Origin of the sequence: Halorubrum trapanicum, assembly GCF_017873555.1 — an archaeon.
Taxonomy (GTDB): domain Archaea; phylum Halobacteriota; class Halobacteria; order Halobacteriales; family Haloferacaceae; genus Halorubrum; species Halorubrum trapanicum.
Genome location: NZ_JAGGKE010000004.1, coordinates 113793 through 169103, shown reverse-complemented (window position 1 = coordinate 169103; position 55311 = coordinate 113793). Strand labels below are relative to the sequence as shown.

The window sequence follows — 55311 nt, the reverse complement described above, 5'->3', positions numbered from 1 at the left end:
GCACCGTCACGTCCTCGACGTCGACGCCCTCGGGGACGTAGACGAACGTTCCCGTGGTGAACAGCGCGACGGACAGCGCCGTGAGGTAGTTGTGCTCGGGATCGAGGACGGAGCCGAAGTTCGCCTCGATGACGTCCCCGTACTCGTCGAGCGCCTCGGTAAAGGGGAGGACGACGACCTCGTCGTCGCCCGCGGTCCGCTCGGTCTCGTCAGCCTGGTTCAGCGGGTCGACGAGCGCCTCGAAGTCCAGCGACTCCAGGTCGGTCCAGCGGCGCCCCGGCGTCTGGATGACGTCGGGAAGCTCCGCCGTCTCCAGCGCCGAAAGCGCGTTCAGGCGGGTCTCCAAGAGCCACTCGGGCTCGTCGCGTTCGTCTGCGATGCGTCGTACCGTGTCCTCCGAGAGGCTCTCGATTGCTTGCGTGCTCATGTTATCCGAGCGAACCCTCCATCTCCAGCTCGACGAGCCGGTTCAGCTCGACGGCGTACTCGATCGGCAGCTCCTCCGTGATCGGCTCGATGAACCCCGAGACGATCATCTGCTTGGCGTCGTCGTCGTCGAGACCGCGCGACTGGAGGTAGAAGATGTCCTCGTCGCCGATCTTGCCGACGGTCGCCTCGTGGGCGACGTCGACCTTCGACTCGTTGATCTCCATGTACGGCATCGTGTCGGAGGTCGACTCGTTGTCGAACATCAGCGCGTCGCACTCCACGGCGGTCGAGGAGTTCTCCGCGCCGTCCGCGATGTGGACGAGACCGCGGTAGTTGGTGCGGCCGCCGTCCTTCGCGATCGACTTCGACTCGACGGTGGACTTCGTGTCCGGCGCGTTGTGGTACACCTTCGCGCCCGTGTCGATGTCCTGGCCCTCGCCCGCGAAGGCGATGGTGATGTGGTTGTCAGAGGCGCCGCGACCCTTCAGGATCGTCGACGGGTACAGCATCGTCGCCTTCGACCCCATCGAGCCGGAGATCCACTCCATGCGCCCGCCCTTCTCGGCGATTGCGCGCTTGGTGTTGAGGTTGTACGTGTTCTTCGACCAGTTCTGGACGGTCGAGTACTGAACGTGGGCGTCCTCGCCGACGAACACTTCGACGCCGCCCGAGTGGAGGTTGAACGCCGAGTACTTCGGGGCCGAACAGCCCTCGATGTAGTGGACCTCCGAGCCCTCCTCGGCGATGATGAGCGTGTGCTCGAACTGGCCCATCCCCTCGGAGTTCATCCGGAAGTACGCCTGAATCGGCATCTCCACGGTGGTGTTCTCCGGGACGTAGACGAACGAGCCGCCCGACCAGATGGCGCCGTGAAGCGCCGCGAACTTGTTGTCGCTCGGGGGGACGCACTTCGTCATGAAGTGCTCGCGGACGATCTCCTCGTGTTCCCGGACGGCCTTGTCCATGTCACAGAAGATGACGCCCTTCTCCTCCCACTGCTCCTGCATGTTCTGATAGACGATCTCGGACTCGTACTGCGCGCCGACGCCCGAGAGCGCGTTCTTCTCGGCCTCCGGGATGCCCAGCTTGTCGAACGTGTCCTGGATCTCCTCCGGGAGGTCTTCCCAGCTGTCTGCGCCGCCGCGCTTGTCGATGTCCGGCCGGATGTACGGTACGATCTCCTCGATGTCGATCTCCGAGAGGTCCGGCTGTCCGGGCCAGTCGGTCGGCATCGGCATCTCCTGGAACTGCTCGAGCGCGCGAAGGCGGCGCTCCAGCATCCACTCCGGTTCGTCCTTGTCCTCCGAGATGACGCGGACTGTCTCCTCGGTGAGACCCTTCTCGGTCTGGAAGGCGGACTTCTCCTCCTTCTTGAACTCGAAGCGGGCCTCGGTGTCTGTCTCCTTGAGGTCGTCCTGTTGTGAACTCATAGTGTATTGTTACGGATTCCCGTGTTTACGTGTGTCGCGTGCCCGCATTCGGTTACGCCGCCTCGAAGGCGTCCTCGCGGACCCAGTCGTACCCCTCGTCCTCGAGCTTCTCGGCCAGCTCCGCGCCGCCGCTTTTCACGACCTCGCCGTCGAGCATCACGTGAACGTGGTCCGGCTCGACGTAGTCGAGGATGCGCTGGTAGTGGGTGATCTGGAGGATGCCCGTGCCCTGCTCGTCGCGGAGCGCGTTGATCCCCTTCGAGACGTCCTTCAGGCGGTCGATGTCCAGCCCGGAGTCGATCTCGTCGAGCACGGCGACGCTCGGCTCCAGCATCGCGGCTTGGAGGACCTCGTTCTGCTTCTTCTCGCCGCCGGAGAAGCCGGCGTTGAGGTAGCGCTGCATGAACTTCTCGTCCATGTCGAGCAGCTCCATCTTCTCGGAGAGGATCTCCTGGAACTCGGCGACGCCGATCTCGCCGTCGTCCGCGGGACCCTCCATCGGGGAGGTCTCGTAGCCCTCGTCGTCTTCTTCGGCTTCCGCCGACTCCTCGTCTTCGTCCTCGAACAGCTCCTCGCGCTCGTCCGCCTTCGCGTTGAGGGCCTGTCGGAGGAAGTTCGTCATGGTGACGCCCTCGATCTCGGCGGGGTACTGGAAGCCGAGGAAGATGCCGAGCGCGGCGCGCTCGTTCGGCTCCAGCTCGAGGAGTTCCCAGTGGTAGTCCTCGTCGTCCAGGTCGGCGTCGATGTCGGCGACGTCCTCCTCGCTGAGGTGAAGCAGGATCTCGCCGTCGGTGACCTCGTAGGCGGGATGGCCGGCGATGACCTTCGCGAGCGTCGACTTCCCCGAGCCGTTCGGTCCCATCAGCGCGTGAATGTCGCCGGACTCGACGGTCAGGTCGACCCCGAGAAGGATGCGTTCGCCGCCCTCTTCCGCCACTCGTGCGTGAAGATCGTTGATTTCGAGAGTAGCCATGTGTATTCTCGTGCCTCGTACCTTGACGGTGGGGGTTGAGGGGGTTAATGGTTACGCATCTACCCGTCAAAACTCTCGAATCCGTTAAGAATTTTTCCGACGACCGAAAACTGCTTTCCGAGACACGACTCTACTACATGAACGAGCCGAGCCCTGTCTGCTCCTGTCCGGTCTTGACCTCCTCCCACGACATCCCGAGCGCCTCGATCACGCGCTCTATCGGCCCCTTCAGCGTCTTGTCCAGCATCTTCTCCCAGTCGACCTCGAACTCCTCCGGGACCTGGTCGGCGTACTCGAAGCAGATCACGTCCGGATCGCGTTTGAACTCCCCGTACAGGCGATCGCGCTGCGGGTCGAGTCCCTCCTCCGCTTCCATCCGCTGCCAGAAGTCGGGGTGGACCTTCTCGATGTAGAGCCGCTTCGGCTTCGACCCGCTCCCGAAGTTCGTCCCCAGCATGAGGTTCGCGTACTTCGCCCCCCGGACCTGCGCGGTCGGCGTGTCGTAGGCGTCGAGCTTCTTGCCGATCCCGCCCGGGATCCCGATCTCCTCCACGTCGACCTCGCCGTCGAGTACGCGCGCGATGACGTCTACGAGGTACTCTTTCACCTCCCCCATGTCCTCGTCGATGTCGTCGCCCGTGACGATCGTCTCGATGACGTTCTGCTGGACCTCCTTCGTGATCCCGGCGATGTCCGAGCGTTTGTACTCGAAGCCGGTGATGTCGATGTCGTCGACGTCTTTCCCCTCCTTCCAGACGATGTGGCCCGCGTACCGTTTCTTCTTGCCCGCCTGGAAGAACCGTCGGTAGAGTTTCTCGAACTCGATCTGGAAGCGGTGGAACTCAGCGTTTAGCTCGTCGCGCGCGAAGTCGTCGTAGCGCTCGTTGATGTGGTCCTCTATTTCGAAGGAGGTCTCGATCGCCTCCTCTTTGTCCACCTCTTGGCCGAGAGACAACATGACCGAATCGGTGTTATGGAGCACGATACCCCCGACGCCGTCGACGAAGTTCTCGTTCTCGGCGACGCTGAGATCGTACACGTACCCATCGTGATCCACTTCCTCGACGACCGGATCTCGTCCACTGCGGTAGTAATCACACGTTCGAATCGTGTAGCTCCCCTTGTTCTCCCTGTACTTCAGCGAGTGTTTCTCCCCGCGCTGGGTGAGAAGCGTCGAGAGGCCCGCCGCGAGTTCCCGGCTCGTCGTCTCGAAGTCGAAGTTTCGCTCGCAGTACTCGGCCGAGTACCGCGGGAATTCGCGCGAGCCGTCGCCCTCTACGAGTACGTCCACGAAGAGCTGTTGGAGATCTTCGGGGAGATTGAACACGAACCCCGGAATACGCTTCCCACGTGACGTTTGCCCGGCGAACTCACGGAAGAACACCGCCGAGAGCTCGTTCATCATCTGGAGCTTGTGGGTGCCGTCGTCGTACGTCACCGACTGATCCCCGTCGTCGGTTCCGTACTCGACGGTCCGCTCGTCGGACGTGTCCGATGCGATGACACTCGCCCTCGCCCCGTCGAACAGGCGCTGGTAGTCATCTCGAAGCCCTTCGAGCCACTCCGTTCTGGATTCCGCGATGCTCGCGCCGAACTTGGATTCGGCCGTTTCGATCGTCGAGGCACTGCCCTCGGTGACGTACGCGGCGAGCAACCGCACGAGCGCCCGTCCGTCTTCGGAGTCCAAATCGATGTATCGCTGTACCTTGATACTCCTCTCTATCGCATCGTGATGCTTGTGTCCGAACCAGACCCACTCGTCGTTCGCGTGGACTCGTTTGACCTTCGTCGCCGCGTTCTCGCTGCCGACACTTCGGCCGTCCTCGTACTCGCGCGTGTACCCCTCCAACACGGCGTATACGTCGATCCTCTCCACCGTTTCGACCTCGGGGAGACCGGGCACTCGGAGCGGTTCTTCGACGCTTTCTGGCTTCGTCTCGACGAGGTCACCGTCTTCTTCGACGACGTACGAGTGGTCTCTGGTCGTCGTCGACTCGCCGAACTTGTGCTGTAGATTGACGACCGATTTGTCGGTCTCGTGTCGGATCACCTGCTCGATCGGCTGCCACTCCGGTTCGCCGTCCCCGGTCACCGAAAGCGCCTCCCACCCGTCCACGCGACCCCGTTCCTTCTCAACCGACACCGAAGCGACGGGCCCGCCGTCGGCGGTAACGATCAGATCCTCGCTCGCAGTCGCGTCCGAGCGCTCGAAGAGATCGTCAATCGGCAAGATTCGAACGATGCCCTCGGGATCGCGCACGACGACGGGTCTGTCGCCCGTGACGCTGTCCCCGTACGCAACGTCGTGGCCGAGCTCGTTGGCTGCCTCCTCGGTGAAATCGATGACCTCCCGACCGGTCGCCGTGACGGCCGCCGCGCCCTCCTTGTCGTAGAGCCGGAACCGGTCCCATCCCGTGACTCCATATAACGACTGGCCGACAAATTGGAACTTCCCGTTCCGCCCTGCGAGGAGCGTGTGATTGTCCTCGACGGTCACGCAGTAGACACCGTCTTCGGCCTCGGTTCGACTTCCGCTCCGGTGCATTCGAAGCGTGTTCTTCGCGTCTTCCGTGACGTAAATCCGCCAGCTCCCGCTGTCCCGATTGTAGCTCGCGGTGAGTCCGAGGTGGGCACACAGGCGGAGCACGTCGTCTCGAAGCCGCTCGCTTGACGTCGTGTACCGCCACGACCCGGTCTGTCGGCTACCGTCACCGTCGATCAGGGTCTCCAAGAACGCGCGCTTCTGCGTTCTCGTCGCCTCGAATACGCGGTCCGGAATCTGCTTCTCGAAACTCCCGTCGCCGCAGCGGTCCCGGAGGAGGTCGCCGAGCAGCTCCGAGGTGAACTGATAACTGCGGTCGTCGACGTAGTAGTCCAGCCCCATCCGATCGAGGAGTTGGCCGATCGTCTCGTGGTCGGAGTCGCCGCCGTCGGCCACGGCGTCCTGTGCGATCTGTATCGTAGTCGCGGAGCCGCGAAGGTTGTCGCCGAACCGCTTCTCTTCGGAGGTGTACACGTTCCCTTCCGTGACGTACCACGCGAGCAGTTCGAGAAAGTCGTCTCCGTCGTAGGTCCGCGGAATCCACTTCCGTCCGGACTCGCGGTGAACGTAGCTCGTCTCGCACACCGACTCGACGTACTCGCGGTGTTCCTCGAACTCGGCCGCCGTGAACACGTAGCCGGTCTCGCCGACGTCCGCCTTCGGCACGCGTCGCGGCGTCCAGCCGAGTTCGGCGGTGAACGTGTGGCCGTGGACGCTCGGCCGGACCCACACCTCGTACTCGCCGTCGACGAGCTCGGTCAGGTCGACCTCCTCGATCCGTTCGCCGTCGGGCCCGTCCCAGTCGTGAGGCAGTTCGTAGTTGGTCGCCCGGTCGAGGTCGCCCGCCTCCACGAAACTGTACCCGTCTTCGGTGATCCCGTTCGTCTCGTTCTTCCGGACGAGCATCCGGTGATTCGGCGTCACACGGAAGTCGATCTTCGACGTTTCGATGTCGACGAGTTCGTCCCGGTAATCCGGATACGCGTGGGTCTCTTCGACGGTCTTCACCTCCATCTCCTCCGTATCGGGTTCGAGCGAGTACACGGCGTCACCGACCTCCAAGTCCGTAATCGACCGAACGCCGTCGGGAGTCACGACTTCGGTGTCCGGAGTGAAGCAGTTCATAATGACCTTGACGGACGCCTGCTGTCGGTCGTACTGCTCGTACGGCTCGGTACCCGGTTCGTGGTCGTTCCGGAGCGCCTTCTTCTCCTCCCGCTCCGAGAGCAGCTCGTCGACCATCTCGCGCATGATCCCGTCCGGCTGCTTCCGGAAGTGCGTCCCGTTGGGCGCGACGTACGTCTCGCCGTCGTACTCTGCGGGGTCGACCTTCGTCTCCGGGCCGGCGTTGATCGTCACCATGCACATCGGGTAGAGGCTCTTTAAGTCCTGGACCGTCACCATCTCCTTGACGCCGGTGATCGGGTCGAAGACGGCGCCGCCCTCGAACTCCTCCGACTCCTGTTGGCCCTTCGTCGGGAGCGCGAACTTCCCGAACGCCTTGTGGAGGACGTACATGTCGACGGTGTCGCCCGGCGTCGGCGCGTCCTCTATCTTGCAGCCGACGAAGGTGCGCACCTCGTCCCAGAAGGCGATCACGTCCTGCTTCCGGTCGATCTCGACGCACAGCTCCACGTCGCGGATGCTGTACTCCAGTAAGCGCTCGGGGTCCTGCTCCCAGAGGTCGCCGATGTCCCCCGTGTACCGCTCCTTGCCGACGCCGAGCTCGCGCTCGCCGACCGCGTCGAGCCGATACGACTCCAGCTCCGTGAACATCGTCCGCTTGTAGGCGTACAGCAGGTCGAAGACGACCCGGCCTTTCACGTCGGGACCGCCCCAGCCGGAGCGCCACACCTCGCCGATCCGGGAGAGGCGGTCGACGGAGAGGTCGTACTGACTCCCGTCGTCGAGGACCTCCAGCCGATCGAGGACGTACGGCGCGTCGAAGTCCTCGAAGTTCCACCCGGTCAGCAGGTCCGGGTCGGTGTCGTCGATGTACTCGACGAACGCGTCGAGCATCGCGGCCTCCTCCTCGAAGGTGCGGACCTCGAAGTCGAGCTCCCCGTCCCCATCGCCGACGATCCCCTCGTAGTCGGGGAGGTCCTCCGGGGGCGGGATCTCGGTCTCCGGCGCGTCGTACAGCCAGACGACGTACTGGTCGTCGTAGGAGTCGTGGCTGGTGAGACAGATGATCGGCTCCTCGCCGTCCTCGGGAAAGCCGCGTCGGTCGTCGACCTCGATGTCGAAGGTGTTCACCCGCATCTCGGCGTCGACCGCCGCGGGTTCGAGCATCCCCTCGTGGACCTGTATCGTCCCCTCCCGGTCGTCGAGGCGGCGCTCCTCGACGCGGATCCCGCCGTTGATCCCGTTGTCGATCAGGAAGCGGTTCGGGAAGAGGATGTCCGCCTCGAAGCTCGTCGCGAAGTCGTCGCGGATGTTCCCCACGTCGCGGGGCGTCCGAGTGACGATCCGGGTGAGCGGCTCGCCGCGGATGCTCTCGTACGGCTCTCCCTCCGCGTTCTCCTCGCGCGTGCCGATCACCACGTCGTACTCCTCGACCGGGTCGCGGTCGAGGTCGGCCGTGGGGACGTAGAAGTACGGCTCGACGCCGAGCACGCGGAGGTGTTCGACGGTGTCGCGGTCGGCGTCGTCGACGTTCTCGGCCGGTCGTCGACCGAACACGTGGACGACCGGATACTCGTCGCTGCCGTACCCCTCGACGGCGTAGTCGATCTGGGTGATCATCAGCTCGACGGTCCCCGTCGACTCCGGGAACTTCGCCTCGTCGACGTCGACGACGTCGCTGACGCGGCCCCGCCCGCCGCCGGCGACGACGGCCGCCTCCTGGGCGGCCAGATCCTCTCGTTCGGTTTCCGTGCCGCCGTCCGTCCCGTCGTCCGCCGCGCCGGTCGACGAGAAGTCCGACAGCCCCGACTGAGTCATACCCGTCCTTCGGCGGCACCCGGCTAAAAAACTCGGCTTTCGGGTCCGGCGAGGTCTCCCGCCACGGAAAGGCATTTAATGTGTGATGACTTACCACGGTCTATGTCTTCGGACCCACGTTCCGAACCCCAGGTGGCTCGCCCGGCCGATTCCGACGCGGTCGACGCCGAGGTGGAGGCGTACGAAGACGACGGGAACGTGGTGCTTTTCGACGCGACGAACCCCCTCGCGTGGGTCGAAGCGAGCCGAACGGTGCGGCTCGCCGACGCGGTCTAATCGCGGTCGCACCCCCTCCAGACGGAACCCCTTTGCCCCGGCGCGGCGTACTCCCGAGCGTGTTCAGCCTCGACGAGGACGACGAGGGCGAGGTCTCCTTCGGAGAGAGTTCCGAGGCCGAGCGAGAGATGACTCCGGATCCCCCCGAGGCGCCCTCGGTGAAGACGTTCGACGACGGCGGTGACGCCGATTTCGAGGGCGCGAGCGACGTGGATCAGGCGACTCTCCGCGCGTTCGTCGTCGCCGTCATCTACGCCAACGCCGCCGTCCTCCTCGTCGCGCTCGGGCCGATGGTGTGGTTCTTCGAGGGTCGATTACGGGTCGGACTGGCCCTGTTCGGCGGCGGACTCTTGGCGGGCATTCGGACCTACCAGACGTACCGCGCGTGGAAGCGTTCGCGGGACGAGGCGGAGGATTCGGAGGGACAGACGGACGAGCCGGACGCCGATCCCGACTCGACGCCCCCGGAAGCGTAATGTCCGACGCCCGCGCTCTTTCACCTATGCAAACGGTTCGCGACGGCGACGGCGAGACGTACCTCCTCGTGAAACGCTCCGCCGAGTCGAGCCGGGTGCGGGACCCGGCCACCGGCGCGGAGCGGTACGTCGACAACGACGACCTTCGGGTCGTGGACGGCGAGTCGGTGCTGGCGACCGCGGCTTCGGGCGTTCCGGAACCCGTCCGTCGGACGCTCGGGGCGGTCCGCGACGACCGGTCGCTCGGCCTGCTCGCGGTGGTCGTCGACGAGGGACCGATCGCCGCGATCGACCTCCTCGACGCCGCGGACATGTGCGAGTCCGACCTCCACGGCGCGATCACGGAGTTCCGCGCGGCCGGGCTGGTCGACGAGGTCGACGTCGCGGGGCGACGCGGCTACGAGGCGACCGCGGTCGCGGTCGAGGCGATGGGACTGCTGCGGAGTGGGTCGGACGGCGAGGGCGGCGAGTAGTCCTCTGCGACACCGGCCCGTGACCGTTCGCTGACGCTCGCGTCTTCTCTCTCCCTCCCTCTCTTCGTTCGACCGAGCATGTGCCTCGCGCCTCCCCAGCCTCGGCGGGCGGGTCGGCGCGGGCGGTGCCGCGCCGACCCGCCGCCTCCCTCGCGGTCCGCTCGCGCCCTCCGGGCGCTCGCGGGCGCGCCGACGTTGAAGGTTCGGGCCTCGTCTCCGTTCCAGCCCGTGCCGGCGACGGGAGCGCCCGCTCAGCTGTCGGCGAGCTCGGCGACGTCGAGTTCCGCCGCGTCCTCCCGGCGGACGGTCGAGCGGTTCGAGCGCGGGTCCTTCTCGACGGTGACCAGCTCGTCGGCCGCGCCCACCAGCTCGTCGTCGTGGCTCACGATGACGATCTGCGCCACGCCGAACCCGCGCATCTCCTCGACGAGCCGGACGAGCCGCGAGACGTGGCCGGCATCGAGGAAGACGGTCGGCTCGTCGAGGATGAGCGGCGGGGTCGGCGCCGCGCCCTCGATCCCCTCCGAGAGCAGCCGGTAGATCGCACAGCGCAGCGAAAGGTTGAACAGCGCGCGCTCGCCGCCGGAGAGCTGCTCCGGGTCGAGCGGCTCCCCGTCCTTCTGGTAGACCGTGAGGACGTACTCGCCGTCCAGCTCGATGTGCGAGTAGGCGTCGTTGCCGTAGACGAGATCGAACGTCTCGTTCAGCGTGCGCTCCAACTCGGCCACGTTGCGCTGGCGGAGCTCCGCGCGCAGGTCGCCGTACATCGACTCCAGCTCGCTCGTCTCCTCGTGGAGCGTCTCGAGCGCCGCCACGCGCTCGCCGAGCGCCTCGCGCTCCTCGCGGAGCGCCTCCATCTCGCTGAGCTCGCCTTTCACCGCGCCGATCGCGTTCCGGAGCTCCTCCCGCCGCTCGTCGAGGCGGTCGAGTTCCTCGGCGACCTGTTCGAGGTACTGCTCAGCGTCCTCCTTCCGCTCTCTCGCGTTCTCGACCGCGTCTTCGTCGACGGCGTCCGCGAGCTCGTCGCGTCGCTCGCGCTTGTCCGCGAGTCGGTCGCGCCGCTCGTCGTTCACCTCCGTCAGGCTCTCGCGCTTCTCTCGACGACGTTCGATCTCGTCTTCCGCGTCCGCGACGGCGGACAGGCGCTCTTCGACCGCCGTCACCGCCTCGCGGGCGTCGTCGATCGCCGACAGCGACGCCTCGAGTTTCTCGACGCGCGCCGCGGCTTCCTCGGCCTCCTCGCGCTTCCGCGCCGCGACCTCGCGGGTCTCCTCGGCCTCCCCACGGAGCTCCGCCGCGCGCTCGCGCTTCTCCTCGGCCGCCTCCCGCTTCCGGTCCGCCTCGTCGCGCTTCTCCTCGACCCGCTCCTCGAGGGTCTCGACCCGCTCGTCGATCTCGTCGAGCCGGTCCGCGGCGCTCGCGAGCCCGTCCAGCTCCGCGATCCGATCGTCGAGGTCGTCCTCGCGCTCGCGGGCGTCCGCCAGCTCCGCTTCGAGCTCTTCGACGCGCTCGCGGTCCGCCTCGATCCCGCTCGCGTGCGGCGAGTCCTCGACCGGCTGGCCGCACTCGGGACACTTCCCCGCCGCGAGCAGCTCCTCGGCCTCCGCGACGCGTTCTCGAGCGTTCTTCAGCTCCGCCGACAGCTCGGCGATCCGCTCGCGCACCTCGGCGCGCTCGTCCCGCAGCACGTCCAACTCGTCGGCGACGCCGTCGCAGTCGACGTCGGCCTCCGCGGCCGCGAACCGCTCGCGAAGCTCCTCGGCCTCCTCGCGGAGGTCCGCGACCGACGCCTCGGCCTCGTCCGCCTCCTCGGCCGTCGCCTCGGCCTCGTCGGCGAGCTCGTCGGCCTCGGACTCGATCTCCGCGGCGCGGTCGGTCCGGTCGTCCGCCTTTCCGGCGAGGTTCGTCGCCTGGTTGCGAAGCGCCTCGGCGTTCACCCGCTCGTCGTCGAGTTCCTCGCGGACCGTTTCCTCCCGATCGTCGAGCGCCGCGCGGCGGTCGGCGATCGCCGCCTCGCTCGCCGCGTCGAGGCCGGCGTCGCCGAGCCGGTCGTCGATCTCGCTTTCGATCTCTCCGATCCGCTCGCGCGTCTCGCGGATCGCGTCGCGGTGGTCGTCGCGCTCGCGCTCGGCGGTCCGGATCGCCGCTTCGATCTCGTCGATCTCGGTCTCGACTGCCTCCAGCTTCTCTCGCTTCTCCGCGTGGGTCGACAAGGTCTCGGCGGCCGCCTCTCGGGTCTCCTTCGCCTGCTCTCGCTGGGTCTCGTACCGATCGATCTCGTCGGCGACCTCGGCGAGTTCGCTCTCCAGCTCGTTGAGCCGCCCGTGGAGGTCGCGGTCCTCCTTCGCGGCGATCTGCTCGTCGAGCTGGTCGAGCCGGCCGCGCCGGTTCTCCAGCACGTCCTCGACGCCGAGCCGGGCGTCGCCCGCGCGCTCGCGGTATTCCTCTAACTTCCCCAGCTGGAGCAGGTCGTCGATCGTGTCCTGTCGCTCGCGGGGCGTGGCGTTGATCAGCTTGTTCACCTCGCCCTGCCGCACGTACGCGCAGTTGACGAACGCCTCGGCGTCCATCCGCAGCAGTTCCGTGACGAACTCGCGAACCGCTCGCGCGCCGTCGCGGGTCACGTCGTTCCCGTCGGTTGCTTCGAGCGTACACTGGTGGTCGATCCGGTCGTCGTAGGACTTGAGCCGTCGCTCGACGCGGTAGGAGACGCCGTCGTGGGTGAACCAGAGTTCGACCTCCGTCTCCTCCTCGCCGTTCGTGATGACGTCTTCGAGGGTGCCGTCGAGCGCTTTCGACCCGTATAAGGCGAAGAAACAGGCCTCGAGCAGCGACGACTTCCCGCTACCGTTGAGACCGTGGATGACCGTCACTCCCTCGGTCAGCCGTAGGTCGGTGTCGCCGTACGGCTTGAAGTTCGCGAGGCGGACGCGGTCGAACTTCACAGGTAGTCCTCCATGGAGACCTGTCCGTCGGTCGCCGCCGGGTCGGGGTCCGCGGTTTCCGCGGGATCGGACTCGGCGTCCACTTCACCGGGTCCCGCTCTATCGGCGTCCGATTCGTCACCGTCCGCTCCGTCAGCATCCGATTCGTCACCGTCCGGCTGCTCATCGGAGTCGCTGTCGTCGTCGGAGTCGCTGTCGTCGTCGGAGTCGCTGTCGTCGTCGGAGTCGCTGTCGTCGTCGGAGTCGCTGTCGTCGTCGGAGTCGCTGTCGGCGGAATCGACCGGCTCGAACGCATCGAGATCTCCCTCCTCGTCGAGCCGCTCCTCGACTCTGCGTTTCACCGTCTCGCGGACGTTGGCGTCGGGGACGGTGTCCGCGCGGACCGCGCTCTCGACGTCGCGCGCGGCGGTCGAGAGCGACATCTCGTCCAGTCGGTCGCGGACGGCGTCCTCCGGGTCGGCGAAGCTCACGTCGACCTCGCCGTCGGTCTCCACCTCGCGCCGGTCCGTGACGCGCGCGATGAGCGCGCCCTCGTCGGTCGCGAACTCCTCGACGGCGGCCGGCGTCACCGGATCCCCCTCGCCGGTGATCTCGACGTGGACGACCGCCTCCGTGAGGTCGTACTCGCGCACGCGCTCGCGAACTCGGGACTCGCCTTCCCCCTCGCGCAGTTCGACGGTGACGAAGACGAACGGGCGCGTGTCGAGCGCCCGGCGCCGGATCTCCACGCGGTCGTCGCCGCCCGCCGCGTCGGCGTCGAAGACGACCAGGTTGTAGCCGCGCCCCTCGCGTTCGCTCGCGCTCGCGCGCTCTGTCGATCCCGGATACGTCACCCACGTGTCGGCGACCTGCGCGGTATCGGGGGTGTGGTTGTCGCCGAGCAGCATCGCGTCGAACGCGACGTCGCTCTCGGTCAGCACGGTCTCGGTGTCCCAGTCGGCGTAGCCGAACGGCTCGAAGAGACCGTGCGCGACGAGGGCGGCGTACTCGGCGTCGTGGTCGGCGAACGCGTAGTCGAGGTCGTCGCGTCGCGAGACGGGGACGTGGTCGAGTCCGTAGAAGGCGGTGTCGCCCACCACGACCGGCTCGTCGCCCAGCCGGGTCGCGAGTCCGAGCCGCTCGAAGAGGTCCAGCCACTGGCCGCCCCGCGTCGACTCGTGGTTGCCGACGACCGCGAGAAAGGGAATTCCGGCGTCGTCGAGCCGACGGAGGACGGAGATAGTCCCCATCAGGTCGCGGAGTTCGGGGCGGCGGTCGTGGAAGAGGTCGCCGGCGTGGACGACGGCGTCGACCGCGTCGTCGACCGCGTCGTCGACCACGGTCTCGAACGCGTCGAGGAAGTCCTGGCGTCTGACCGGCGAGTGGTACTGCGAGTACCCGATGTGGGTGTCGCCGGTGTGGATCACCCGTGTCATCTGTCCGTGCCTTGGCCGGTGTCCGGCTTAGGGATTCCGGGGCCGGTGCGGAAGTGGTCACACCTCTGCTCCGTCTCGGCGTCGCGGTCGGTACGGTCACGGTGGTCTGCCGATCCGTCCGCCGCCGCCCGTCGAAACCCTCGGTACGCCGCGAGCGCGTCGCGTCCGCGCTCGGCGGCGGCCTCGTCGCCCGCGTGATTCGCGGCGTCGACCGCCTCTGCGAGACGGTCGAGACCGACGGCGTCGACGAACCCGGCGGCGCGGCGCAGATCGGAACGCGCGGCGTCGGCCTCGTCGATCACGGCGACGTACGGGCGTCTCGCGGTGTCGGTGCGCGTCGCGAGCGCGGACAGCGCGCGCTTGACAGCGGTAGTCGAGACCACGGGCGGACTGGCGCGGTATCGGGTATAAACCGTCGCGGACGCCCCCTTCGACGCGGCGGCCGGCGATTCCCGTGTCGTTCGCTCAGATCCCCAGCGAGTACAGTCGCTTACGCGCGTCTGTGAAGGAGAACCGAGAGTCGACGACACCCTCCTCTTCGAGCCGCGACAGCGCGTACCGAACGGTCCGCGGCGGGAGCAGCGTCTCCTCCGCCAGCTCGCTCTGGGTGAGCGTGTCGTTGTAGTCCAGTACCTTCGCGACCAGCTTCGCGCTCGGGGGGAGATCTCGAACGGCCGCCCAGCGGTCTGCGGTCCCGTCGTCGGCGGTGACGGCATCGGTCGTGCTCATGCGTGTCTCGATCCTTGGCATGCCGAGTGATAATATTTACTATCCATTTTAATTACTATAGGGAATTATCTACCCCTCGGGCTTCCTCGGATTGTCGGCGATGCGCTCCGACGCCGTCCGCCGTCGACGCCGGTGAAACGGGCGGTGTCGTTCCCCCACCCGAAGCCTCTTATCCGCGAGACGCTTTAATAAACACAATGAGCGACACGGTCGACGACGTCGACATGCCTTACGACGAAGGCTCGGCGTCGAAACAGGAGAAGATCGACTCCTTACAGGAGCGGCTCGACGTTCTCGAGTCCCAAAACGAGGAGATGCGCGACAAACTCCTCGACGCCAACGCGGAGAACAACAAGTACCAACAGAAGCTCGAACGGCTCACCCACGAGAACAAGAAGCTGAAGCAGTCCCCGCTGTTCGTGGCGACGGTCCAGGAGATAACGCCCGACGGCGCCGTGATCAAACAGCACGGCAACAACCAGGAGGCGCTCACCGAGATCACCGACGAGCTGCGCGAGAAGCTCGACCCCGACGACCGCGTCGCGGTCAACAACTCGCTGTCGGTGGTCAAGAAGTTGGAGAAGGAGACAGACGTGCGCGCCCGCGTGATGCAAGTCGAGCATTCGCCGGACGTCACCTACGCCGACATCGGCGGGCTCGAAGACCAGATGCAGGAGGTCCGCGAGACCGTCGAGATGCCCCTCGAACACCCCGACATGTTCGAGGACGTGGGCATCACGCCCCCGAGCGGCGTCCTGCTGTACGGCCCGCCCGGCACCGGCAAGACGATGCTCGCGAAGGCCGTCGCCAACGAGACGGACGCGACGTTCATCAAGATGGCCGGCTCCGAGCTGGTCCACAAGTTCATCGGCGAGGGCGCGAAGCTCGTCCGCGATCTCTTCGAGGTCGCCCGCGAGAACCAGCCCGCTGTCCTCTTTATCGACGAGATCGACGCGATCGCCTCGAAGCGGACCGACTCGAAGACGTCGGGCGACGCCGAGGTCCAACGGACGATGATGCAGCTGCTCTCCGAGATGGACGGGTTCGACGAGCGCGGCGATGTCCGTATCATCGCCGCGACGAACCGCTTCGACATGCTCGACCCTGCCATCCTCCGTCCCGGCCGCTTCGACCGGCTCATCGAGGTTCCCAAACCGGAGACCGACGGCCGCGAGATCATCTTCCAGATCCACACCCGAAACATGAACCTCGCCGACGGGGTCGACTTCGCGGAACTGGCCGAGCTGACCCCCGAGGCCTCCGGGGCCGACATCAAGGCGATCTGTACGGAGGCCGGGATGTTCGCCATCCGCGACGACCGCACGGAGGTCACGCTCGACGACTTCCTCGAAGCCCACGAGAAGCTCCGGCAGGACGAGGAGACGAGCGCCGACGACTCGCTGGCGTTCGCCTGATTCGGTCCCGGCCGTTCTCCGCCCCCGAGTCGCCTTTTGTCTATCCGCCCGCGATCGGAACGCTTCCGCTACAGCGCCGCGACCGCCAGATACGGCGCGACGAAGAACAGCAGGAACACCAGACCGACCGCGATCCCGTAGCCGGCACCCACTCCGACGAGCGCCAGCCAGCCGTCGTCGACCCCATCAGCGATGCTCATACCGGACTCTCCGCGGCCCGGAACTTAACTCTGCGTTCACACGTCGCCGGCCATCGCCCGGAACAGTCCGTCCGCGAGCGCGTCGCGGTCGACGGTCGATGATTCCTCCTCTCCCGTGGGATCGATCTCCGGTTCGATCGTTCCGCCGCCCATCCGGGAGTGTCCGCCGCCGTTCCCGTTGTCGATGTCGTCCAGCACCGCTGCTATCGCGTTCCCCATGTGAACTCGGTCGTCTCGCGACCGTCCAGAGAGGTGAACCGTTCCCTCCCGTTCGCCGATCACCACGACCGCGCTGACCCCCTCCAGCTGGATCAGTTCGTCCGCGGCCTGCGGGATCGCGTCGACGTTGTTCACCCCGCCGACGTCGGCGACCCCGAACGACCCCTCGACGCGCCGTCCAGCGATCGCTCGGGCTTTCACCTCCAGTACCTCCGCGTCGACAGCGGGGTTCGCGATCCGATCGAGTCGGTCCTGATCGACGCCGGGGTAGAGATACGCGGCCGCCGCGAAGTCGGGTTCGCTGGCGCCGACGGTGAGATGTTTCGTGTCGGCCAGGATCCCGTACAGCAGTCCCGTCGCGGTGTCGGTCGACAGCGTTAGGTCGCTCGCCGTCTCGCTCGCGTGTTTATCGGGCGGAACGGGGACCGCGTCGTTGTCTTGGAAGTACTCGGCGACGACCGACGCGGTCGCGCCGTAGTCGGTCCGCACGTCGGTGAACGACTCCCCTGCGCCGTCGCCGGGGTGATGGTCGACGACGGCCATCGGCAACACGCCGTCGGCGCCGGCGAACCCCCGTGGCTCGTTGTGATCGACCAGGACGACCGACTCGGCCGCCAGGTCGCTCACGTGTTCTATCGGCTCCAGTTCGAGGTCGAGGACGGTCCGGAACGCGCGGTTCTCTTGGTGGCGGATCTGCCCGGGGTACTGGACGGTCGCGTCGACGTCGACCTGGTCCGCGAGGGAGGCCACCCCGACGGCCGCCGACATCGCGTCCGGATCCGGATTCGGATGCATCAGCACCGTGACCTCCTCTTCGTCGGCCAGAAGCCGTCGGAACCTGACGCCCGGCGTGCGTCGGGCGCGGAGCACGACGAGGACGACCGCGACGGTGATCAGGGCGACGAGCGCCACGCCGACGGCGATCTCCGGGTTCTCCCGAAGCACGGCTTCCGCCTGCGAGAATCCGTCATCGGCCGCGCTCATCGCTCGCATGCGTTGTGGCAAATCGCTCCCGACACATGAAGCTTCGTTGCCGTTCCGACCGACTGAAACCGACGGAACCGAACGTGATCGGGCGACTCCGTGCCGATGCGGGTGCCGTTCAGCCGAGGCGCGCTACTCGGTCCGCGCCCGATACGCGCGCACGGCGTCGCGGTATCCCGATCGAAACGTCGGATGGGCGAACTCGTAGCCGAGGTCGCGGAGCAGCGCGTTCGAACACCGCTTGCTCGTCCGGATCCGGCGCTCCGCGGCCGGGGACAGGTCGCCCGCCGCGATTCGCTCGTCTTTCGACAGCTTCTCCGGACGGGGGACGCCGCAGGCGTCGGCGAGCCAGTCGGCGAACGCGTGTTTGTCGACCGGCTCGTCGTCCACGACGAGGACGACCCGGTCTCGCGCGCGATCCGCCTCCAGCAGGTGTCGGATCGCCCCCGCCGCGTCGTCGCGGTGGACCATGTTCAGATACCCGGCCGTCACCGGTCCCTCCACGTACCGCTCCAGCCGATACCGGTCCGGGCCGTACAGCCCGGCGAATCGAACGACCGTCCCGTCGATCCCGGCGTCGGCCGCTCGCGCCGTCGCGATCCGTTCGGCCTCGGCGAGGACGCGGGTCTTCTCCGTGGTGGGTTCGACCGGCGTCTCCTCGTCGACCCAGTCGCCGTCGTGGTCGCCGTACACGCCCGTCGAGGAGGTGTACACCAACCGGTCCGGCGGGGAGGCGCGCGAGCCGTACTCGTCGACGACGTTCGCCAGTCCGTCGACGTACACCTCCCGCGCCGCGTCGGCGCCGCGCCCGCCCGAACTGGCCGCGAAGACGACCGCGTCCGCGTCCGGCAGCGCCGAGAGTGACTCCGGGTCGGTCGCGTCCGCACTGACGGCCTCGACGTCGGGACCGAGTGCGTCGACCGCGTCGAGTCCGGCGTCGGACCGCCGGACGCCGGTCACCGCGTGGCCGCGGGCGTCGAGCTGTTCCGCCAGCGCCAGTCCGACGTAGCCGCAGCCGACGACGACGACCCTCATGGCTTCCGGCGCTCGATGACTGCGAGGATCTCGGCGAGCTGTCCGAGCGTCATCGCGGTCCGGCCCTCCAACGCCTGCTGGACCTCCTGCCCGGTGAGGTCGGCGTCGATCTTCGCGGCGATCGCGTCGACGTCGAGGACGGCGGTCGCCATCCCCATCAGCAGGTGGTCGCGGACCTCCGCGACCATCGCGTCGGCGTCGCGGTCCGGATTCGCCGCCGCGAGGACGGCCGCGGCGTCCGCGACCGCGATTCCCTCGATCTCGCCGTTGCGGACGGCGGTCACGTCCGCCTCGGCAAGTCCGATCTCGCCGACGAGTCGGTCGGTCTCGAAGCCCGACGCCGCCTCTGACACCAATGCCTCGAAGGCGGCGAGCAGGTCCGCCGCCGCCGGCTCGTCGGCGTCGACGGCGGGTCCGGGCTCGCCGCCGTCGACGACCTCGTGGAACATACTCCCACTCGGTCGCCGCGTCTCAAAACGCCTGCGGTCGGACGCGTTCCGGCCGTTCGGCACTTCCGCTTGTCCCGCTCCTCACGTCCCGGTACACTCGTCTCCCGCCGCCGGCGACGCGGTCAGCGGTCCCGGACACGGCCACCCGCCGGACGTCTCGTCGCGCGTCCCGTCGACGTCGCCGACGCCCGGCGGCCCGGCGGGGACGGCCACGACGACGACCGTCCGCGTCTCGAACGCGACCGGTTCCGTGGCGCCGAGCGCGACCGTCTCGCCGTTCACGTCGACGCTGACCTCGCCCTCCGTCCTGACGTACTCGAACGGGCGATCGGGCGTCCCGACGTTCGCCCGAAGTGCGAACCGGGGGTACTCGCCGCGCACCTGGACGTTCCACGCGTTGACCGTCGCCACCCAGTACCCGGGAACGGGTGCGACCGGGAGTCCCGCTCCGACGCTCCGAACGGGCTTCGGAACCCGGTCGTCCGGCACCGACGCGACCGCCTCCTTCGCGCGGCCTTCGATCGCCGACTCGACCTCGTCTCGGCGGATCGTCCGCGACGCGGACGTGGTCGCGTCGACGAAGCGGGCGGGGATCCGGACCGCGTCGCGTCCCGCCGCCGTCCGCGTCTCCACCCGGAGATGCGCCGCGAGACCGATCCGTTCGGCTCCCGACAGCGATCCGACTCGGGCCGCCTCGCTCGCGACGCGGTCCGGATACTCGCCCTCGCCGACCGCGACCGCTCTGTCGCCGAGCGAGTCGTATTCGGCCGCGGCGTTGTCCAGCACCACCCGTCGCTGTTCGCGAGAGAGGTCGGTTCGGTCCGCGAGTCGCTCCGCCAGCGCGTCGTCGACGCGCCGCAGCGAGGCGTCGATCCGACCGGCGAGCGCGCGCCGATCGTCGCGCAGATCGTCGTCGTCGGCCGCCGCGAGCGCCTCGTCGGCGGCGAGGAGCGACCGTCCGGCGACGCCGAGACGGACCGTGTCGTCGGTGCCGAGGATCCGATCGGCGATACCGCCGGAGACGTCGCTGTACGGGAGCGTGACGTAGTTCACGTTCCGGGTCGCGAGCGGCCGCGTCGTCGTGCCGTCGACGCCCTCGACGCGCTCGCCGTCGACAGCCGTCCGCGGGAGGTAGCCGGGAGACCCATCCGGCGCGAACGTGACCTCGCCGCCCGGTCCCCCGTCGCCGACGGCGTAGGTCCCCGGATCGCGGGCGGCCTCGCGGCTGGCGATCACCTCGCCCACCGGCGGTCCGCCGAACGCGTCGTTCACTCGGTCCAGTACGCCGTCCGTCGCCGCCTCCTTGTCATCCGCCGCTGATTCCAGTTCCTCGATCACGGCGTCGAGGTACGCGACGCGAGCGGCGACACGTCCGCGGTCGACCGCGCCGTCGTACCTCGAAGGAGCGTCCCGGAGCGCGTCGCGACGGTCGCGCACGGTCGCCGCGAGGTCCCGGTACGGGGTCGACTCGCCGACCGCGGCGTCGGCCATCGACGCCTCGGTGTTCAGGTCGCGGACGCGCTCCGACAGCGACGACACGTCGGCCGCGATCCGATCGAGGTCCGCGCCCGAGCGGTCGCCGTACACGACGGTCGACCGCGTTTCGTCCCCGTCTTCGACGGCGTCGCGCGCCAGCCGGTCGATGTCGCTGTCCGTCTCGACGTTCAGGTCCGCTCCGGCGGCCGCCGGTGTGTCGGCGAGATCCGGCCCGTCGACGTCGTGGCCGTCCGCGGCGCCGAACGTCGCCGTCTGTCTGTCTGGCGCGTCATCCCGCGGCGCGTACGTTCCGGTCACCGAGACGCGGACGCGGTACCGGTCCGTCGCCTCGTCGCGCGTCACGGTCCGGTCGACACTCACGTCCTGTACCGTTCCGTTCGGTCCCCGTTCGACGATTCGTCGCTCCCACGTCGCCGTCGCCGCGCGCTCGACGACGACCTCCCGGGTCGCGCCGCCGAACGACACCGATTCGCCGGCCGACACCGTCTCGCTGTCGGTCCCCAACCTGGGATCGCTCCCGTCCACGACGCGGATCCGCTCCGTCCGCGACGAGTCGATCCGCCGCCAGGGTTCCGCGAGCAGCGACCGGGGACGATCCGGGCTTACGCGCCCCCCATCGCGGATCCTCGTCGTCTCGGTCTCTGCGGTCGCCTCGACGCGATGGCTCCGTCGCACGATCTCGGCGAGGTCGTCGTGGACGGCGGTCGCGGCGCGGTCGGCCGCCTGCCCGACCTCGACCGACGCGGTCTCGTCCGTCGGATCCGTCGAGGGGTCGAACGCCGCGTCTTCGCTCGCGGTCCGGTCTCCCCCGGACGCCGTATCTCCTCCGTCGCTTCCCCTCGTCGGTGTCGGCGCTCCGAGGACGGCGTCCGTCCAGGAGGCCTCGTGGACGCCCGTCGGCGACAGCAGATCGGTCACGCCCGTCCGGGCGGTCGCGCGGGCGACGCCGCCGCGCGCGTCGGGGTCGCTGGTCCCGAACACGTCTCGTTGGACGCGCACGATTCCGGCGTTCGTCGACAGCTCCACGTGGCGGTTCGCGACGACGTTCTCGACGGGCGCGCCGGCGTACTGCCCGTAACCGCGGGCCCACGCCATCGCGTAGAGACTCGCGGTGATCTGTCGACCGAGTCCCGGTCCCTCGACGGGCCCGCGGTCGAGGCGCGCCTCGAACCGCTCGGTGCGCTCGTGGGCGGCCAGCGTCGGTACGGCGACGGTGACGGTCCGCTGTCGCGTCCGGTTCACGACGGTCCGGCCGTTCCGCGTCGCGGTCGTCGCGACGCCTTCGAAGGTCACCCGCGTCGCGGTCCCGTTGGCGGCCGGTTCGACCCGGACTCGCTCGCGCGCGGCAGCGAGTTCGTCCGCCGACTTGACGGCCGGGAGCGTGGCGTTCGCCTCGACGCCGCCGACGTCGCTCTCGACCGCGCTCAGCGCCTCGGATCCGGCGATCGCGAGCCGGACCCGGAAGGCGTCCTCGAACGCGGACTCCTCGCGGACCGCGCGCGCCCCCGGTCCAGATCCCTTCGGCGCGCGCGTCACCGGCTCCGCCGCCGCGTCGTGGGCGGTCTCCCGCGCCGCGCTCCTGAGCGCGGCCGTGGCGTCGGCTTCGACTCGTTCGACGGCGCGTTCGACGCGACGGTCCTCACCGACGAGTCCCTGATCGGCGAGGCCCGCGGCGTACGCCGAACTCGTCACGAGCAACAGTATGCCGACGAGCGCGAAGGGGACTCGGGCCCGCTCGTCGACGACGAACGTCCGCGGGTGCCGCCCCGCCCGCGACCGATCGCGGCGTTTGCTCCCCACGCTCACCACCTCCGGACGACGATCCGGACGACGGTTTCCGACGCTCCGTGCCCGCTATCCTTGCGGTCGACTCGCTCCGGGACCGGCTGTCGGACGACCGCGACGCCGACGTTTGCGTTCCGCGGCGGTTCGGGTCCGACGGCGACCGAGTTTCGGTGGGCGTTCGTGTCGTCTCCTCGCTCTCGTCCGTCGACGCCCCACGTCGGGATCGCCTCGCCGACGATCGGGTGCGGATACGACGCCCGCCTGCCCCACGCCGTCGGAGCATCCGAGGAGTTCCACGCACTCCCATCTCCCGTCGAATCGTCCGCGTCACCTGCGCCGGACTCGCCGTCGGTCTCTACGGTTACGTCGACCCGCGTCCACGGTCCGAGACCGCTTCGGACGGACTCGGTGGCCCGGCGGTCGAACGCGCCCTCCACGTCCCGATCGACGAGCAGCGCGAGTAGCTCCGCACGGGTCGCGTGAACCCGTCGCGTTCCGTTCGGCGCGTCGGCGTCGGCGTACGTCACAGTCGCGGTCTCGGTGACGAGTCGGTCCGCCGCGTCGCTCGCGGTCGGGCCGTCGGGACCCCCGGCGTCGCTCGCACCGAGCGCGACGACGCTGGCGGAGACGCAGAGCAGCAGCACGGTCACGTCGAGAACGGTGCTTGTCATCGCCACACCACCGCCCGGAGCGTTCCGCGCACGTTCCTTCCGGGCGCCACCCGGACCGTCACCCGTCGCTCTGAGACCGCGACCGCCTCCGGCGACCGGATCCCCGGCGGTCCCGGTGCGTCCGGACCCGACGCGACCAGCCATCGCTCGCCGTCCGCCTCCAGTTCGACCGCGGTCGCGGTCCCCGGGACCTCCACCTTTCGCAGCCGACCGGGGTCGACGATGCCCCCGACGGCGGTCGCTCGCTCGGCGCGGTCGAGCGTCGTTTCCGCGGTCTGCCGGGATCGGTCGGGCGCGGCGTCGTCGAGCGCGCCGGCGTACAGCCCCAGCGCGAGACCGACGACCATCACCGCGACGAGCGCGGCGATCGGTTCGACGGCCGCGCGGTCGGCAGCGGTGAACGATGCGGTCGGATCCTCGGCAGCCCCAGGTGCGTTCGACATCGAACGGTCGCGTGACACGCGCGATCACCCGACGAGCGTGACCCGGACTTCCCCGTAGTGGACCCGCCGAACCGTGATCCGGTCCGGGGCCGAGATCCACTCCGGGTCGGTCGCTCTCGCGCGTTCGGCCGCCGCCGCGAACGACGCCGGATCGTCGAACGCGGCGTCGGGGGGAACGCCGTCGAGCACGCGTCGAAGCCGCGCGTCAGTCGTCACGTTCGCTGTCGCTCCCGAACGAATCACCGGCGTGATCCGCGGGGCGTCGAGCGCTGCCCGCGCCGTCCCCCGCTCGTCGCCGAGCGAGACGGAACCGTCCGTGAGCCGGATCCGATCCGCGGAGATTCCGTGTTCGGCTGTCGCGGGGTACTCTCCGTCGGCCACCGAGTCGACGGTGTACGCGACGCCGTCGGCGTCGGGCGGCGGCGAGGCCGGAAACGACGCGGCCACGCCGGCGGTCGCGACGCTCACGACGGCCAGGCCGAGCCACGCGTACGTGGCGTCGAGGTTCGTCTCGAACATGGGGCGGCTGGCCGCGGCTTCGCATATAAATGATCGCCGGGAGCGGTGGCGCCCGCTCGCGTCCCGTTCCCGGCGTCGAACCCTCAAAACAGGAGTCCGGCGCCGGCGAACGCGACGAGGAACGTCGCGGTGGCGGTCGGCAGCGCGATGCCGATACGGTAGGCCACCAGCGTCCGGTCGAATCCGCGTTCCAAGCCGGTCGCTAATCCGGTGAGGAGCGCGGCGAGCAGCAGCACGTACGTTCCCACGATCCGTCCGAGCACCGGCACCGACAGCGCTCCCGCGCCGCCGGCCGCACCGCTTTCCCCGCCGGTCGCACTGCCTCCGCCGGCTGTCATCCCGCCTTCCGCGCCAAGGCCGCCCCCGCCGAGCGCGTCCGCACCCGCGGCCGCCCCGGCGCCGAGGCTTCCGACGTCAGTGGCGTCGATCCCCGTCGCGAGCGCGACTGTCGCCCCGCCGACGAGCGGCGCGAACACTGCTGCCGTGTTCGATAGCGTCCCAGTCACGGTCGCCAGCTGGCGACGAGCGTCGCGTTCGAGATCACGGAGCGCCTCCAGCTGGTCCGCGAGTTCCAACAGGACGTCGCCGGCGGGACGGCCCTCTCGCGCGGCGACGGCGAGCAGCGCGATCGCACCGCGGAGTCTGGGAGACGGAATCGTTGCCGCCGGTCCGCCCCGCCCGAGAAACGCCTCGCGAACGCCGACCCGCAGCGTGTCGCTGCGGCGTCCGGCGCGCTCGAACACGTCGCCGGTCGCGCCGTCGAGTCGCTCGCCGGCGTTCGCGACCGCGGTTTCGACGGCGACGCCCTCCGCCACGTCCCCGCCGATCACCGTCATCGCGTCCGGAAGCCCCCGCTCGACCTCGCGGACGTCCGACAGCACCGCCCGGCGGGACCGCGAGAGGACGAACAGCACGCTCCCGACGCCGACGCCGACCCCGGCGACCGGCCACGCCCACGCCGCGACGACCCGCGCGGCGACGACGGCCGCCGCAGCACCGAGGACGCAGCCGACGAGGAGTGCTCTCCCGCGCCGATCCGGTACGTCGGGGTGGTCCCCGCCGATCTCCGGCGGCGGAAACGCGACCGGCCGACGCGAGAGCAGCCACGCCGAGGCGGCCACCAGCCCGCCGGGGAGCGCGACGAGGTACAGGCCGGCGACGACTCCGGGACCGATCGCGACGCCGGCGGCGGCGCCCGCGGGCAGCAGCGCGATGAGCGCCAGCGGCAGCAGCACGCCGAACGCGTACAGCGCGGAGACCGGTCCGCGTACCGCGCCGACGAACGACGCGAGCCGGTCTGTCGTCCCCGAGAGCGTCGCGTCAAGCGCGCGGTCCAGACACCGCCCGCGGCGTTCCGGCGGCGCGGTCGCCGCCGTTCGGACGAGCGCAGCAGCGCGATCGATCGCCGGGAACCAGGGACGCCACTCGCGGGCGAACGCCTGAAGTCCGCTCGTCGGGCCGTCCGCGCTCCCGCGCTCGCGGCGGGAGAGCGCCGCGGCCAGCGGTCCGTCGCCCGTCCGGGCGGCGAACTCCACCGCGCGTTCCGTCGAGGGGTCGAGTCGCATCCGCAACACGAGTCTCCCGACGAGTCCCGGCGCCGCGCCGAGGGCCCGCGTCCGCCGGAGCGAGGCGAGCCACACCGGCGCCCGGTGGACCGCGTGTACCCCGCCGACGGCGGCGGCCAACCCCGCCGGAGCGGCGGCGACCGCGCCGGCGACGACCCCCGCGACGACCGTGACGACCGCGCCGACCGCGACGCCGACACGGTACCCGAAGCCGACGACGTACTCCGCGGAGGCATCCCATCCGAGGAACGCGACCGCACGGCGTAGCTCCTCGGACGCGGTCGACTCGCCCGCGGTCCCCGACGGATCCTCCGTCATCGTTCCCCCCTGGCGGGTCCGCCGCTCCCATCGCCGGACTCGTTGCCTCCGGCGTACCGCCTCGGCGCGATCCGTCCCGCTCGAACCGCCTCGCGGATTCGGTCGCTCCGACGGTGGACGGCCTCCCGAACCGCCGCGTACGACTCGTCCGGCTCCGCGAGCCCGTCGATCAGCCGGCTCTCGCCGCGGTCGATCCGCCCCGTTCCGACGAGTCCCCGTTCTGTCCGCTCGAACAGCGGATCGAAGCTCACGCCGCCGTCGTGGTCGCCGACCTCCACGATCGATTCGACGCGGTGGGAATCGAGGACCGCGATCAGGTCGGTCGCGGCGAACGACGAGCGGGCGACCCCGAGATCTGTGACGACGCGCTCTTCGACCGCCGCGGGGTCCTCGCCGTGGATCGTCCCGAGAACCGTCTCTCCGGCGGCACCGACGCGCATCGCCTCGTACAGCGCCTCTGCCTCCTCGCCGCGCACCTCCCCGACGCTGATCGCGCCGCCGCCCATGCGGAGCGCCGTTCGGACCGCGTCAGCCGGCGCGAGTTCCGCCCCGTCTCCGACGCGGAGCCGCTGGACGTCCCGTCCGGCGTCGGCGAGCGCATCCACGGGGAGTTCCGGCGTGTCCTCGATGGCGATCGCTCGCGTCTGGGCGGGTAGTTCCCACAGCAGCGATCCGAGGGCAGTCGTCTTCCCGGCCGCTCGGCCGCCGGCGATCAGCCCGGTCACGCCGCGCTCGACGGCGACCGACAACAGCCCGGCCGCCGCGGGCGTGAGCGTGTCGACGGACACCAGCCGAGCGAGCGTCCACGCCTCCGGGTCGCCGCGCCGAAAGGTGAACGAGAGACCGTCGCTGGCCGGCGCCGTGGCCGCGGCGACTCTGACGCGACCGGTCTCGGACTCGATCGTCGCGTCGAGCGTCGGGGTCGCCCGCGAGAAGGCGCGCCCGCTCGACCGGCGGAGCCGCGACGCGAGCGTGGCGGCTCCCTCCGGCGGGAGCCGCACGTTCGTCCGGCACCGCTCACCGTCGAGGACCACGCGCAGCGGGTTCTCTCCGACCGGCGCCGTCACCGTCGCGTCGCTCACCCTGTCGTCCGCGAAGACGTGCTCGAATGCGCCGTAGCCGTGGGTGTGTCGCCGTAGGACCTCCGTGAGGTCCGCGACCGGATCGCCGGGGTCCGCCGCCGCTCGCACCGCCCGCCCCGGTGCCCTGTCGCCGCCGGCCGGATCGTCGAGCAGCCGTTCCCGGGCGGCGGCCAGCGTCGCCACGCTATCGGCGTCCATGTCGGCGGTCGGCGGCGTGAGGTGGTACGTCCGGAGCGAGTCGTCGCCCTCGTACAGCCGGACTGTCGCCCCGGTCGGCACCGTCCAGCGGTCGACCAGCGCCGCGCTCGGCGGCGGTGCGGCCGCGACGCGAGCGGTCGCGGCCGTCGGACCGACGTGCGCCCGCAGGGTCTCCTCCACGTCGGGGTCCTTGTCGGATTCGACCGTTCTCCCTGTGATCTCCTCGCTCGCAGACAGCAGGCCCGTTTCGGTCGCGATCCGCTTTGCGGCCCCGGCGCGTCCGCTCGCCTCCCTCGCCGCACCGAGCGGATCGCGGGTCACTCGGTCGGCGAGCCGCTCCTCGTGGAACTCGATCCGCTCACGGAACCGCCCCGCCGCGACCAGGAGGTCGGCCGCGGTGTCGGCGTAGGACCGCTCCCGCCCGCGGTGTCGAGTTCTGATCACGTCGACATCGCGGTCGCTCAGCGCCTCGACGACGGTCGCGAGGCAGTCCGCGCTCGCGGCGAGGTCGCCGCGACCGGGACAGTCGTCCGCGTCGACGCCGAGAACGGCTCGGTCCTCGACGCCCGTCCCCACGGGCTCGCGGAACGTCAGGTCGCACCGACACTCGCCGGGGGCCTCGTCGACCCACGGGAGCGCCCGCAGCGGCGTCTCGCCGACGCCGTCGGCGATTCGCGCGGTGAGATCGAGGTTCATGGCGGGCGTGACCGCGGCATGGTATATAAAAGATCGCTCGCTCAGGCGCCGATTTCGCCGTGCTCTCCGACGGCTCACCCGACCCGGCTAATCCGGACCGTCGGCTCGCCGTCGTCGACGTATCGGACGCGAACCCGGCTCGCCCCGTCCGGTCGGAGTTCGATCGGCGCGTCGACGAGGTCGACGGCCGTCCGCGTCGGTCCCGTCCCGATCCGGAACTCACGCTCCGGCCCGCCGTCGATCCGATACGCGAGCGCGACCTCGCCCGGCCGATCCGCCGATTCGACGAGCGCGACGCGGTCGAGGTCCGCCGCGGCGAACCCCGTCGGAGCGCGGACGAGCGCGGTCGTCTGCGCCGCCATCGCTGGATCGCTCACGGGCGTCGATCCGGCGACGACGCCGCCTATCGCGCGTTCCAGCCGATCGGTCTCGGCGCCGATCCGCTCCGCCGTCGTCGCGGTTCGGGCCGTCTCGATCGCCGGCATCGACGCCGTCAGCAGCGCGACCGCCACGAGGACGGTGAGGACCACCCGGATCACGGCCCGGTCACAGCGACTCCCGGAGGCGGTCCAGCGCGTCCGTCGCCCACGCCCCGTCGTCGCCGTCGTTTCTGCCGCCGCCGTCGCTGCCGGTCCCCGGTCCGGACGCCGGTCGGTCGTCGGGGAGCGCGGCGTCGAGGGCGCTCTCCGAGGGCACGGCGCTTTCCCCGTCGCTCACGCTTCGACTGACGCCGTCGCTTTCGACGGCTCGGTCGCTCTCTCGCTCGGCCTCGGTCGCCCGCGCCAGCGCGAGGTCGGCCCGGCGCTCGACCTCGCGGTTGACGGCCCTGACCGACCCGGCGTAGCCGCGGATCGCCTGCGTCGCGGCTTCCAGTTCCGCGACGCGCTCTTCGAGGTCCGCGATCCGCGATTCGAGCCGCTCGCGCTCGGCCGTCGCCTCCGCGTCGGCGGCGAGGTCGGCCGGTCGCGCGTCGTTCCCCGCGACCGCGCGTTCGACGGCGCGGAGCCGGGACTCGATCCGACCGTCCGATCCGTTCGCTTCCGCCGAAGCCGACTCCGTTCCCGTCTCCGACGGGTCGGAGTCCCGTACGTGATCAGTCACGCGACCGGTTGGTCGCGCTTTCACTCTTAAACGTCGGGGAAAGGGTATTGTCGAGGGGACTGGTACGTCCTCGCATGAAAGCAGTCCTCCTCGGCGTCGGACAGGCGGGCGGCAAGCTCACGACCGCCCTCGCGCAGTTCGACGCCGACGCCGGCTACGGTGCGGTCCTCGACGCCCTCGCGGTCAACACGGCCGCCGCCGACCTCGATCCCCTCCCGCTCGAAACGGTCCTCGTCGGGCAGTCGCGCGTCAACGGCCACGGCGTCGGGGGCGACAACGAACTCGGCGCGGAAGTGATGGACGAGGACGTCGTCGAGGTGCTGGACGCGCTCGCGCCGAAGGTCACCGCGGCGGCCGAGGCGGTGTTCGTCGTCGCCGGGCTGGGCGGCGGCACCGGCTCCGGCGGCGCGCCGGTCCTCGTCCGCGAACTGAACCGCGTGTACGACGTGCCCGTCTACGCGGTCGGCATCCTTCCCGGCCGCGACGAGGGGACGATGTACCAGGTGAACGCCGGCCGGTCGCTCAAGACGCTGGTCCGCGAGGCGGACGCGACGATCCTGCTCGACAACGACGCGTGGCGCTCCGCGGGCGAGTCCGTCGAGGGGGGCTACGAGGCGATCAACGCCTCGATGGCGAAGCGGATCGGTCTCCTCCTGGCCGCCGGCGAGGCGGTCGAGGGGGTCGGCGAGTCCGTCGTCGACACGAGCGAGGTGATCAACACGCTCCGCGCGGGCGGGATGGCCGCGGTCGGGTTCGCGTCGGCGCCCGCGGCCGAGGACCCGCAGGAGAACGTCACGACCGTGACGAGCGCAGTCCGCAGCGCGGTGATGACCGGTCTCTCGCTGCCGAGCGCCACCGACGCCGACGCCGCCCTCGTCGCGGTCGCCGGCGACCCGGACCGGATCTCGCGGAAGGGCGCGGAGAAGGCCCGCAAGTGGCTCCAAGAGGAGACGGGGTCGATGCAGGTCCGCGGCGGCGACTTCCCGCTCGACTCCGACCGGATCGCCGCCTTGGTCCTCCTCGCGGGCGTCGAGCGGTCACAGCGCGTCGAGGCGTTCTTGGAGCGCGCTCGACAGGCGGTCCGGGACGAGCGCGAGGAGACGCCCGACCCGGCGGCCGCGTTCGAGAACGACGAGCTCGACGACCTGCTGTAGCCTCACGACCTGCCGTCGTCTCGGCGCTCGCGTCGTTCCCTCGCGGGACAGGTTCCGCACCTTTTTGGTTCCCGCCGGTGGAGTCGATTCCGATGACCAACCCGTGGGACGACTGGGACCACGTCCTGAAGGTCGACCCCGACAAGGACCTCCGGTCGGGCGAGACCTTCGAGGACGTCTGCCGGACCGGGACGGACGCGATCGAGATCGGCGGGACCCTCGACGTCACCGCGGAGAAGATGACGCGCGTCGTCGACGCCGCCGCGGAGTACGACGTGCCGCTGTACCAGGAGCCGTCGAACCCGGGCGTCGTGATCGACTCGCCGGCGCTCGACGGCTACCTGATCCCGACCGTGTTCAACGCGGGCGGTCCCTTCTGGATCACCGGCGCGCACAAGGAGTGGGTCCGCATCGACGATCTCGACTGGAGCCGGACCCACACCGAGGCGTACATCGTCATGAACCCCGAGGCGTCGGTCGCCCAACTGACGGAGGCCGACTGCGACCTCAGCGCCGACGACGTGGCGGCGTACGCGAAGGTGGCCGAGCGCATGTTCGGCCAGGAGATCGTCTACGTCGAGTACTCGGGCACCTTCGGCGACACGGAGAAGGTCGCGGCCGCCCACGACGCCTTGGACGACGCCACCCTCTTCTACGGCGGCGGCATCGGCGACTACGAGTCGGCCAACGAGATGGCCGCCCACAGCGACGTGATCGTCGTCGGCGACCTGCTCCACGACGAGGGCGTCGACGCCGTCCGCGAGACGGTGAAGGGCGCGAAGGACGCGCACGACGCCTAAACGTCTTTCAGTCGCAGGATTCTGTCGCCCGCTTCGTTCGCTTCGTCCGCGGATGACTCCGTTCGGGAGCCAATCGATCTACTAGAGACGATCGGTGATGCGGTTGGCGCGTGCCTCCGAGCGCCCGTCGGGCGCGAGGAGCACGCGCGAGGGAGTCGGGCGCAACGAGGGCGACCGAAGGGAGCCCGAAGGTGCGCCCGACGAGGCTGGGGAGGCGTGAGGTGCTGTGCGTTTCGGGGCGGGACTCAAAGGGGCAGTCGCGAGGACGAAGCACGGCGCAGTAAGCACCGCAGCGAAGGAGCGAGCAGCGCGAGCGACTGAGCAAGGCGCGTGGTTCGAGAGAGCGAAGCTCTCTCGTCATCCCGAAAATCGAAGATTTTCGGGCGACAGCAAGCCGCGCGAGTTCTCGCGGCTGGGGCTTTGGGGATGTTCTCCGTTGAGCCGCTCTATCCCTTTATAAACAACCGGCCGGGCTTCCGGAATCGTTCTCAGTTACTCTTGCGACAACCGTTTATAAATGACGGCTTCGAATCGTTGCCCCGCCGTCCCGCCTCTCAGGCGTACCCCTCCAGCATGTTCTCGACGTACTTCGCGATCACGTCGACCTCGAGGTGGACCGGGTCGCCCACCGACTTCTCCGAGAGCGTCGTCAGGTCGTACGTCGTCGGGATGACCGCGACGTCGAACTCCCCGTTGCGCTTCTCGGCGACCGTCAGCGAGATCCCGTCGAGCGTCACGGAGCCCTTGTCGACGAGGTAGTCGCCGTGCCCCTCGGGGATCGAGAAGGCGAACCGCCAGTCCTCGCCGACGCGCTCGATACCGGTCACCTCGGCGACGGTGTCGACGTGGCCCTGGACGACGTGGCCGTCGAACCGCCCGTCGGCGGGCATCGCGCGCTCGACGTTGACCGCGTCGCCCTCCCGGACCGCCCTGAGGTACGTCTTCGCGACCGTCTCGCTCGCGAGGAACACCTCGAACCAGTCGCCGCCGGCGTCGGTGGCGTCGGCTGCGTCGCTCCCGTACTCCTCGACGGTCAGGCAGACGCCGCTCACGCTTATCGACTGGCCGTGGTGGAGGTCGTCGAACCCGCCGACGCCGATCCGCAGCCGGAGTCCGTCGTCGGTCTCGGTCCGCGCGCGGACCGTGCCGGTGTCCTCGACGATGCCGGTGAACATACCGGAACTGGGGGCGGGCGACGGATATCGGTTCTGGGTCCGGGCGTGCTCGGCGGACCGGTCACGCGGCGCGCCGTCGCCGCGTCGCTCCGCCGCGTTCCTTTTGCCCCCCGGGGATCAACGGAGGGTCGATGCGACTCGGACTGACGGACATGATCGGGCTGGCGGCCTCGCTCGTCTTCGCGCTCCCGCTCGCGAACTACGCCGTGATCCGGCTGGTCGCCGGCGAGGTCGCGCTCGGCGCCGGTCTGCTCGTGGTCGCCGTCGCGATGGTCGTCCTCCCGCAGTACTTCCTCGACCCCGCCCGGATCGCGCGCGAACTCCTCTCCGGGCTGTTACCCCGGCAACTGCGCTCCGACTCGGACGGCGCGGACGCCGGTTCGACGGGAGGGACCGACGAGTCCGAGTCGACGGACGGCGCCGCGGTCGACGGCGGCGACGCGCCGAAGTAACGCGCCGAAGTACCGCGCCGCCGAGTCAGGCTGAGTCCGACCCGGGAACGATCCCGAACGGGTACTCGGCCAGAATCTCGTACCCGTCTTCGGTGACGAGAATTAGGTCCTCCAGCCTGACGCCGCCGATCTCGGGGTCGTAGACCCCCGGCTCGACGGTCACGACGTGTCCCGGCCGCAGCTCGCCGGCGCCCGACAGCGACGGCGACTCGTGGAGGCTCACGCCGACGCCGTGGCCGGTGCCGTGCGTGAATCCGGTCTCACCCTCGTCCGCGTTCGGGTCGAAGCCGTACGCGGTTAGCTCCGCGGCCGCCTCGCCGTGGACGGTCTTGGCCGGGACGCCCGGTTCGACCTCGGCGAGCGCGGCCTCTCGAGCGGCCTCGACCGCGACGGACGCGCGGCGCTCCCAGCCGCCGTCGCCGTCGACGACGAACGTCCGGGTGGCGTCGCCGTAGTACCCGTCCGGGCCGCGCGGCGACACGTCGAGCAGCACCGTCTCGCCGGGCCGGATCGGGTCGTCGCCGACGTAGTGGAGGTCGGCCGCGGACGGGCCGGCGCCGATCACCGTGTTGCCGGCGTCGCGGACCCCGCGACCGGCGAGGACGGCGTTCACCTCTCGGCGGAGCCGCTCGGTCGTCAGCGGTTCGCCCGCCCGGCGGAGCGGCGGTCGCCGGCCGTCGGTGGTCCCGTCGGCTTCCGCCTCCCCGTCGATGTCATCGGTGACCTCGCTCTCGGCGAGGACCGCCTCGGCGCGGGCGAGACCGGCGACCGCCGCGCGCTGGACGCGCCGGATCCGGTCGACTTCCGCCGGCGTCTTGCGCGCCCTGGCGGCCGCGACCGCGTCCGTCGACGCCAGATCGTTGCCCGCGCGCTCCAGGTACACCGCGGCGTCGTGCGGGACCGACGCGGGGGTGAGAACGGTTCTGTCGGCGGTTCCGGTCTCGTCTTCCCCCCCGCCGTCGGTGAGGTCGGCCACGGCCGCGGCCGCGCGCTCGCCGGCGTGGTCTCCGACGTTCTCGGTCCGGACCTCGCGGACGACCCCGTCGTGAAACCGGTCGTCGTCGCTCGCAGGGTCCGCGGCCGCGCCGCGCGCGCTCGAGACGAACTCCCGGTCCGCCTGCTCGCCGAACAGCGCGGGGGCACAGAGGTCGGCCCGTCCGGCGGGCGCGTCGGTCTCCGCCGTCGCCTCGTCGCTCCCGTCGGTCGCTCCGTTGCCCGGGACGACGACCAGCGCGTACGGTCGGTCCGGTCCGGAAAAGCGCGTGAGGTAGCGCAGGTCGTCGTCGAAGCGGTCGCCGACGGCGACGAACGCGGCCGCGTCGGCCGCGCGGACCGCCTCGACGACGGGGCGGAGGTCGGTCCGCAGGGCGGCAGACGCCTCATCGGCGGCGTCCGGCGCCGGGGTATCGCTCGGTTCCGCGCCGTCCCCGCTCACGGCTCCGGCTCTGGCACCGCCAGCTCCGCTTGGACCTCCTCGACGAGGTCCTGTGCCGGCTCCTCGCGGAGCTCGTTGAACAGCAGGACGCTGATCGGCAGCGTCGGCGCGCCGCTGATCAGGCTCTCCATGATCACGAGCCGCTCGCGGGCGCGGGACATCCCGACGTAGAACACGCGGCGCTCGTTGTCGGTGAGCAGGGGGACGGGGCTGGTCGACTTCGTGAACTCCTCGACGCCGTCGACGTCCGTCGGGTCGTCGATGGAGGCGGCCATCTGCTCGACCACCTTCTCGGTGAGGTCGGTCGCGACGAACACGTGGTCGGCCTCGCGGCCCTTCGCCGAGTGGATGGTGCCGACGCGGACGCGGGTCGGGTCGGTTTCCTGATAGTCGCCCTCGAAGTACGCGCCCATCGACTTGCGCTGGAAGCTCGTCACCTTCCGGACCATGTCGTCGGCGCTGTCGGTGTCCGGCATGAAGGGGATGTACTCGTCGAGGGTGTCGGCTTGGACCTCGATCAGCGAGACGTCGTCGGCGTCGGCCGCCTCCTCGCGGTCGTCGAGGAAGTCGTAGAACTCCTCGCGGTCGTGGGTCCCGAACGCCGAGTCCTGGAGCATGTCGGCCAGCCGCCGGGCCTCCAGCCCGTTCACGGGGTCGCCGGCCTCCGCCTTCTCGATGGCGCTGACGTAGTCTTGGACCCGGTCGGTCCACATCCGCCCGTCGGTGAGCATCGAGAAGGGGATCCCGTGGTCGATGAACTCGTCGATGAAGTCGAACATCTGGTAGCGCGCCCGGAACAGGCACATGATGTCGCCCTCGTCGTCCTCGACGGTGTACCGGACGTTCCGGACGAGTTCGATCATCGAGGGCGACTCGATCGCCTCGACGGTCCCGCCCTCCTTGCGCGGGTGGAGGTCCTTCTCCTGGCGCTTGTCGATGTGGCGGATCTCGGCGTTGACGACGTTGAGGATCTCCGAGGGAAGCCGGTAGGAGTTCGGGAGGACGACGTCCTCGTCGACGTCGGTGTCGAGGAGGAGGTCGGGGTCGGCGCCCTGCCACGCGTAGACGACCTGGTCGTCGTCGCCGGCGATCAGCACCTTCTCCATGTGCGGGCGCCACTCCTCGAAGACGTTGTACTGGAGCGTCGTGATGTCCTGGAACTCGTCGATGATCAGGTAGTCGACGCTCGGGACGAGCGAGCGCTGCGCGACCCGTTCGAGCATGTCGGCGAAGCCGACGAGGTCGTTGTCGCCCTTGTAGCCGCGCCACGCCCGGATCGTCTCCGGGATGTCGATCCGCTCGTCGTCGGAGGGCCACGTCGGGGTGTACTTGTTGCCCTCCTGAGCGTTCGGGTCCTCCTCGGGCGGGAGCCGGACCTCCTCGACGTTCCACTGGAAGGGCACGTCGTACCAGTCGGCCACGTCGCGCTCGGTGCGCTGGAGCCACTGCGAGGTGGCGATGATCTTGTTGCCGATGGTCGTCGACCGCGCGGTCCGGCGGCCGGCGCCGCCGTGCTGGTCCTCGAACTCGATGCCGTACTCCTCGCAGAACGCCTCCTTGTCGTCCTCGCCGACCACGTCGCCCCGCGAGAGGTCGAGCAGCTCGTACGCCTTCGCGTGCATCGTGCTCACGTTCCCTTGGAGGCTGCGCGGCGAGACGTCGAGCCGCTCGGCGAGCCGCTCCCGGATCTCGGCGGCGGCCGCGCGCGTGTACGAGACGACGAGCACGTCGCGGACGTCGGCGTCCTCGGTCTCCAGTATCTCTTCGACGCGGTCCAAGAGAGCGGTCGTCTTCCCGCTCCCCGGCCCCCCGAACAGCCGCGTCACCGTGGTATCGGTCATTATTACTCCCAGATTCCGGTTCTCCTTAAACGCCGTGGCTCGACCGCCCTCGACGCGAGCCTCGGTTCGACCGCGACGGTCCGGCGCGTCATCGCGCGGCCGGTTCGTCAGGTGCTCCGCGTCGCGCGCGCTTCGCGGACGTCTGCGCCGTCGCGGACCAGATCCTCACAGGCCGGGCAGACGCGGGGCCGATCGACCTCGTTCGGCGTGAACACCCGAACGTAATCGGTCGTGACGAACGAGCCGCAGTTCTGACAGGTCGGCATGGTTCCCACTACCGAGTAATTCCACATAATACTACCGGGGAGTATGACGGAAAGAAAACGCCGTGCGCGCGTCGGATCCGTCAGCTCGGCCGCCAGTCGCAGACCGAACACCGCGCTGTTCCCTCCTCGTGAAGCGCACCACAGTCGGGACACTGGAGCTTGTTATAGGATCGCTCCCAGCCTACGATCTCCGTCTCGTGGCCGTGGTCGGAGAGGAACTCGTCGAACACGTCGTCGTCCGAGCTGGGTGCACTACTGGACATGCGTGCCATGGTATGGCACACCAGCATATATATCTTTCTGCCGTTCTCGTCGCTGGGAATTCTACGGAGAAACGATCAGTTCTCGATCGGATAGGAAAGAATCCCGAACTTTCGGACGGATATAACGTCGTTAACGGAACTTCGATCCCGGTCACCACGGCTCGTTCTTGACGCCGAGCGCGTAGGCCGCGACGTTCGTGACGACGTGGAGGACGGGTGTCATCACGAGGACGACGGCGAGGACGCGCGGCGTGAACACCGCGAGCGCCCAGTCGGTGTCGACGACGAAGGCGAGACCCAGCGCGCCGACCACGAAGTCGAGCTGGTCGAGTCCCGGGAACGCGGCGCCGCGCTCGCGGCCGGACCGCCGCTTGAGGAAGGAGGCGCCGATGTCGCCGCACATCGCGCCGAACGCGAGCGCGAACGCGGCCGGGAGCGCGAACGTCGGGAGGTCGACCCCGACCGCGGCGCTCGCGGGGTCGGCGAGCGCGTTGAGTCCGAGCGCGAGGCAGACGCCCACCAGGGTTCCCACCGCGGTGCCGCGCCACGTCTTCCCGTCGCCGAGCAGCCGCGCACCGCGCCACTCGCGGCCGCCGTCGATCGGGCGTCCCCCGCCGGCCAGCACCGCGGCGTTGTTCGGGACGTACGCCGGGAGCATCGCCCAGAACGCGGTCGCGACGAGCGCACCGATCATGTCCTCACGGGCGGCGCCCGGAGTGTTATAAACCCCGGATCCGTGCCGACGGTTCCGGATCCGTGCCGACGGTTCGCCGTCGCTCCGGTGACGGTTTCGCGGCCACCGCCGCCGAGTCGCCAAACGTAAAGTTCGCCCCGTCCGCAACTCTCAGTATGATCCCCCCGATCGCCCGGCGGTTCGTCGCCGGCGAGAGCGTCCCGGCCGCCCTCGATCACGCCCGCGCCGCGAACGAGGACGGCGTCGCGGTCATCCTGAACCTGCTCGGCGAACACTACGACGATCCCGCGGACGCCCGCGCGGACGCCGACGCGTACCTCGACCTGCTCGACGACGTCGCCGACAGCGGTCTCGACGCCTGCGTCTCGGTGAAGCCCTCCCAGATCGGGATGGACGTCTCGCCGGACCTCTTCGAGGAGCATTACCGCGAGATCGTCGCCCGCGCCGACGAGCTCGACGCATTCGTCTGGTGTGACATGGAGGACGCCGACACCACCGACGCCACCCTCGACGCATTCGAGTCCATCGCCGCCGACTACCCGTGGAGCGTCGGCCAGTGCGTCCAGTCGAACCTCCGGCGCACCGCCGACGACCTCGACCGCCTCGTCGATGTCCCCGGGAAGATCCGGCTCGTGAAGGGGGCGTACGACGAGCCGTCGTCGATCGCGTACACCGACAAGGCGGACGTCGACGAGGCGTACCGCGACGACCTGACCTTCCTCTTCGAGCGGCGCGACCGCGGGATCGCGGTCGGCAGCCACGACCCCGAGATGATCTCGCTGGCGGACCGCCTCGCGCGCGAGCACGGCGCCGACTACGAGGTCCAGATGCTGATGGGGGTCCGCGAGGACGCGCAGCGGGACCTCGCCGCGCAGGGGGTCGACGTGTACCAGTACGCGCCGTACGGCGACAAGTGGCTCTCGTACTTCTACCGGCGCGTTCGCGAGCGCAAGGAGAACGTGACGTTCGCGCTCCGGGCGGTGTTGGGACGGTAGCCCCGGAAGCGGACCCCGGTCCGTCGTCGCGGCGGGATCCACTCCCGGCATCGTCGCCGCGTGGAAGCCCTCTTAAGGGTCGCCCACGCATACCAACGCGATAGATGTCCACGTGGAAACGCGACTTCGCCAGCGGCCTCATCGTGCTGGCGCCGCTCCTCGTTCTCCTGCTCGTCCTCCGCTGGATCTACCAGTACATCGCGTCGATCCCGCTCATCGAGGACCTCCAACCCACGATCATTCCGGGGCCCTTAGAACCCGTCTCCCGGGTCGTCATCGCGTTCGCGGTGTTCGCGACGGTCGTGCTCGCGGTCGGGTACTTCATGCGGACCACGCTCGGCCGGCTGGCGGAGGCGGCGGTCGACGACACGATAAACCGAATTCCGGCCCTTCGGGTGGTGTACAACGCCTCGAAGCTCGCGATCGAGACGGCCATCTCCGGCACCGACGAGCTTCAGAGTCCGGTGTACATCGAGACGTGGCCCGGGATCCGGATGACCGCCTTCCGGACCGGGAAGAAGACCCGCGACGGCAAGATCGTCTTATTCATGCCGACCGCACCGAACATCACTACCGGCTTCGTCATCGAGGTCGAGCCGGAGCGCATCGAGGAGACCGGCGAGACCGTCGAGGAGGGGATGACGCGGGTCCTCTCTGCCGGCTTCGCGGAGTCGGCTCACCAGGTCCCCGTTCACGAGGAGGACCCGACGGAGGGCGACGGCACCGGGACCCCCGACGGCTACGGACACGTCCGCACCGACGGGACCCCGGGCGACGCGGAGGGGTCGGCGGCCGAGGGAAGCGGTTCCGGCGAGTAGCGGTTCGAGAGAGTCGGCGGCGCGGTTCGATCGTAAATCGGCGGCGCGGATCGAGGAACGCTGGTGACGCGGGCTACAGGTAGGTGAACCACTCGTCGTGGTCGTCCGTGCGGCGCTCGACCAGGTCGAAGAAGGCGCTCTGGAGCTCTTCGGTCACCGGGCCGCGGGTGCCCGCGCCGATCTCGGTGTCGTCGACCGAGCGGATCGGGGTGACCTCGGCCGCGGAGCCGGTGAAGAACAGCTCGTCGGCGGTGTACAGCTGTCCGCGCGAGATGACGGCCTCGTCGTGGACCTCGTAGCCGCGCTCCTCCGCGAGGGTGATCACGGTGTCGCGGGTGATCCCTTCGAGGATGGACTGGGCCGGCCCGGTGGTGTATATCTCGCCGTCGTTGACCATGAAGACGTTCTCGCCGGGACCCTCCGCGACGTTGCCCTCCTTGTTGAGGACGATGGCCTCGACGTAGCCGTTGCGGCGCGCCTCCTCGCCCGCGAGCATGGAGTTGACGTACAGGCCGGTCGTCTTCACGTTCGTCGGCACCTGCGAGGAGGCGTGTTTCCGCCACGAGGAGACCATCACGTCGACGCCGTCTTCGAGCGCCTCCTCGCCGAGGTACGCGCCCCACGGCCACGCGGCGAGCACGAGGTCGGTCGGGCAGTCCTTCGGCGAGACGCCCAGCGAGTCGTACCCGTAGTAGGCGATCGGCCGGATGTAACAGGACTCGAGGTCCTGCCGGTCGAGGAGTTCGAGGGTGGCCTCGGTGATCTCCTCGCGCGAGTGCTCGATGTCCATGTCGTACATCTTCGCGGAGTCGAACAGCCGGTCGAGGTGCTCCTCCCACCGGAACACCGCCGGGCCACGCTCCGTGTCGTAGCAGCGAACGCCCTCGAACACGCCGCTCCCGTAGTGGAGCGCGTGGGTCAGAACGTGGGTCGTCGCGTCCTCCCAGTCGAGGAACTCCCCGTTCTTCCAGATCGTGTCCACGTCCATCTCGTCGAATCCCATACTCGGTCGTTGCGGTCGGCGGGCTTAAAACTGTGACAAGCGGTCGGGACTGTCGCGAGGAAACAAGATCCGAGTCCACTGAGGGATCGACAGCGAACACCGCCAAAGCCCCAGCTGCCTATTTATAAATACTCAACCACTGATCGGCGGAGAACGCTTCCAAAGCCCCAGTCGCGAGGACAGCGCAGGCGACGCAAGCACTGGAAGGAGCGAACGAAGTGAGCGACTGAAGCGCGCAGCGAGCGTGCGCTGTCCTCGCGACTGCCCCTTTGAGTCCCGCCCCGCACAGCACCGCCGGAAGACGTTCCTGCTCGCTTCGCTGCGCGGGCTGCGACTTCCGTGCTCCCGCTCGCTCCCTGCGGTCGCTCGCGGGACCGCAGCCTCACGCCTCCCCAGCCTCGTCGCTCACGCCCTGCGGGCGTTCGCGACTCCCTCGCGCATGCTGGCTCGCGGTCGCCGGGGGCGACCGCTCGCAGGCGCGCGCCGACCGCAGCGGCAGTCGATTATTGAAGCGCCTCGACGAGCGCGGCGCCCTCGACGTAGGGGATATCGCGGCGGGCCGCGTAGGCGGCGGCGTCCGCGGGCGCGAGCGCGTCGCCGCTCTCGTCGTCCAGCATCTCGCAGACCACGGCGGCGGGCGCGGCGTCGACGGCCTCGGCCATCGCGAGGCCGAGTTCGGTGTGGCCGGTCCGCCCCGCGAGTCCGTCGCGGTCGCCGCGGAGGACGTGGACGTGACCCGGCGCGCGGAACTCCGCCGCGAAGTCCGCCGGCCCGTAGCCGGTCGGGTCGTCGCGGACGCGGCCGGCGGCGTTCGCCACCTCGACGATGGTCTTCGCGCGGTCCGCGTCGGTGATCCCGGTGAACGTCTCGCGGTGGTTCACGGGCAGCGAGAAGGAGGAGCGGTCGTCGTAGTCGGGATCGTCGTCGACCGCGGGGTGGTCGATGGCGTCCGCGAGGAACGGCAGGTCGAACGCGTCGCCGACCGCGTCGCTCACGGCCACGCAGATCAGCCCGCCGGCGTCGTTGCGCATGTGCGCGACCGCGGTCTCGTCGACCGCGCCGGCCGGGTAGACGATGTCCGTCTCGCCCTCGCGGTCCGCGAAGTCGTGGACGCAGACGGGGTCGCCGGCCCGGAAGGCGTCGAGCGCGCGCTCGACGGAGTCGGCGGTCTCGGCGGTTTCGGCCGACTCGGCGGTCTCGGCGGCGCCAGTTTTCGGGTCGGGGTCGACGTCGGCGCGCATCAGGCGACCTCCGTCTCGACCGCGGTCGACTCGGGGTCGTCGGCTCGGCTCGTCGGCTCGACGCGGACCTCCACGCCGTCGCCGTCGTCGAGGTCGAGCGCGTCGCGCAGACGGTCCGGCGCGATCAGTTCGAGCTGGTCGTCGTCGTGGTGGGTCCGGTCGGGGACGATGGCGTGGACCTCCTCGTAGCGCTCGTCGCCCGCGACGAGGGTGACCCCGTAGCAGGTGGCCGCGCCGTAGGTGCGGTCCTCGCCCTCCCACGCGTCGATGGGGACGGCGTCGATGCCGGCCATCTCGCCGCGGCGGCGGACGCTCTCCTCGGTGAGGTTCACGTTGAGGGTGCCCGGGAACGGGTCGTAGCCGAGTCGCTCGCGGAACTGCTCGGCGTAGCCCGAAAGCGTGATGTAGTGGCGCCCCTCGCCCATCCCGCCGGTTACTGACCCGCGGAGCGCGAGTTCGACATCCGACTCGAACAGCCGGCGGTAGTCGGCGTACGCCGCGCGGAGCGCGGCCTCGCCCGCGTCCGTCACCCGAACCCACTGTCCGTCGCTGACCACGTCGCGCTCGACGTAGCCCGCGGATTCGAGCGTCTGGAGGCGTCGGGAGGCGGTCTGCGTGGAGGCGTCGAGCCGGTCGCCGAGCGCCGCACACGACACCTTCGTCTCGGAGAGACCGCCGACGAGGCCGACGTGTTTGAGGGCCGCGAGCGCGGCCGGGTCCACGTCGGCGTTCGCGTCGGTCGCCGTCGCGTCTGACATGCGAGACACTCGGTCGTCCGCGGGCAAAAGGGTAACGGATGTGGGAAGCGTCTCAGAAACGTTATTTGGAAGGAGCCGACCGAAGACCGCCTGACCAGAGCGTTCTTTCGCCGGATACCTAACCCCGTCGGTGCCGGCCGGCTTCGCGGTGTCTCCGCCGATCAGCCGAATCAGTTCGGTTAGCGGGTGGGAGCCACTCTCGCACCGGTCGCCGAAAGGTAAGGTACAAATACGAACGGCGATTGCTTCGTGATGCGGGCTCGTAGATCAGCGGCAGATCGCTTCCTTCGCAAGGAAGAGGCCCGGGGTTCAAATCCCCGCGAGTCCACTCTTTCACTCCCTTCGGTCGTTCAGTCGTTCCCTCGCGGGACCCCCGCGAGTCCGTGTTTTCGCGCCGCGAGCAACGTCGCGAGCGTCGCACGGTCGTAATCGATCGCCTTCTGTCCGTGAGCGGTATCTGCTCGGCACACGCTCCGGTCCCGATCGACCGCTCCCGGACCCAGACCGCTTATATACTCCGAGTAAGTTTGGCGTCGTATGGGCATCTCCGAGATACTCGAAGGGACGAACCTCACGCACCGTCAGATGGGGGCTATCATGGTCGCGTGGATCCTGCTCGTCTCGGCCGTCGCCGTCGGTCTCCTGCTGTACACGTCGTCGTTGTAACCGCCGACGCAACCGATCCGGCGGTCGGGCCGCGAGCGCAACCCCCATCTTCGTCGGTCGCCGTCGGTGTCTGTGTAGTACGCGACAGCGCAGCACACGGCGTCGACGCCGTGGAGATCCTCGTCGCGGCCGCGGCCCCCGCGAGGCCGGCGTCGCTGCTCCGGGACCTCGGCAACCGCGACGGCTACCCCCGAGGTTATGGTCCGACCCGCCGAACCCCCGGTTCGCATGGACACCGCCGAGCGACGGATCGTCGGATTCACCGCGGGAGCGCACGGACTCGTCCACACCTACGAGCTGTCGATCCCGATCCTGTTGACGGTGTGGGTGGGAGAGTTCTCCACGACCGCCGCCGCGCTCGGCGTCGTCGTCACGCTCGGCTACGGGCTGTTCGGGGTCGGCGCGCTGCCGGGCGGTATCTTGGTCGACCGGTTCGGGTCGAAGCCGCTCATCCTCGCCTGCCTCGCGGGGATGGGGGGTTCGTTCCTGCTCGTGAGCCTCGCGCCGACGCTCCCCGTCCTCGCCGCGGCGATCGCGGTCTGGGGAGTCACCGCGAGCGTCTACCACCCGGCGGGGCTGTCGCTGCTCTCGAAGTCGGTCGAGCGGCGCGGGACCGCGCTCGGCTACCACGGGATCGGCGGGAACCTCGGGATCGCGCTCGGCCCGCTGGCGACCGCGCTGCTCCTGTTGGCGTTCGACTGGCGGCTGGTCACGGCGGCGCTCGCGCTCCCGGCGGTCGTCGTCGCCGCGTACGGCGTCACCGTCGACGTCGACGCGGCGCTCTCGCCCGAGACCGCCGACGGGGGTGGTTCGGCTGACGAGAGGGATTCGGCTGGCGAGAGGGATTCGGCTGGCGAACCGGATCCGGACGCCGACTCGTCCGCGGACACGAACGGCGAGGTCTCGCTGTCGTCGATCGCGGCGGACACGCGCGTGCTCCTCGCCGGCGGCTTCCTGATCGTGTTCGCGTTCGTCACGTTCAGCGGGCTCTACTACCGGACGTTCCTCACGTTCCTGCCCGACCTCCTCGGCGACGTGCTCGGCGGTCTCGTCGACTTCCAGTTCGTCGACCCCGACAGCCCGTACGCCGATCAGTTCGACGTGGGCCGGTACCTGTACGTCGCGGTCCTCACGGTCGGCGTGTTCGGCCAGTACCTCGGCGGGCGGATAGCCGACCGCGTCCCGCCGGAGTGGGGGCTGATGGCGCTGATGGGGACGCTGTCGGTGCTCGCGCTGCTTTTCATCCCCGCGACCGGGAGCGTCGGCACCTTCGTCGCGGTGTCGCTCGCGCTCGGCGTCGCGCTGTTCACGGTCCAGCCGCTCTCGCAGGCGACGGTCGCGGCGTACTCGCCGAGCGAGGCGCGCGGTCTCTCCTTCGGCTACACGTACGTCGGGATCTTCGGGATCGGCGCGCTCGGCTCGACGCTGGCCGGGACAGTCCTCACTCGGGCCGGTCCCCGAGAGCTGTTCGTCGTCTTGGCCCTCATCGCGGCGCTCGGCGCGCTGTCGGCGACCGCGGTCACGCGCTTCGCGACGCGACGGGACTGAGGACCGCAGTAATCTGGTCGCTCCGCGGCAGCCGTCGGACCCCCTTCACGACCCTTTCCCGACGCTTCAGGCCGTATGCTTCGCTTCCTCGGGGCTCTCGACGACTTCGACGCCGCGGTTGTTGACCGCGTGCGGGTCGAGGCCCTCCTCCTGAAGGAACTGCTTGTAGAGCCGCTCTGCGGTCTCGCCGTCCTTCTGCTTGTCGCTGGCGTGGTCGCAGAGCTCGAGGAGGTTCTCGGGCACGTCGTTCTCGTGGACGATCCAGTGGTTGATCGTGTCGGAGAGCCGTCGGATCGGCGAGGTGAAGTGACCGTAGATGTCGAAGTTGAGCGCGTGGTGCCCGCCGAACGGGTCGTTCATGTACTTCGCTCGTGGCATCACCTTCAGTACGGCGCGCTGGATCTTGTTGAGCTGGCGCTCGGGCGACTCTTCGAGGGCGGCGTTGACCGCCTTCCGCGGGTCGTCTCCCCACGCGTCGCCGGGAATCGAGACGCCGTCCAGCTCCTGGATCTCCTTGAGCGCCTCGTTCCACTGGTCGGGGGTCGGCTGCGGGTGGACGCGGTACATCGCCTCGACGCCGCGGTCCCACATCAGCGTGTGCGTCACCGCCTTGTTCGCCTTCAGCATCGACTCCTCGATGATGGTGTGCGCGCGGTCGCGGCGCGGGTTTAAGACGAGCGAGCCGTCCGCCTTGCGCTGCTCGTGCATGCGGTCCGCGAGCTCGAACGCGAGGGTGTTCTCCTCGCCCAGCGGGAGCGAGGGGTCTTCGAGGCGGTTCTCACACTCCGAGTAGGTGAGCCGCTCGTCGGAGTTGATGACGGACTTGTAGATGTCGATGTCCTCGAACGAGAGCGTCTCGTCGTCGATCTCCATCTCGACGGTGTGCGCCAGCCGGTCCTCGTCGGGGACGAGCGAGCAGACGGTCTCGGCGAGCACCGGCGGGAGCATGTGGATCGTGTAGTCGGGCAGGTAGACGGTGTTGGCGCGCTCGACCGCCTCTTCCCACATCGCGGTGTCCGGGGTGACGTAGTGGGTCACGTCGGCGATGTGGACCCACAGCCGGTAGGCGCCCTCCTCGCGTTCGATCGAGATGGCGTCGTCGAAGTCCTGCGCGTCGATCGGGTCGGTGGTCCACGTCGTGAGGTCGCGGAGGTCCTCGCGCTCGTCGATCTCGGCTTCGATCTCCTCGTAGACGCCCTCGGTCCGCGCCTCCGCCTCGCGGAGGACCTCGCTCGGGAACTCGTCGCGGATCTCGAACTCCTCGAACAGCTCCTCGCGCTTCTCGGCGAGTCGGTCCGCGAGCGCCGGCGTGATCGTCACGGGGCCCTGGTCCTCGGCGGACCCGGGCTTCGGCTCGTCGTCTGACATACCTCCACCAACGCGGGTCCGTTAGAAAGGCCTGTCGGGCGGGGAGACGAGCCTGTCGGGCGGGGAGACGAGCCTGTCGGGCGGGGAGACGAGCGATCGGCGCACAGCCGAGTGCGGGGCGCGCCGAACACCGAATCTCAGACGAGCGCGGCCGCCACGGGCGACAGCGCCAGCCCCGCTACCGCGAGCGCGACCGCGCCGAGGACGACCGGAACCGCCGACCCACCGACCAGTCGGAGCGCGGTCCGCCGCGCGCTCGCGTCCGAGACGACGAACGGGTCCCCGCCCGCGATCCGCGATTTCACCTCGCCGACGGGCGCGTCCGGGAACGCCTCGCTGTCGCCGACGACCGTCACCTCGTCGCCCGGGCGGAGCGTCCGCTGGACGTACCGGCGCCGCGGGTCGTCGCCGATCGTGAGCGGGCCGACCTCGTACCCGGTCTCGGTGGCGTCGACCTCGTCGACCGCGTCGATGAACCCCCGGACGCGCTCCGGCGACTCCTCGCCGGCGTCGAGCTTGATCTTCTCGTCGACCTTGAACGAGAACGTCGCCGCCGCGGGGTCGACGCGGACCCCGGTCCCGCCGTCGTCGACACGGAAGGGGACCCCGGCCTCGCCGCCGTCGATCGTGACCCACGACTGCCCCTTCCCCTGACTGCGGAACTCGGAGACGTCGTAGTCGACGCAGAGACACGCGTCGCCCCCGAACGGCGACGGAAGCGTTTCCTCGTCGACCGTCGCCGCCCGGCCAGTGACCCGGATCCGCCGCTCCGCGCCGTCGAGTCCGGCCGGACCGGTCGCGGTCGTTCGGAGGACCCGGACCGCGTCGAGGGCCCCGTTCGCGCCGTACGCGAGGAACACGAGTCCGAGGACCAGCGCGGCGGTACCGATTACGGTCGGAACGGGGTCGGCGGCGCCGACCGCGCTCGAAACGGGAAGGGAAGCCGCGGCTACTTCGTGGAGGGCGTCCATACGTACGGTCGGGATACCGAGCCCCGACAGGTAGAATTATCGGTCGCGGTCGAAGCGGTCGCGGTCGGAGCGGTCGGAACAGTCGCGGCCGAAGCGGTCGCGGTCCGGTCGTTCCCCCGCGCCATCCGTCCCGGTTCGATCGGCGGCGTCGCTCGCCACGGCGTCGACGTAGCGGTCGAGGAACTCCCCGGTGGACTGGTCGTCCGACTCGATCGAGCAGATCAGCGATTCGAGTCCGTCGCGGGGCTGGTGAGAGATCTCGTCGTCGCAGTCGGCACAGAGGTACTCGAACTCCTTGTCGCGTCGGTTCCAGCGGTCGCCCTCCTTGTCGTACTCGCGCGCGTCCTCCCGCAGCACCGAGTCTCCGCACGCGATACAGACCACCGTCCGCCGGTCCCGGCTCCCTCGGGAGCGCCACATACCGCTTCCCTCGAACCCACCCCACTTAGCGTTTGGTGCGCGGCCGACGCCCGTCGGACGCAGTTTCGGACTGGTGGGGGCTTCGGACTGATCGAGGCCTCGGACTGATCCGGGTGCGACTCCCGCCCGACGTACAGACATATTACCGTGGGGTCGCACGTGTCCGTATGACGATCACCGAGTCCGACCTCCCGGGGGTCGGGAAGAAGTTCGAGATCGAACTGGGCGGCGGCGAGGAGATGATCGTCGTCATCCACAACACCGGAAAGCGAGAGGTGTTCCGGCGGAGTGGCCCGGACGCCGACTCCGAGAAGGCGTTCGAGTTCTCCGACGACCTCGCGCGGACGATCGGGTCGATCATCGAGGGGGCGCACTTCCAGCCGTTCGAGCCGGACACCCAAGAGACGACGCTCCCCGGTGGAATCCTCTTGGAGTGGTACGAGCTACCCCCGGGGTCCCCGCTCGTCGGCGAGACGCTGGAGAGCGCCGACATCGGTAACCGGACCGGCCTCGCGATCGTCGCCATCCAGCGCGGAGAGGAGGTGCTCGACAGCCCGGGCGCCGGGACCACCCTCTGCGAGGGCGACACCCTCATCGGGGTCGGTACCCGCGAGAACTGCGCGGCGTTCGAGGAGATCCTCACCGAATGAGCGGCGGCTCCCTCGGAGCCGACTCACCCGCACCGTCTGACTCGCCCGCACCGGTCGTCCCGGTCACCTCGCCCGCACCGTCCGACTCGCCCGCCCCGGTCGTCCCGGTCACCACGGTCGCCTCGACCGACGCGACCGACCGCGTCGGGGGTGATCGGTAGTGGCGCTGCTCGACGTCGGCGTCATGTTCGTCGCGGTCGCGGTCGCCGGCGCGGTCGCGAACCGCCTCGGGCAGTCCGTGATACCCGCGTACATCCTCGTCGGGATGCTGCTCGGGGAGTTCGTCCTCGGTCGGGTCGCTCTTCCCGCCGTCGGGACCGTCTACGTCCCCGAGACGGAGTTCATCTCGCTCGGCGCGGAGCTGGGGATCGTCTTCCTCCTCTTCTTCCTGGGGCTGGAGTTCAACCTCGACCGGCTGTTCGCCCGATGGCGCCCGATCGGGACCGCGGGAACGATCGACCTGGCGAACTTCGGGGCCGGACTCGTCCTCGGCTGGCTCGTCTTCGGCGCGTTCCTCCCGGCGTTCCTGGTCGCGGGGATCGTCTACATCTCCTCGTCGGCGGTGATCACGAAGTCGCTCATCGACCTCGGCTGGATCGCCAACGACGAGGCGGAGCCGATGCTCGGAACCCTGGTGTACGAGGACCTGTTCATCGCCGTCTACCTCTCGGTCGCGTCCGCCTTGGTGCTCGGCGGCGGCGACGTCGCCGCGGCCGCGACCGACGTGGGCATCGCGCTCGGGTTCATCGTCGGGCTGCTCGCGGTCGTCCAGTTCGGCACCCCGCTTTTCGACAGGCTGGTCGCGACCGACAACCGGGAGTTCGTGGTGCTGCGCGCCGTGGCGACGGTCGTGTTCGTCGCCGGCGCGGCGCTCGCGCTCGGCGTCAGCGAGGCGGTCGCGGCGTTCTTCGTCGGCATGGCGTTCTCCGCGACCGAGCAGGCGCACACGATCGAGACGATTCTGGAGCCGGTTCGGGACGTGTTCGCCGCGGTGTTCTTCTTCTGGATCGGACTCGTCACGAATCCCGCGCTGTTCGCCGACGTCGCGGCCCTCGTCGCGCTCGCGGTCGTCGTGACCACGCCGACGAAGGTCGTCACCGGCTACCTCGCCGGACGAGCGTTCGACCTCGACGCCCGCCGGTCGACCCGGGTCGGACTCGGGATGACCACCCGCGGCGAGTTCTCGCTGATCATCGCGACGGTCGCGGTCACCGGCGCGAATGCGGGGACGTTCGACCCGGTCTTGGCGGGGACGATCAACGCGTTCGCGGTCGGCTACGTGCTCGTGATGGCGGTGCTGGGAACGACGCTGATGGGGTACTCCGCGCCGTTCGAGTCGATCGCGACTTCGTGGCTGGAGCGCGACGCGTCGGATGAGGTCGGGGAGGGGGGGTAGGGTTTCGGAGTGGTGAGCGGCTTTGAGGCCCTCGATGTTCATTTGTAAGTGAACGATTACAGAATGGCGGTGGCTGCTCTCGAACCCCCGGCCGCTCGCTTATAAATTTCTGAGCGTGAATCGACGGTGAACACCTCCAAAGCCCCAGTCACGAGGACTCGCGCGGCTCGCTGTGCGCTTCAGTCGCTCGCTGCGCTCGCTCCTTCCAGTGCTTGCGTCGCCGTGCTTCGTCCTCGTGACTGCCCCTTTGAGTCCCGCCCCGCACCGCTCCGCACAGCACCTCACGCCTCCCCAGCCTCGTCGGCCTCCCTTCGGTCGGCCGACTCCAGCGAGGGACCGAAGGTCCCTCTGGCAGCCGGCGCGTAGCGCCGGCGACCTCGCGCGTGCGACTCGCACCCTTCGGGCGCTCGTCGGCACGCGCCACCGCCGATATCACTCTTGGCGTCGCAGTGCTCATGTAGAAGGGACGCCGCCGACAGCCGTCTATTCTTCCAGTTCGGCGAAGACGGCGTCGACCATCTCGCCGGTGTCGTCGATGATCGCGTCCATCTCCTCGTCGTCGACCGGGAGACCGAGCAGCCGAGCGATCTTCATGATCGAGACGTGGTACACCTCCTGCGTGCCGGGTTCGACCTCGCGGACGATCATGTTACAGGGGAACAGTCCGCCGATCCGGCCGTCGGTCGCGTCGAGCGCGCGGTTCGCCATCCGCGGGTTACAGGCGCCGAGGACGTAGTACGGGTCGCGGTCGGCGTCCACCTTCTCGTTGAGCAGCTCCGAGGGGGAGAACTCGACGGGGATTCCGAACCCCTCGTCGAGGCACGCCTCGCGGACGCGCTCGATCGCCGACTCGTGGTCGGTCGAGAGCGTCGCTCGCGTCTCGCCGTACTCCTCGGGGTCCAGCTCGTGCGGGTCGAACGGAATCGCCATGGTCGAACTCCGCGCCGACCGAGTAAAAAGTCCGCGCCGAGCGCGGTCGAGGCGGCGTCCCGCTACTCGGTCGCGACGGGACCGCGGCCGACGACCTCTTCGACTTCCTGAACGAACTCGCTCCGGCTCTCGAACAGCGGGACCTCGCTCTCCGCGAGCACGTCGTCGAGCGCGCGGGGACCGTCGGGCGTCCGGAGCTCGGCGTCGCCCTCCTGTTCGCGGACGTCGCTGCGCGTCGCGGGCCAGGTGAGCCGCGACGCGACGCGGGCGACCGGCTCCCCGGCCACGTCCGGTCCCTCACCCAGCTCGACGGCCGGCTCGGATTCGGCCTCCTCGTCCCCCTCGTCCGCATCGGTGTCGCTCATGCGTCGCGGTTCCGCTCGGGCGACACTAATGGTTTCGATGCCGCCCGCGTCCCGGCCGAACCACCGCGCCCCCGCGACTGACGGTCCCACGTCCCCGCGAGGATGCCCCGAAGCCTCGGTCCGACTGTGCGAACACACCCAAAATAATTCGGTAATACTGTTATATTATCCGGCCGTAATCTCCGGTTGGGGGCGCAGGCACACGACTCCCGTATTCGCGTGTCGACGCTCGGCACGCCGGTCTCCGCGCTTTTGCGTCGCGTTCTCCGCCGTCCACTCGACGCCGACCCGTCGGTCTCGCGCCCATCACTCCCAGCCGCGGTCGGTCCGGTTCAGGCGCTCGCAGCCGTCCTCGGTGACGACGACGAGGTCCTCGATCCGACAGCCGAACCGCCCGTCGAGGTAGATCCCCGGTTCGACGGAGCACACCATTCCCGGCTCCAGGGGGCGGTCGTTCCCGGCGACGAGGTACGGCTCCTCGTGGACGTCCAGCCCCACGCCGTGGCCGGTCCGGTGAACGAACGCGTCGCCGTACCCCGCCGCCTCGATGACCTCTCGCGCGGCGCGGTCGACGGCCGACGCGGGGACGCCGGGTTCGACCGCCTCCACGCCGGCGGCCTGCGCCTCTCGCACGACCTCGTGGACCTCGGCGTACGCCTCGCTCGGCTCCCCGTCGAACACGAGCGTCCGCGTCTGGTCGGAGGGGTAGCCGTCGACGCGCGTCCCGAAGTCGAGGACGACCGGCTCGCCCGCCCGAATCTCGCGGTCGCCGTGGCCGTGGTGGGGCTTCGCGCCGTTCTCGCCCGCCGCGACGACCGTCTCGAAGCTGACGCCGCGCCCGCCGCGCTCGGCCAGTCGGTCCGCGATCCAGTCGGCGAGGGCGGCCTCCGTCATGCCGACCGCGTCCGCCCCCAGTTCGCGGAGGTCGCCGACGACGGCGTCCGCGACCGCGGCCGCCTCGCGTAACGCGGCCAGTTCGGCCTCGTCCTTCCGCACCCGGAGGTCCGCGAGCGCCTCGCTCGCCAGCCCCCACGTCGCGTCCGGGGCCGCCGCGCGGAGGTCCTGCGTGAACCGCGCCCACATGGTGTCGTCGACGAGGAGCCGTCCCCCGTCGAGTCCCCGGTCGGCGAGCAGTTCGCGCGCCGCCGCGACCGGGTCGTCGCCGTCGCTCCACGCCCGGATCTCCGCGACGTTCGTCGCCTCTCGGACCTGCGTCTCGTACAGCGCGGGGACGAGCAGCGCCGGCTCCGGGTCGCTCGCGCTCGCGGCCGGGAGCACGAGGAAGAAGTGCCGCTCGCCCGGCTCCTCGGCGAAGCCGGTGAGGTATTCGAGGTTGCGGCTCGGGAACGCGACCAGCCCCGCCGCGTCGACCGCGTCGAGCCGCCGCGCGGTTCGCTCGCGTCGTCGCTCGTGCGGTTTGGTCGACGCTCTCTCCGCCGACCCGCCCGCGTGTGCGTCGTCGGTCACGCGCCGGAGTTCGGTCTCGGTATATAAGTAGGGTGGCGTTGACGGGACCGCAAGCGACGCATAACTACGGGTGATCGGGTGTTACGCGGTAGCATGTCGACCGAGAACGCCGCGACGTTCGACTGCCCCGAGTGCGACGTGACCGCCCCCTCGACGTCGGTCCCATACGACTCGCTCGGCTACGTGGTCTGTCCGGTGTGCGGCTACGCCGCCACGCCGGACGCCGAGCGGTCGTCGGGCGCGGACCGTTCGTCGGGTGCGGGCGATTAACCCGATCGGACGCGTAGCTCGATCGCGGAACCCCATCGCTTTAGCCGCGGGGCGCGTCCGCCGGGGTATGAGCTGGTCGCTGGAGCGCGACGACGGCACGGTCACCGAGTGGGAGCGGTCGGACGGGTACGCGACCGTCAGGCTCCGGAAGCGCGCGAGCGGCGGTTTCGTCGTCCGCCTCGACGTGATGGAGCAGGCGGGCGACGAGTCGGCCTACGAGCGGGTGCGGTTCGACGAGCGCGAGGCCGCGGCGGAGCGCGCGGCCGCGTGGCGCGACGAACGCGACCTCGACGAGTAGCGCGTCCGGCTACTTGATGTCGACGCCGTCGTCGAGGAAGACCTGACACTCCACGGTCCGGCCCTCCGGGTCCTCGGCGAAACACTGGTAAATGTCGTACGTCTCGTTCTCTCGCGGTCCCTTCACGACCGCGTCCCCGAGCCGATCGGCGGCGGCGTCGACCCCCTCACGGTCCGGGTAGACGAAGGTGAGGATACCGCAGTCGTCGGCCGCCTCGCGCTCGCAGAACCCGAACAGGAAGCCGTCGAACTCCAGGATCGTACAGTCGGGCTGTTCGATCCGCACCGTCGCGTTCAGCCGGTCGCGGTAGAACTCGACGACGGCGTCGCGCCGCTCCGTCGCGTGGAAGACGATTCCGGTCACGTCCGTCCGCTCTCGCCCGGAACACTTCACCGCTCCGGGTGGATCGGCGCGTCGAACCCGCCGCGGACGAGGGGTTTCGCGACGTGGCGACGCGCGCTCGGCGGCACCTCGTACCACCCCGTTTCGAGGTCGCGCTCGATCGGCTCCTCGACCTTCCCCGGCGCGCTCGTCCCGCAGTCGCGACACCGGTATCCCTGATCTCTCCCGGCGGACGACATCGAGCGCCCGCAGTCCGGGCAGGTCGGCACCGCGGGCGCGGTCCGGACGAGGTCGCGGACGGCGAACTTCTCCAGTTTCAGGGTGCTTTCGGGTCCGTCCGCGCCGTCTCGGATCTCGTGTTCGCCGCAGAGCGTGACTCGGTCACCGGGGCGGAGCGCCCGGATCCGGTCCCGGAACCGGCCGGTGGGAGCGAACGCGACGGCGCGGAGCGGGTCTCGGGCGTCGGGTTCGCCGTTCGAGCCGTCGTCGCCGGCCGCCTCGCCGTCGCCCGCGACCTCGACGTGGACGTGGCCCCCCCGTTTCGTCTCCGGCGCGCTCACTACCACGCCCGCGACGCGGTAGCCCGCGCCGTCGCGGAGGGCTCCGATCCGCCCGGGCGCGAGGTGGGCGTCGGTGCCCTGATTCGTCAGGAACGTCGCGGCGCGGTCGACCCGCTCGCCGTCGATCGCGGCCGCGACCGCCCGGCACGCGCTCGCGTCGTCGCCGCGGATCCCGTAGAGGATCGGGCCGGGTGCGTTGGGCACGCAGACAGCGGCGCCGGTCTCGCGGTCGACGGTGTCCCAGACCGTCGGGTACCCCTCGTCGGCGGCGGCGAAGACGCTCTCGGCGTCGACCTCGCGGGGCGTCCCGCAGCGGTCGAGCTCGCGGTAGGAGATGCGCTCGAACGTCCAGTCGGCGAACGCGGCCGGCGCGCCGACCGCCGCGAGCGCGCCGATCCGCCCGCGTCCCGCGACCGCCTCGGCCTCGTCCGCCCCGTCGGCACCGCCGGCCGAGCCGACCGCGGCGTGTTGGAACCCGTGTTCGTCGGCCAGCTCGACCGCTTCCGACACGCTGAGTCGTTCGCGGAGCGCGCGCCGGGCGAACGCGGCGACCGCCTCGGGAATCGGTGACCCGGTCGGGTCGAACGGGTCGCCGTCGACGTCGCGGTCGGCGACGACGACGCCGGGCGAGGTCCGCGGGTCGGCGGCGGCGGCGAACGCCTCGACCGTCTCGACGGCGACGCTCGCGGCCCGCTCGGCGTCGACGCCGGAGACGTGGAGCGCGACCGCGGCGTTCCCCCGCGTCTTGTGTTTCACGGCCGGGTTCAGGCGGACGAGGAGCCGCCGCCGGACTCGGGCGCCGGCGTCCGCGAGCCGCTCCGCGATCCGCGTCGCCACGTACGTCGTGCACATCCCGCGCTCGCGGGAGTCGGTGTCGTCGACGGCGACGATCGGCATGTGACGGCGTTCGCGGCGGCGGGTCAAGCCCCTTTCGAGGGCAGCTGACTCACCGCCGGGTCAGTCGAGTATTTAACCGTTTCCCGCCCCGAACACGGAAAATCGCAGGCGGGCGGCCGTTTCGTCGGGAGACGGACGACACAACGCATATATACGGCGAGCCGCTTGTTTCGGGTATGTCCCGGACTGCGCTCATCGGGAACGTCACCGCGATGCTGGAGGACGCGGGCTTCCTCGTCAGCGACCGGTGTGCGGTCCGGCCCAAGAGCTTCGACGTGGCGGCCCGCCGCGACGAGGACCTCCTCCTCTTGAAGATCCTCGGCAACGTCGACGCGCTCGACGCGGAGACCGGCGCGGAGATGCGCCGGCTCGGCGAGTACCTCAGGGGAACGCCGATGGTGATCGGGATCCGCACCCGCGACGAGGAGCTGAAACCCGGCGTCGTCTACTTCAGACACGGCGTGCCGGTGATCAACCCCGACACCGCCTATGACCTGTTCGTCGAGGGGATGCCCCCGCTCATCTACGCGGCCCCCGGCGGGCTGTACGTCAGCCTCGACGGCGACCTGCTGGCCGACGAGCGCGAGGAGCGCGGCTGGTCGCTCGGCCGGCTCGCGAACGAACTCGGCGTCTCTCGACGCACCGTCTCGAAGTACGAGGACGGGATGAACGCCTCCATCGAGGTGGCGATCCAGCTGGAGGAGCTGTTCGATCAGCCGTTCTCCAGCCCGGTCGACGTGCTCGACGGCGCGGACGACGTCCGCGACTCGGAGCCGACGCCGTCGGCGCCCGAGGCGGACCCGGACGACGAACACGTCCTCCACGTGCTCACGAGCGCCGGCTTCACCGTCCACCCGACCGCCCGCGCCCCGTTCAAGGCCGTCTCCGAGGACGAGGACAGCCCGGCGACGCGCGTGCTCACCGGCCACTCGGCGTTCACCGCCGCGGCCGAGAAGCGCGCCCGGATCATGTCCTCCATCGGCGAGGTGGCCCAGACCCGCTCGGTGTACTTCACCGAGGAGGACGAGAAGCGCGAGTCGGTCGACGGCACGGCCCTGGTCTCCTGCGAGGAGCTCGCGGCGGTCACGGACCCCGAGGAGATCCGCGAGCTGATCCGCGACCGCGCCCGCGCTCCCTCGGAGGCCTGACGGGGTTCACCGACCGAGTAGCCGGCTGAAGAACCCGCCGTCCTCCTCGTCGTCTGCGTCCGCGGACGACTCCTCGGTGGCTTCGTCGTCCGCGCTCTCGTCGGCGTCCCCGCCGTCTTCCGCGTCTTCCTCCGACAGCACGGTGTTCATCGTCCCGGTGTCGTCGTCGCGGAACGGGATGCTGCCGGCCAGTTCGTCGTCGACGTCGTCGCCGGACCCGGTCCGCTCGGTCGCCGTCGTTCGAGCCGTTTCGTCCGCGTCGGGAATCGCGTCGGCGTCCGCGCCGGAGTCGTCGCCTTCCGTCCCGCCGTC

General features: G+C 69.7%; 55 protein-coding genes and 1 tRNA gene (2 of these 56 running past the window's edge). 18 read left to right on the top strand and 38 right to left on the bottom strand.

The genetic code is table 11. The annotated features are described in order from the left end of the window. The 4 genes from sufD to J2744_RS06805 all read right to left on the bottom strand — a co-directional run. A protein-coding gene (gene sufD, locus J2744_RS06820; protein ID WP_209545957.1) for a Fe-S cluster assembly protein SufD crosses the window boundary here: on the bottom strand, positions 1 to 427 show its beginning. It extends 803 nt beyond the left edge of the window; 427 of the gene's 1230 nt are visible here — the first part of the coding sequence; its start codon is at positions 425 to 427; the stop codon falls past the left edge of the window. A gap of 1 nt (position 428) precedes the next feature. Further along, positions 429 to 1859 carry a Fe-S cluster assembly protein SufB gene (gene sufB, locus J2744_RS06815; protein WP_209545955.1) on the bottom strand — a complete coding sequence of 477 codons (1431 nt, stop codon included), beginning with the start codon at positions 1857 to 1859 and terminating at the stop codon, positions 429 to 431. Positions 1860 to 1911: 52 nt separating this feature from the next. After that, positions 1912 to 2832, bottom strand: coding sequence for an ABC transporter ATP-binding protein (locus tag J2744_RS06810; RefSeq protein WP_209545953.1), 921 nt, complete (start codon positions 2830 to 2832; stop codon positions 1912 to 1914). A 133-nt stretch (positions 2833 to 2965) separates the two neighbouring features. Further along, on the bottom strand, positions 2966 to 8317 hold the full coding sequence (locus J2744_RS06805; protein ID WP_209545951.1) for a DNA polymerase domain-containing protein: 5352 nt from the start codon (positions 8315 to 8317) through the stop codon (positions 2966 to 2968). Between the two features lie 102 nt (positions 8318 to 8419). Between J2744_RS06805 and J2744_RS06800 the strand changes: the two genes are divergently transcribed. The 3 genes from J2744_RS06800 to J2744_RS06790 are packed head-to-tail and all read left to right on the top strand — an operon-like array spanning position 8420 to position 9542. Beyond that, the gene (locus J2744_RS06800) at positions 8420 to 8593 is read left to right on the top strand and encodes a DUF7331 family protein (protein WP_209545949.1); all 174 of its coding nucleotides are present in this window, start codon (positions 8420 to 8422) and stop codon (positions 8591 to 8593) included. Between the two features lie 59 nt (positions 8594 to 8652). Continuing rightward, positions 8653 to 9069 (top strand): DUF7322 domain-containing protein, encoded by a 417-nt coding sequence (locus J2744_RS06795; protein ID WP_209545947.1) that lies wholly within the window; start codon positions 8653 to 8655, stop codon positions 9067 to 9069. Positions 9070 to 9095: 26 nt separating this feature from the next. Further along, positions 9096 to 9542 (top strand): DUF7346 family protein, encoded by a 447-nt coding sequence (locus J2744_RS06790; RefSeq protein ID WP_209545946.1) that lies wholly within the window; start codon positions 9096 to 9098, stop codon positions 9540 to 9542. Positions 9543 to 9793: 251 nt separating this feature from the next. Here the strand turns inward: J2744_RS06790 and rad50 are convergent, their stop codons facing one another. The 4 genes from rad50 to J2744_RS06770 form a co-directional block, all read right to left on the bottom strand. Beyond that, positions 9794 to 12487, bottom strand: a complete 2694-nt coding sequence (rad50, locus tag J2744_RS06785) for a DNA double-strand break repair ATPase Rad50 (RefSeq protein WP_209545944.1) — start codon at positions 12485 to 12487, stop codon at positions 9794 to 9796. Then, positions 12484 to 13902: a DNA double-strand break repair protein Mre11 gene (gene mre11 / locus J2744_RS06780; RefSeq protein WP_209545943.1), complete on the bottom strand. Its 1419-nt coding sequence runs from the start codon at positions 13900 to 13902 to the stop codon at positions 12484 to 12486. Before mre11 ends, rad50 begins: the two co-directional genes overlap by 4 nt. After that, positions 13899 to 14285 (bottom strand): hypothetical protein, encoded by a 387-nt coding sequence (locus J2744_RS06775; RefSeq protein ID WP_209545942.1) that lies wholly within the window; start codon positions 14283 to 14285, stop codon positions 13899 to 13901. Before J2744_RS06775 ends, mre11 begins: the two co-directional genes overlap by 4 nt. 82 nt (positions 14286 to 14367) lie before the next feature. Beyond that, positions 14368 to 14631, bottom strand: coding sequence for a helix-turn-helix domain-containing protein (locus J2744_RS06770; protein WP_004598708.1), 264 nt, complete (start codon positions 14629 to 14631; stop codon positions 14368 to 14370). A 197-nt stretch (positions 14632 to 14828) separates the two neighbouring features. Between J2744_RS06770 and pan1 the strand changes: the two genes are divergently transcribed. Then, entirely contained in the window at positions 14829 to 16046 is a 1218-nt protein-coding gene (pan1, locus tag J2744_RS06765) for a proteasome-activating nucleotidase Pan1 (RefSeq protein WP_209545941.1), read from the top strand. Between the two features lie 68 nt (positions 16047 to 16114). On the opposite strand, the gene J2744_RS15415 is transcribed toward pan1, so the two are convergent. From J2744_RS15415 to J2744_RS06710, 12 genes are all read right to left on the bottom strand, one after another. Continuing rightward, the gene (locus J2744_RS15415; RefSeq protein WP_280921408.1) at positions 16115 to 16246 is read right to left on the bottom strand and encodes a hypothetical protein; all 132 of its coding nucleotides are present in this window, start codon (positions 16244 to 16246) and stop codon (positions 16115 to 16117) included. Positions 16247 to 16282: 36 nt separating this feature from the next. Then, positions 16283 to 17458 carry a DHH family phosphoesterase gene (locus J2744_RS06760; protein ID WP_209545940.1) on the bottom strand — a complete coding sequence of 392 codons (1176 nt, stop codon included), beginning with the start codon at positions 17456 to 17458 and terminating at the stop codon, positions 16283 to 16285. Between the two features lie 123 nt (positions 17459 to 17581). After that, positions 17582 to 18484, bottom strand: a complete 903-nt coding sequence (locus J2744_RS06755) for an NAD-dependent epimerase/dehydratase family protein (protein WP_209545939.1) — start codon at positions 18482 to 18484, stop codon at positions 17582 to 17584. After that, a complete protein-coding gene (locus J2744_RS06750) occupies positions 18481 to 18933 on the bottom strand; it encodes a DUF5791 family protein (protein WP_209545938.1) in 453 nt (150 codons plus the stop codon). Before J2744_RS06750 ends, J2744_RS06755 begins: the two co-directional genes overlap by 4 nt. Before the next feature lie 81 nt (positions 18934 to 19014). Next, positions 19015 to 22239: a DUF7286 family protein gene (locus tag J2744_RS06745; protein ID WP_209545930.1), complete on the bottom strand. Its 3225-nt coding sequence runs from the start codon at positions 22237 to 22239 to the stop codon at positions 19015 to 19017. Beyond that, positions 22233 to 22892: a DUF7284 family protein gene (locus tag J2744_RS06740; RefSeq protein WP_209545929.1), complete on the bottom strand. Its 660-nt coding sequence runs from the start codon at positions 22890 to 22892 to the stop codon at positions 22233 to 22235. The genes J2744_RS06745 and J2744_RS06740 overlap by 7 nt, the downstream gene beginning before the upstream one ends. Beyond that, entirely contained in the window at positions 22883 to 23329 is a 447-nt protein-coding gene (locus J2744_RS06735) for a DUF7285 family protein (RefSeq protein WP_209546080.1), read from the bottom strand. The genes J2744_RS06740 and J2744_RS06735 overlap by 10 nt, the downstream gene beginning before the upstream one ends. Before the next feature lie 24 nt (positions 23330 to 23353). Beyond that, complete coding sequence (locus J2744_RS06730) at positions 23354 to 23848, bottom strand: DUF7283 family protein (RefSeq protein WP_209545928.1); 495 nt, start codon at positions 23846 to 23848, stop codon at positions 23354 to 23356. Between the two features lie 83 nt (positions 23849 to 23931). Continuing rightward, positions 23932 to 25731 carry a type II secretion system protein gene (locus J2744_RS06725; RefSeq protein ID WP_209545926.1) on the bottom strand — a complete coding sequence of 600 codons (1800 nt, stop codon included), beginning with the start codon at positions 25729 to 25731 and terminating at the stop codon, positions 23932 to 23934. Further along, a complete protein-coding gene (locus tag J2744_RS06720; protein WP_209545925.1) occupies positions 25728 to 27707 on the bottom strand; it encodes an ATPase, T2SS/T4P/T4SS family in 1980 nt (659 codons plus the stop codon). The genes J2744_RS06725 and J2744_RS06720 overlap by 4 nt, the downstream gene beginning before the upstream one ends. A gap of 74 nt (positions 27708 to 27781) precedes the next feature. Beyond that, positions 27782 to 28246, bottom strand: a complete 465-nt coding sequence (locus J2744_RS06715; protein WP_209545923.1) for a DUF7311 family protein — start codon at positions 28244 to 28246, stop codon at positions 27782 to 27784. 7 nt (positions 28247 to 28253) lie between these two features. Beyond that, on the bottom strand, positions 28254 to 28808 hold the full coding sequence (locus J2744_RS06710; RefSeq protein ID WP_209545920.1) for a DUF7310 family coiled-coil domain-containing protein: 555 nt from the start codon (positions 28806 to 28808) through the stop codon (positions 28254 to 28256). Between the two features lie 74 nt (positions 28809 to 28882). Here J2744_RS06710 and J2744_RS06705 point away from each other — a divergent pair, with 74 nt between their 5' ends. Beyond that, on the top strand, positions 28883 to 29962 hold the full coding sequence (locus J2744_RS06705) for an FtsZ/tubulin family protein (protein ID WP_209545918.1): 1080 nt from the start codon (positions 28883 to 28885) through the stop codon (positions 29960 to 29962). 92 nt (positions 29963 to 30054) lie between these two features. Further along, on the top strand, positions 30055 to 30762 hold the full coding sequence (locus tag J2744_RS06700) for a phosphoglycerol geranylgeranyltransferase (protein WP_209545916.1): 708 nt from the start codon (positions 30055 to 30057) through the stop codon (positions 30760 to 30762). Positions 30763 to 31316: 554 nt separating this feature from the next. Here the strand turns inward: J2744_RS06700 and J2744_RS06695 are convergent. After that, the gene (locus tag J2744_RS06695) at positions 31317 to 31937 is read right to left on the bottom strand and encodes a riboflavin synthase (RefSeq protein ID WP_209545913.1); all 621 of its coding nucleotides are present in this window, start codon (positions 31935 to 31937) and stop codon (positions 31317 to 31319) included. 131 nt (positions 31938 to 32068) lie between these two features. On the opposite strand from J2744_RS06695, the gene J2744_RS06690 reads away from it, so the two are divergent. Beyond that, positions 32069 to 32389 (top strand): DUF7533 family protein, encoded by a 321-nt coding sequence (locus J2744_RS06690; RefSeq protein WP_209545912.1) that lies wholly within the window; start codon positions 32069 to 32071, stop codon positions 32387 to 32389. Between the two features lie 25 nt (positions 32390 to 32414). Here the strand turns inward: J2744_RS06690 and J2744_RS06685 are convergent, their stop codons facing one another. The 5 genes from J2744_RS06685 to J2744_RS06665 form a co-directional block, all read right to left on the bottom strand. Continuing rightward, a complete protein-coding gene (locus J2744_RS06685) occupies positions 32415 to 33824 on the bottom strand; it encodes a M24 family metallopeptidase (RefSeq protein ID WP_209545910.1) in 1410 nt (469 codons plus the stop codon). After that, entirely contained in the window at positions 33821 to 35665 is a 1845-nt protein-coding gene (locus J2744_RS06680; protein WP_209545909.1) for a UvrD-helicase domain-containing protein, read from the bottom strand. The genes J2744_RS06685 and J2744_RS06680 overlap by 4 nt, the downstream gene beginning before the upstream one ends. 107 nt (positions 35666 to 35772) lie before the next feature. Then, positions 35773 to 35931 (bottom strand): DUF7563 family protein, encoded by a 159-nt coding sequence (locus J2744_RS06675; RefSeq protein ID WP_166377302.1) that lies wholly within the window; start codon positions 35929 to 35931, stop codon positions 35773 to 35775. 80 nt (positions 35932 to 36011) lie between these two features. Continuing rightward, entirely contained in the window at positions 36012 to 36194 is a 183-nt protein-coding gene (locus J2744_RS06670; protein ID WP_209545907.1) for an HVO_0416 family zinc finger protein, read from the bottom strand. 151 nt (positions 36195 to 36345) lie between these two features. Then, entirely contained in the window at positions 36346 to 36888 is a 543-nt protein-coding gene (locus tag J2744_RS06665; protein ID WP_209545906.1) for a CDP-2,3-bis-(O-geranylgeranyl)-sn-glycerol synthase, read from the bottom strand. Positions 36889 to 37043: 155 nt separating this feature from the next. Between J2744_RS06665 and J2744_RS06660 the strand changes: the two genes are divergently transcribed. Both J2744_RS06660 and J2744_RS06655 read left to right on the top strand, forming a co-directional pair. Continuing rightward, positions 37044 to 37883 carry a proline dehydrogenase family protein gene (locus J2744_RS06660; RefSeq protein WP_209545904.1) on the top strand — a complete coding sequence of 280 codons (840 nt, stop codon included), beginning with the start codon at positions 37044 to 37046 and terminating at the stop codon, positions 37881 to 37883. 104 nt (positions 37884 to 37987) lie between these two features. Next, positions 37988 to 38701 (top strand): DUF502 domain-containing protein, encoded by a 714-nt coding sequence (locus J2744_RS06655; RefSeq protein ID WP_209545896.1) that lies wholly within the window; start codon positions 37988 to 37990, stop codon positions 38699 to 38701. A 73-nt stretch (positions 38702 to 38774) separates the two neighbouring features. Here J2744_RS06655 and J2744_RS06650 read toward each other — a convergent pair whose 3' ends face one another. From J2744_RS06650 to J2744_RS06640, 3 genes are all read right to left on the bottom strand, one after another. Further along, positions 38775 to 39704 carry a branched-chain amino acid transaminase gene (locus J2744_RS06650; RefSeq protein ID WP_209545894.1) on the bottom strand — a complete coding sequence of 310 codons (930 nt, stop codon included), beginning with the start codon at positions 39702 to 39704 and terminating at the stop codon, positions 38775 to 38777. Between the two features lie 503 nt (positions 39705 to 40207). After that, positions 40208 to 40945, bottom strand: coding sequence for a 3,4-dihydroxy-2-butanone-4-phosphate synthase (ribB, locus tag J2744_RS06645; protein ID WP_209545892.1), 738 nt, complete (start codon positions 40943 to 40945; stop codon positions 40208 to 40210). Continuing rightward, positions 40945 to 41703 carry a DUF120 domain-containing protein gene (locus J2744_RS06640; protein ID WP_209545891.1) on the bottom strand — a complete coding sequence of 253 codons (759 nt, stop codon included), beginning with the start codon at positions 41701 to 41703 and terminating at the stop codon, positions 40945 to 40947. Before J2744_RS06640 ends, ribB begins: the two co-directional genes overlap by 1 nt. Before the next feature lie 256 nt (positions 41704 to 41959). Here J2744_RS06640 and J2744_RS06635 point away from each other — a divergent pair. From J2744_RS06635 to J2744_RS06630, 3 genes are all read left to right on the top strand, one after another. Further along, positions 41960 to 42031, top strand: a tRNA-Ala gene (locus tag J2744_RS06635). Positions 42032 to 42240: 209 nt separating this feature from the next. Continuing rightward, a complete protein-coding gene (locus tag J2744_RS15410; protein ID WP_280921407.1) occupies positions 42241 to 42369 on the top strand; it encodes a hypothetical protein in 129 nt (42 codons plus the stop codon). A gap of 228 nt (positions 42370 to 42597) precedes the next feature. Beyond that, positions 42598 to 43917 (top strand): MFS transporter, encoded by a 1320-nt coding sequence (locus tag J2744_RS06630; RefSeq protein ID WP_209545889.1) that lies wholly within the window; start codon positions 42598 to 42600, stop codon positions 43915 to 43917. Positions 43918 to 43983: 66 nt separating this feature from the next. Here the strand turns inward: J2744_RS06630 and J2744_RS06625 are convergent, their stop codons facing one another. From J2744_RS06625 to J2744_RS06615, 3 genes are all read right to left on the bottom strand, one after another. Further along, complete coding sequence (locus J2744_RS06625) at positions 43984 to 45285, bottom strand: RNB domain-containing ribonuclease (RefSeq protein WP_209545887.1); 1302 nt, start codon at positions 45283 to 45285, stop codon at positions 43984 to 43986. Between the two features lie 137 nt (positions 45286 to 45422). Further along, a complete protein-coding gene (locus J2744_RS06620; protein ID WP_209545886.1) occupies positions 45423 to 46256 on the bottom strand; it encodes a GIDE domain-containing protein in 834 nt (277 codons plus the stop codon). 36 nt (positions 46257 to 46292) lie between these two features. Continuing rightward, complete coding sequence (locus J2744_RS06615; protein ID WP_209545885.1) at positions 46293 to 46676, bottom strand: DUF7562 family protein; 384 nt, start codon at positions 46674 to 46676, stop codon at positions 46293 to 46295. Positions 46677 to 46843: 167 nt separating this feature from the next. Here J2744_RS06615 and J2744_RS06610 point away from each other — a divergent pair, with 167 nt between their 5' ends. Genes J2744_RS06610 through J2744_RS06600 form a run of 3 tightly spaced genes read left to right on the top strand, consistent with a single transcriptional unit; the run spans position 46844 to position 48722 of the window. Continuing rightward, a complete protein-coding gene (locus J2744_RS06610; RefSeq protein ID WP_209545883.1) occupies positions 46844 to 47326 on the top strand; it encodes a cation:proton antiporter regulatory subunit in 483 nt (160 codons plus the stop codon). Continuing rightward, positions 47323 to 47487: a hypothetical protein gene (locus J2744_RS06605; protein ID WP_209545882.1), complete on the top strand. Its 165-nt coding sequence runs from the start codon at positions 47323 to 47325 to the stop codon at positions 47485 to 47487. The genes J2744_RS06610 and J2744_RS06605 overlap by 4 nt, the downstream gene beginning before the upstream one ends. After that, positions 47487 to 48722 (top strand): cation:proton antiporter, encoded by a 1236-nt coding sequence (locus J2744_RS06600; RefSeq protein WP_209545880.1) that lies wholly within the window; start codon positions 47487 to 47489, stop codon positions 48720 to 48722. Before J2744_RS06605 ends, J2744_RS06600 begins: the two co-directional genes overlap by 1 nt. A gap of 483 nt (positions 48723 to 49205) precedes the next feature. Here the strand turns inward: J2744_RS06600 and J2744_RS06595 are convergent, their stop codons facing one another. The 3 genes from J2744_RS06595 to J2744_RS06585 form a co-directional block, all read right to left on the bottom strand. After that, positions 49206 to 49652, bottom strand: a complete 447-nt coding sequence (locus tag J2744_RS06595) for a DUF302 domain-containing protein (protein WP_209545879.1) — start codon at positions 49650 to 49652, stop codon at positions 49206 to 49208. 62 nt (positions 49653 to 49714) lie between these two features. Beyond that, positions 49715 to 50017, bottom strand: a complete 303-nt coding sequence (locus tag J2744_RS06590) for a DUF5789 family protein (protein ID WP_209545878.1) — start codon at positions 50015 to 50017, stop codon at positions 49715 to 49717. A gap of 306 nt (positions 50018 to 50323) precedes the next feature. After that, positions 50324 to 51484, bottom strand: coding sequence for an aminopeptidase P family protein (locus J2744_RS06585; RefSeq protein ID WP_209545876.1), 1161 nt, complete (start codon positions 51482 to 51484; stop codon positions 50324 to 50326). Positions 51485 to 51577: 93 nt separating this feature from the next. On the opposite strand from J2744_RS06585, the gene J2744_RS06580 reads away from it, so the two are divergent. Together J2744_RS06580 and J2744_RS06575 are read left to right on the top strand one after the other, a co-directional pair. Continuing rightward, complete coding sequence (locus tag J2744_RS06580) at positions 51578 to 51754, top strand: hypothetical protein (RefSeq protein WP_209545875.1); 177 nt, start codon at positions 51578 to 51580, stop codon at positions 51752 to 51754. Positions 51755 to 51821: 67 nt separating this feature from the next. After that, positions 51822 to 52052, top strand: a complete 231-nt coding sequence (locus J2744_RS06575; protein ID WP_209545874.1) for a DUF7543 family protein — start codon at positions 51822 to 51824, stop codon at positions 52050 to 52052. A gap of 9 nt (positions 52053 to 52061) precedes the next feature. Here J2744_RS06575 and J2744_RS06570 read toward each other — a convergent pair whose 3' ends face one another. Beyond that, on the bottom strand, positions 52062 to 52415 hold the full coding sequence (locus J2744_RS06570) for a VOC family protein (protein WP_209545873.1): 354 nt from the start codon (positions 52413 to 52415) through the stop codon (positions 52062 to 52064). Between the two features lie 26 nt (positions 52416 to 52441). After that, positions 52442 to 53851, bottom strand: coding sequence for a tRNA(Ile)(2)-agmatinylcytidine synthase (locus tag J2744_RS06565; protein ID WP_209545871.1), 1410 nt, complete (start codon positions 53849 to 53851; stop codon positions 52442 to 52444). Positions 53852 to 54027: 176 nt separating this feature from the next. Here J2744_RS06565 and J2744_RS06560 point away from each other — a divergent pair, with 176 nt between their 5' ends. After that, a complete protein-coding gene (locus J2744_RS06560) occupies positions 54028 to 54999 on the top strand; it encodes a transcriptional regulator (RefSeq protein ID WP_209545869.1) in 972 nt (323 codons plus the stop codon). Between the two features lie 6 nt (positions 55000 to 55005). Here the strand turns inward: J2744_RS06560 and minD are convergent, their stop codons facing one another. Further along, a protein-coding gene (minD, locus tag J2744_RS06555; RefSeq protein WP_209545868.1) for a cell division ATPase MinD crosses the window boundary here: on the bottom strand, positions 55006 to 55311 show its final stretch. It continues 1383 nt past the right edge of the window; only the last 306 of its 1689 coding nucleotides appear in the window; the start codon falls outside the window, past its right edge; its stop codon occupies positions 55006 to 55008.

Bases quoted from the DNA above. Each gene is read 5' to 3' on its own strand.
- sufB (WP_209545955.1), bottom strand. From the start codon at position 1,859: ATGAGTTCACAACAGGACGACCTCAAGGAGACAGACACCGAGGCCCGC.
- J2744_RS06810 (WP_209545953.1), bottom strand. From the start codon at position 2,832: ATGGCTACTCTCGAAATCAACGATCTTCACGCACGAGTGGCGGAAGAG.
- J2744_RS06805 (WP_209545951.1), bottom strand. From the start codon at position 8,317: ATGACTCAGTCGGGGCTGTCGGACTTCTCGTCGACCGGCGCGGCGGAC.
- J2744_RS06800 (WP_209545949.1), top strand. From the start codon at position 8,420: ATGTCTTCGGACCCACGTTCCGAACCCCAGGTGGCTCGCCCGGCCGAT.
- J2744_RS06790 (WP_209545946.1), top strand. From the start codon at position 9,096: ATGCAAACGGTTCGCGACGGCGACGGCGAGACGTACCTCCTCGTGAAA.
- mre11 (WP_209545943.1), bottom strand. From the start codon at position 13,902: ATGACACGGGTGATCCACACCGGCGACACCCACATCGGGTACTCGCAG.
- J2744_RS06770 (WP_004598708.1), bottom strand. From the start codon at position 14,631: ATGAGCACGACCGATGCCGTCACCGCCGACGACGGGACCGCAGACCGC.
- pan1 (WP_209545941.1), top strand. From the start codon at position 14,829: ATGAGCGACACGGTCGACGACGTCGACATGCCTTACGACGAAGGCTCG.
- J2744_RS15415 (WP_280921408.1), bottom strand. From the start codon at position 16,246: ATGAGCATCGCTGATGGGGTCGACGACGGCTGGCTGGCGCTCGTCGGA.
- J2744_RS06760 (WP_209545940.1), bottom strand. From the start codon at position 17,458: ATGCGAGCGATGAGCGCGGCCGATGACGGATTCTCGCAGGCGGAAGCC.
- J2744_RS06755 (WP_209545939.1), bottom strand. From the start codon at position 18,484: ATGAGGGTCGTCGTCGTCGGCTGCGGCTACGTCGGACTGGCGCTGGCG.
- J2744_RS06750 (WP_209545938.1), bottom strand. From the start codon at position 18,933: ATGTTCCACGAGGTCGTCGACGGCGGCGAGCCCGGACCCGCCGTCGAC.
- J2744_RS06735 (WP_209546080.1), bottom strand. From the start codon at position 23,329: ATGTCGAACGCACCTGGGGCTGCCGAGGATCCGACCGCATCGTTCACC.
- J2744_RS06730 (WP_209545928.1), bottom strand. From the start codon at position 23,848: ATGTTCGAGACGAACCTCGACGCCACGTACGCGTGGCTCGGCCTGGCC.
- J2744_RS06725 (WP_209545926.1), bottom strand. From the start codon at position 25,731: ATGACGGAGGATCCGTCGGGGACCGCGGGCGAGTCGACCGCGTCCGAG.
- J2744_RS06720 (WP_209545925.1), bottom strand. From the start codon at position 27,707: ATGAACCTCGATCTCACCGCGCGAATCGCCGACGGCGTCGGCGAGACG.
- J2744_RS06705 (WP_209545918.1), top strand. From the start codon at position 28,883: ATGAAAGCAGTCCTCCTCGGCGTCGGACAGGCGGGCGGCAAGCTCACG.
- J2744_RS06700 (WP_209545916.1), top strand. From the start codon at position 30,055: ATGACCAACCCGTGGGACGACTGGGACCACGTCCTGAAGGTCGACCCC.
- J2744_RS06695 (WP_209545913.1), bottom strand. From the start codon at position 31,937: ATGTTCACCGGCATCGTCGAGGACACCGGCACGGTCCGCGCGCGGACC.
- J2744_RS06690 (WP_209545912.1), top strand. From the start codon at position 32,069: ATGCGACTCGGACTGACGGACATGATCGGGCTGGCGGCCTCGCTCGTC.
- J2744_RS06680 (WP_209545909.1), bottom strand. From the start codon at position 35,665: ATGACCGATACCACGGTGACGCGGCTGTTCGGGGGGCCGGGGAGCGGG.
- J2744_RS06675 (WP_166377302.1), bottom strand. From the start codon at position 35,931: ATGCCGACCTGTCAGAACTGCGGCTCGTTCGTCACGACCGATTACGTT.
- J2744_RS06670 (WP_209545907.1), bottom strand. From the start codon at position 36,194: ATGTCCAGTAGTGCACCCAGCTCGGACGACGACGTGTTCGACGAGTTC.
- J2744_RS06665 (WP_209545906.1), bottom strand. From the start codon at position 36,888: ATGATCGGTGCGCTCGTCGCGACCGCGTTCTGGGCGATGCTCCCGGCG.
- J2744_RS06660 (WP_209545904.1), top strand. From the start codon at position 37,044: ATGATCCCCCCGATCGCCCGGCGGTTCGTCGCCGGCGAGAGCGTCCCG.
- J2744_RS06655 (WP_209545896.1), top strand. From the start codon at position 37,988: ATGTCCACGTGGAAACGCGACTTCGCCAGCGGCCTCATCGTGCTGGCG.
- J2744_RS06650 (WP_209545894.1), bottom strand. From the start codon at position 39,704: ATGGGATTCGACGAGATGGACGTGGACACGATCTGGAAGAACGGGGAG.
- ribB (WP_209545892.1), bottom strand. From the start codon at position 40,945: ATGCGCGCCGACGTCGACCCCGACCCGAAAACTGGCGCCGCCGAGACC.
- J2744_RS06640 (WP_209545891.1), bottom strand. From the start codon at position 41,703: ATGTCAGACGCGACGGCGACCGACGCGAACGCCGACGTGGACCCGGCC.
- J2744_RS15410 (WP_280921407.1), top strand. From the start codon at position 42,241: ATGGGCATCTCCGAGATACTCGAAGGGACGAACCTCACGCACCGTCAG.
- J2744_RS06630 (WP_209545889.1), top strand. From the start codon at position 42,598: ATGGACACCGCCGAGCGACGGATCGTCGGATTCACCGCGGGAGCGCAC.
- J2744_RS06625 (WP_209545887.1), bottom strand. From the start codon at position 45,285: ATGTCAGACGACGAGCCGAAGCCCGGGTCCGCCGAGGACCAGGGCCCC.
- J2744_RS06620 (WP_209545886.1), bottom strand. From the start codon at position 46,256: ATGGACGCCCTCCACGAAGTAGCCGCGGCTTCCCTTCCCGTTTCGAGC.
- J2744_RS06615 (WP_209545885.1), bottom strand. From the start codon at position 46,676: ATGTGGCGCTCCCGAGGGAGCCGGGACCGGCGGACGGTGGTCTGTATC.
- J2744_RS06610 (WP_209545883.1), top strand. From the start codon at position 46,844: ATGACGATCACCGAGTCCGACCTCCCGGGGGTCGGGAAGAAGTTCGAG.
- J2744_RS06605 (WP_209545882.1), top strand. From the start codon at position 47,323: ATGAGCGGCGGCTCCCTCGGAGCCGACTCACCCGCACCGTCTGACTCG.
- J2744_RS06595 (WP_209545879.1), bottom strand. From the start codon at position 49,652: ATGGCGATTCCGTTCGACCCGCACGAGCTGGACCCCGAGGAGTACGGC.
- J2744_RS06590 (WP_209545878.1), bottom strand. From the start codon at position 50,017: ATGAGCGACACCGATGCGGACGAGGGGGACGAGGAGGCCGAATCCGAG.
- J2744_RS06580 (WP_209545875.1), top strand. From the start codon at position 51,578: ATGTCGACCGAGAACGCCGCGACGTTCGACTGCCCCGAGTGCGACGTG.
- J2744_RS06575 (WP_209545874.1), top strand. From the start codon at position 51,822: ATGAGCTGGTCGCTGGAGCGCGACGACGGCACGGTCACCGAGTGGGAG.
- J2744_RS06565 (WP_209545871.1), bottom strand. From the start codon at position 53,851: ATGCCGATCGTCGCCGTCGACGACACCGACTCCCGCGAGCGCGGGATG.
- J2744_RS06560 (WP_209545869.1), top strand. From the start codon at position 54,028: ATGTCCCGGACTGCGCTCATCGGGAACGTCACCGCGATGCTGGAGGAC.